The organism is Sorangium sp. KYC3313 (genome assembly GCF_052075895.1).
In the GTDB taxonomy this organism is placed as follows: domain Bacteria; phylum Myxococcota_A; class Polyangia; order Polyangiales; family Polyangiaceae; genus Sorangium; species Sorangium cellulosum_B.
Map to the genome: position 1 here is coordinate 10,253,872 of NZ_CP197255.1, position 57,243 is coordinate 10,311,114.

Genomic DNA, 57,243 nt, shown 5'->3' on the forward strand with positions numbered 1-57,243 from the left:
CGCCTTCTCCAGCGACCTCTTCGAGGGCCGCGAGGCCGCGCACGGCACCGCCTTCGTCGATCTCTCGCCGCGCGTCGTCGAGCAGATCGATCGCCTGCGCGCCTACGCCAAGGTGGAGCTCGACGCCGGCGCGGCGCGCGGAGACGCCGCGGCGGCGCGCGCCGCGCCGATCGAGCGCGCGCTCGAGGTCCCGACGACCTGGCTCCGCGGCTTCCTGCAGGTGCAGTCGGCGGCGACGCTCCCCGCGGTCTCCTGCGAGCTCGCGCCGATCGATCTCTACAACGCGCTGTTCGTGCTCCGCACCCGCAAGGCGAAGAAGCCGCCCCGCGGCCTGCGCTTCGAGCTCGTCCCCGGCAAGCCGCCGCGCCTCATCCTGGAGCCCTGGGAGATCTTGATCGAGGGCCACGGCCCTCCGTACGAGGGCCCGCCGCGCGTGGTCCGGACCTTCGGCCGGCAGCGGCTGCTCGCGCTGTCGCGGCTCCTGCCGCACGTGCAGCGCGTGCGCGCCGAGCTCCGGGGCCCCGGGCTGCCGGTCTTCTGGGTGCTCGATCTGGGCCGCGCCACGCTGACGATCGCGCTCACGGGCTGGACCGACAGCAGCTGGGCCAGCGCCGCCTCGTTCGACGCCCTGATGCCCCGCGAGGGGAAAGCCGGCGACAAGGCGCGCGCGGCGCTCGACGCGCTCGCGGGCAGGCAGCTCGTCCTCCTCCGCGAGCGCGGGCCGCTCCCGCTCGCGGCGCTCGCGGCCGGCGGAGGCGCCGAGGACGCTCGCGCGGCGCTCCAGCTCGAGTGCCTGCGCGGCCGGGTGCTCTACGACGTCGCGCGCCGCGTCTACCGCCCGCGCGAGCTGTTCGCCGATCCGGTGGACGAGCGCGACATCCGCTACAGCTCGCCCCGCGAGGCCGCGGCCCACCGCCTGCTCGGCGCGCCCGGCGCGGTGAGGCCGACCAAGGTGCACGAGATCGCCGGCGAGGGCACCGAGATCCACGGAGAGGTCGCGGACCGGGAGGCGCACCGCGACTTCGCCCCGCGGTTCACGATGGATCTCGAGGGCCGCGTCTCCGACGCGTGGTGCAGCTGCCCCACGTTCCGCCGGAGCGGCCTCCGCGAAGGCCCGTGCGAGCACATGATCGCGCTCCGCGTCGCCTACGCCCGCGAGCGCGCCGAGCGGGACGCCCTGCGCCAGACGGCCGAGGGGCGGTCGCTCATCCGCGCCGAGACGCGCACGTACGTGCGCCGCGAGGCCTCGGGCGCGGAGGTCGTCTACCGTGTCTCGCTGGACGACCGCGTAGTACACCTGTCGTGGGGGGCGCGCGCCGAAGCGCCTCGACACCAGCGCATTTGGTTTGACACGGACGGCGAAGCGCGCGACGCGTATTTCAAGAGACTGGATGCATTGACGTCCTCCGGGTTCGTGGACGCCGACGCGTCGTCAGCATGAGAGAGGAAAGGAGGTCAAGAAGAAGAGATTGTTCGTGTTGCCAGGAGAGGTTCTGAACGCACCAGCCTCCGCGCCTCGAGCGTAGGAGCGGCGTCGCGCCGCTCTGGAGGAACCGCCAGTCACTCTCCGCAAGGTAGCCTGTTCTTGGTTCTCTTCGGCTAGACGAGCCCTACGGCGTCGGGAGAGCTGAGACAACCTCGCGAACGCCGTTTCTCCCGACGCCGTAGGGCTCGTCTAGCCGGAGAACCGGTGAGGCTACCGTGCACCAAGCGATGAAGGTGATGCGCTTGGAGCCTCTCTTGGCGACATGAGACAGCGATCGACGGTCCGGCCTCCTCAGGACAGATCGCTCCCATCGTGACTCACCACCACGCTCCCACCGAGACATGACCGCGAAGATCGACGCGACCGTTCAAGCCAGAGCCCCCGTCGTTCTCCCCATCACGACGCCGCCTGCCCCCGGCGGCGCGGCGGCCCGCGGCAGCGTCGAAGCGCGCCGGCTCGCCCACGAGGAGCGCGTCGCCCGCTGGAAGGCGATCGACGAGGCGGGCGGGATCGACGCGTGGGTGAGCGCGGAGCTCACGTCGAAGGGCGCCCTCGCGACCGGCGATCCCAAGGCGATGTCCGATCGGGAGCGCGCGCAGTGGAAGGAGCGCAAGAAGGTCGAGGCCCGGGAGCGCCGCTCGCTGCGCCGCCTGGCCTGGGAGGCCTACGTCGCCACGCACGTCAACCACCTTGGCGCGGGCGTGCACTGGAGCGACCGCGTCGGGCCGGACACGCTCGATGTGCCCGGGCTGAGCGAGCGCGCGCGGGCGCACGGCCTCCCCGACCTGCCGGGCGCGGCCGAGCTCGCGAGCGCGCTGGGGCTGTCGATCCCGCGGCTCCGCTGGCTCGCGTACCACCGCGAGGTCGACACGGGCACCCATTACCGGCGGTGGCACATCCCGAAGCGCGACGGCAGCGCGCGCACCATCTCGTCGCCGAAGCGGGATCTGAAGCGCGCGCAGCGCTGGGCGCTCCGCAACCTGTTCGAGAAGCTGCCGGTCCACGCCGCGGCGCACGGCTTCCTGGCGAGCCGGTCCATCGTCACGAACGCCGCCGCGCACGCCGGCGCCGACACGATCGTCAAGGTGGACATCAAGGACTTCTTCCCGACGATCACGTGGCGCCGGGTGCGCGGCCTGCTCCGCAAGGCGGGCGTGGCCGAGGGTCCCGCGACGCTCGTTGCGCTCCTCTCGACGGAGGCGCCGCGGGACGTCGTGCAGTTCCGAGGGCAGACGCTCTACGTGGCGACGGGCCCGCGCGTGCTCCCGCAGGGCGCGCCCACCTCCCCGGCGATCACGAACGCGATCTGCCTGCGGCTCGACCGGCGCGCGTCCGGCCTCGCCCGCAAGCTGGGGCTTCGTTACACGCGGTATGCTGACGATCTCACGTTCTCCTTCCGCGCGCCCGAGGCGCCCGGCGTCGCCGGCGCCGCGCGGCCGCGCGCGCCGGTGGGCGCGCTGCTCCGCGGGCTCCGGGAGATCCTGAGTTCGGAGGGCTTCCGGCTGCATCCGAGCAAGACCGTGGTGATGCGCAAGGGCAGCCGGCAGAAGGTGACGGGCCTCGTCGTCAACCAGGCGAGCGAGGGGGCGCCGGCGGCGCGCGTCCCGCGCGAGCGGGTGCGCGCGCTGCGCGCGGCGATCCGCAACCGGGAGCTCGGGAGGCTAGGAAAGGGCGAGACGCTCGCGCAGCTCAAGGGGCTCGCGGCGTTCGTGTACATGACGGATCCGTCTAAGGGGCGCGCGTTCCTCGGGCGCATCGAGGCGCTGGAGCGCAATCAGCCGGCGCCTGCCGGCGAGGCGGGCCCCCACGACGCGCGCCCCGTGCTGCCGTAGCGCAAGGGCGCTGGTCGTTCGATCTGTTGTAGTGTAGCCGTCCGATCGGAGCGCCACGTCTCCGTGCAGCCGGCGGCGAGGCCCCCGCCCATGTCCGGCATGCCTTCCCGCTCGCTCGGCGGTGGTGGTCGACTTTGCCCGAGGACGATCACAGGGAGACGGGGAGACAGGGAGATTTACTAAGTTTTTTCTCCCTGCCTCCCTGTCTCCCTGTTCAATTTGACCAGTACCCGAGAATGCCTCGACTTGCTGCGCGAGCAGGATCGCCGTCTGTGACCATCCCGGGTTCATGACCAGAGGCCTCTGCCAGCTTCGAGGCACCGCAGGATCACGCCGTCGTAGATGGTAAGGAAGGAGCGGGATGCCGCCGGCGTATACGCTCCATGGCCCGATCCCGACAAGGCAGCGGCGAATCGACCCATCACGGCCGTTGCGCGATGAGACAACAGCGCTCCCACGCTGCTCCAGGGCACTCCCAGCCAGCGCCGAACGGGCGGCACCTGGCGTGCGCGAACCATGGTGAACGACGCGTGAGGCCATGCCGCTGCAATGCTGCTTTCTCCGCGAGGTGCCTGGACATCACGAGTGTGGAATGGATAGGATGGTCGGCTATGCGAAAGCCATCTGCTCGTCTCCTTGCGCTTCCGGCCGTCGTGCTCTTCGGCGCCCTGCTCTCGGGCTGCCCCAACCCGAACTCCTACGGAACCCCGCGGACCGTGGCGCCCGGCAAGGTCGCGCATTCGGTGTCACTCGAGAGCTTCGGCTACATCGGCGAGACCGCCGAGCTCGTGGAGAATCCGGAGACCGGCCAGGCGGAGACGAGGACGAGGACGACCAGCGGGTTCGTGCCGACGCTGCCCTCGTATCAGCTCCGGACCGGTTTGACGGACATCCTCGACGTCGGCGCCCACGTCCATAACCTCAGCTCGTTCGGCGTCGATCTCAAGGTGAACCCGGTCCGCGGCGTCTTTGATCTCGCCGTCGATCCGGGGGTGCAGTACTTCTACCTCGCGTCCGACGAGGCGTCGGTCCACATCGTCTACCTTCACGCGCCGGTGATGCTCGGCGTGAACCCGACGGACTGGTTCTCGATCGTGGTGACCCCTGGCGTCACCTACGGCCTCGCCTCGGGCAATATCGCCGACGACGGCGAGGCCGCTTCGACCGCGGATGGCCTCCTCCTCCGAGGCGGCCTCGGGTTCCAGTTCCGGACCTCCGACAGCTTCGCGATCCACCCGGAGCTCACGATGATGAAGAGCCTCGAGGGGCCGGGGCTCGTCTACAACTTCGGCATCGGGTTCAACTTCGGCGCGCTGCCGAGCTACAAGGACCTTCAAGAGCCGATGTGACGCGCCCGCCGGACTAGCGGGCTGGGCCGGACGTCGAGAAGAGGCGGATCGCGTCCTTCGGGGTGCGCATCGTGACCATGCTCGACAGATCGATGCCCAGCGAGGTCATCGTGTGCGCGACCGCCGGCTGGATCCCCGTGATCGCCGCGCGCGCCGAGCAGGCCGCAACCCGGTATGTGCTCCGAGCCCGCCAGCCCGGGAGCGCCCCACGCTCCGCCGGGCAGGGTTCCCGCCCTCCTGCGCACGCGCCGCTCCGGGACCGGAAGGGGGATCGAGACGCCCGGCGCCGGCGAGCCGGACGATGCTGCGAAAGCGCGGACACTCCAGGTGGCTCGGCGCGGTACACCCCGCCGCGTGGCGCAGGCCGTCGCGCAGGGCGACCAGCCGATGGATGGTCCGGTCCAGCTCCTCGGCTTTCGCCGTCAGCCGCTCTCGCTCGATGCGCGGCCGGCCGTCGGGCGAGAACATCCGGGCGATCTCGTCCAGCGAGAACCCCGCCACCTGGCCGAGCGCGATCAGCGCCAGGCGCTCCAGCACCGCGGGATCGAACAGGCGCCGCAAGCCCCGCCGCCCGGTGGACGCGATCAGCCCCTTCTCCTCGTAAAACCGCAGGGTCGAGGCGGGCACGCCGGAGCGCCGGGCCACCTCCGCGATGTCCAGCTGTTTCACGCTTGACCTCAAGTTGACTTGAACTTGCAGACTACGGCACATGAGTTCCGACTGCAAACCGAAGGAGACTCCGATGTCCGAAGCCCATCAACCGAATCGCGACCAGGCCACGCTGTGGAACGAGGCCAGCGGGCGCACCTGGGTGGAATTGCAGGAAGTGCTCGACGGCATGCTGGCGCCGCTCGTGGCGCCGCTCATCGACGAGGGCTTCCCCGGCGAGGGCGGGCGCGTCCTCGACGTCGGCTGCGGCGCGGGCGCCACGTCCCTCGCGATGGCGCGGCGCCTCGGGCCAGCGGGCCTCTGCCTCGGCGTGGAGTTCTCCGGGCCGCTCGTGGCGGCCGCCAGGGCACGCGCCGCCGCCGAGGGGCTGGCGTCCGCCGCGTTCGTCCAGGCGGACGCGCAGACCCACGCGTTCGAGCAGGGCACGTCCGACGCGGTGATCTCGCGCTTCGGCGTGATGTTCTTCGACGATCCCGCGGCGGCGTTCGCCAACATCCGGCGCGCCGCCCGGCGCAAGGCGAAGCTCGCGTTCGTGGCATGGCGCAGCGCGGACGAGAACCCGTTCATGACCGAGGCCGCGCGCGCTGCGGCCCCGCTCCTGCCGAGCTTGCGCGTCCCGGACCCCGACGCCCCCGGCCCGTTCGCCTTCGCGGACAGAGAGCGGGTACAGCGGATCCTGGACGCGAGCGGCTGGACCGACGTCGACATTCGCCCGATCGACGAGCCGAGCGGCGTCGCGGAGAAGGACCTGCTCGCCTACGTCACCAGGCTAGGACCGGTGGGTCAGGCGCTGCGGGACGCGGACGAGCCGACGCGCGCCCGGACGGCCAAGGCGGTCCGCGCTGCCTTCGACGCGTACATCCAGGAGGGCGCGGCCCGCTTCACCGCGGCCTGCTGGCTCGTGAGCGCGCGCGCCTAGAGAAATCATGCCAGAACAGCCGGTCGATGTCAGGTCACCGCGCCGCGCTGGTGGAATTCCGGCTTGTCCCAGGCGCCGCTCTCCAGAAGGTCGCGCAGCGCGTCCACCGCATCCCAGACGTCGACGAAGCGGGTATACAGCGGGGTGAAGCCGAAGCGCATGATGCGCGGCTCGCGGTAGTCGCCGATCACGCCACGGGCGATCAGCGCCTGCATCACCGCGTAGCCCTGCGGGTGCTCGAAGCTGACCTGGCTGCCGCGGCGGGCGGCGTCGCGCGGGGTGACCAGGATCAGCGGATGCTGGCCGCAGCGGGCTTCCACCAGCTGGATGAACAGCTCGGTCAGCGCCAGCGACTTGGCGCGCAGCGCGGCCATGTCGGTATGGCGGAAGATGGCGAGACCGCACTCCACCAGCGAAAGCGCGGTGATCGGCTGGGTGCCGCACAGGAAGCGGCCGATGCCGTCGGCGGGGGTGTAGGCGGGTTCCATCGCGAACTGCCGCGCATGGCCGAACCAGCCGGACAGCGGCTGCCCGAAGCGGCTCTGATGGCGCGGCGCCACCCACAGGAAGGCCGGCGCGCCGGGGCCGCCGTTCAGGTACTTGTAGGTGCAGCCGACGGCGAAATCGGCGCGGGCGCCGTGGAGGTCCACCGGCACGGCGCCGGCGGAATGCGCCAGATCCCACACGGTCAGAGCGCCGGCTTCGCGCGCGAGCGCCGTGACGCCGGCCATGTCGTGCATGTAGCCAGTCTTGTAGTTGACGTGGGTGAGCATCAGCACCGCCACGTCGTCGCGGATCGCCTGGGGCAATTCCTTGGGCGAGTCGATCAGCCGTAACTCGTAGGCTGCGCCGCCGCCCATCTTCAGCAGCTCGGTCAGGCCCTCGGCGATGTACAGGTCGGTGGGGAAGTTGTCGCGCTCCGACACGAGCACCCGCCGCTCGGGCGCGGTGCTCTGCTGCTGGCGCAAGGCGGCGGCCAGCACCTTGAACAGGTTGATGGACGTGGTGTCGGTGACCACCACTTCGCCGCTGCCGGCGCCGATCAGCGGAGCCAGGAGGTCGCCCAGGCGGCGGGACAGGTGCACCCAGCCGGCCGTGTTCCAGCTACGGATCAAGCCGTCGCCCCATTCCGCTTCGATCACCTCCCTGGCACGGGCCAGCGACGCCTTGGGGCGGGCGCCCAGCGAGTTGCCGTCCAGGTAGATCACCCCGTCCGGTAGCGCGAACTCGTCGCGCAGGTGGCGCAGCGGGTCGCTTGCGTCGCGGGCAAGGCAGGTGTCGCGGGTGGTTTGCAGGCTCATCTCAGGCGTCCTTCGGCTCCGCAGCGCAGGGTGCGCAGCATGGCACGGACCGGACTCGCGCCCAGGGGGGCCAGCGGGAACGGCAGGGCGATCCGTTCGTGCTCGCCGGGCGGCATGGCATCCAGCTGCAAGCGACACGCGGCCCCGGTCGCCCGTGCAGGTGCTCCGTCGGCGAGCGCCCGTTCGACGGCCTGCGCGTACGGCATGGGCGTGAGCGGGATGATGGCGCGGATCGGCCCCACATCGGGAAGATCGCGTCGTTGTCGATGCCGTACGGGAGCAGCGCGACCACGGCCGCGCGCCCGCACGTGAACGAGCCGGTAACGGCGCGCTCACCTCGTCCGCTTCAGCGCCGCCTTGAGCACGTGCTCCGCGATGAGGTAGCCGAACCCCTCGCCCTCGATCCGCCGGATCAGCTGGTCGCGCGTGGTCCGGAGCGCCGCCGCGGTGGCGACCAGATTCCACCCGTGCGCCGCGAGCTGCTGGAGGAGCCGGGCGCGCCTCACCTGCCCCGCGGCGAGCCGGTACGTCTTCGCGTACTCCAGCGTGCCGTCCTCGCGCACGATCGCCTCGCCGATGTGGTTGTCCAGCGACGGATCGAGCTCCGTCATGAACCGCTGCAGCGAGAACGGCCCCGCCCGGTACACGCGCTCCGCCGCGATCGGCCGGCCGAGGAGCCCCGCGGCCGTGTCCACGTGCAGCGCGCCGGCCTCCGCCCGCGCCCGGCCGAGCGCGGCCCGCAGGTCGTCGAGCGAGCCGATCTGCGCGGCGTCGAAGGTGTGCTCGAGCGCCTGGCTGTCGCCGTTGTGGCGGGCCGCGTAGAGCAGCGTCTGCTCGTAGAAGTCCTCGATCAGCGTGCGGTGCAGCGCGCGGTAGTCGTCGGGGTGCGACACAACGAACACCGACGCGAGCAGCTCGCCGACGAAGAGCAGGACGCCGCACTGCCCCTCGTGGATCTCGAAGACGCGCAGCGCGTCCTCCAGGCTCGGGATCGCCCGGCCGGAGAGCGATACCTCGGTGCGCGGGTCGAGGCCGCGGGAGATCGCCCGCCGCGAGTACTCGGACCAGGCGATCTCGGGGGCGTTGAAGTGCAGGGAGAGGAAGCCCTCCATCGCCAGGTGCAGCGGCAAGAGGCGCAAGCGGTTCCGCTCGGCCGGGTCCTCGCCGCGCGCCTCGCGCCGGGCCATGCGGTGGAGCAGCTGGACGCCGCAGCCCCACTTGCTGAGCGGGTTTCGGACCTCCGGCCCCGCGAGCGCCGCGCCGTAGGACGCGACCGGCGAGCCGTCCTCGGTCCACCCGACCACGAGCGCGTGCGGCACGTAGGAGCAGTAGGCCGTGCCGTCACCGAGATCGACGATCGACCAGGCATCCTCGTGTCTGCGGCCGGCGATGCGCAGGTCGCCCCGCGGCGCGTCCCGGAGGAGCGGGACCAGGCGCACGCCCGCGAAGACCTGGGCGTGCGTCGCGGAGAGGCCCCGGAGCGAGAGCGATCGGAGCAGGGCCGGCGCCTTGGCCATCAGGGCACCTCGAGCGCCGCGGCGGGCGCCTCTTCTGCCGGCTCCGCGGCGTCTGCCTGCTCCAAGGCGCCTGCCGGCCCCCCGTCCGCCGCTGGCTCCGCGGCGCCCGGCGTCCGGGCGTGCCGCGAGAGCAGCGCGGCCGCGCGCTGCGCGAGGTAGCGCTCGAGCTCGGCGAGCGGCGCCGTGCCCTCGGCGAAGCGGGCGAAACCGAGGACCGTCGGCAGGTCCTCCGCGTCGCGCAGGCCGACCGTCGGGATCGACGGGCCGAGCGCGCGGGGCGCGTAGCGCTCGCTGTCGAACACGGGGTTGATGTGGACGATCGACGTGCGCTGCCCCGGATCCAGCCGCGCCCGGAAGCAGCGGGCGACCTCGGCGGCGGCGCCGGGCGGGTCGTTCTCGAAGCCGTCCGAGAGGACGACAACGACGTCGGGTCGCCAGGCGAGCGCGTCGAGCAGCGGCGTCGCGAGATCGGTCTGGCCGCGCGCGCCGACGAGGATCTCGTCGGGCGTGGGCGCGGTCCAGAAGGCGCGGTACTCGCGCGCGGCGGCGCGGAGCAGGTAGCTCACGCCGAGCGCGACGGCGAGCGGGCGGCGGCGCTTCTCGCTCGATCCGGACGCCGAGTAGCTCCGGTCGAGCACGGCGGCGACGCGCCCGAGCGCGGCTGGGCTCTTCCTGAGCGCGCGGGCGGCGGCGCGCTCGAGCGCCGCGTGGAGCTCGTCGCGGCGCTCGCGCCGCACCTCCTCGGGCAGCGAGAGCGCATAGAGCGCGACGCGCGTGAGCGGGGCGCGGCCGAGGTCGACGGCGAGGTCGACGTCCTCGCGCCCGGCGGCGCGCTGGAGCCGGAGGCGCTCGCCCTCGGTCATGCGCGGCGCGGCGCGGCGCAGGAGCTCCTCGCGAGAGACGCCGCGGGCGGCGGCGAGCCCCTCGGCGACGGTCAGCGGCAGGTCGAAGATCGCCTCTTTCGCGTGACGCGCCTGCCGCGCGCGCTCGAGGAGCGGCGTCTCGAACGGCGCGCGGCGCTTGGGCTCGAACAGGAAGGGCCCTATCTCGCCGGGGAGCTGGAGATGAGCGTGCACCGCGAGCGCGCGGAGGTGGGCGCGGTACTTGACGGCGTCGAACGCCGGGTCGGGCCGGCCGGCGAGGTAGCCGCGGATGACGGCGCGCGCGCGGCGGTTGTTCACGCGGCGCTCCCGGAGCTCGCGCAGCGCCCGGAGCGCGCGCTGCGGGGGGAGCTCCCGGAGGGCCGCCGCGATGAGCGAGCCCTCCTCGCGCCGGTCGGGAGCGGGCGTCTCGGCGCCGGTCGCGAGGAGGTTCACGGCGATGCGCGCCTGGTTGAAGTGGTTGATGCCGGCGGCGAGCGTGCGCGCGTAGAGGCGGCGGTAATTGCCGAGGATGTACTCGTGGAGGAACTCGATGGAGACGGCCTGGCCTCCGGAGGTGCCATAGAACTCGGCCTGCCCGGTGCACGCGAAGCAGGCGTTGATGAACATGACGAGGTCCTCGCGCTCGACGCGCTCGGTGTGAAAGCGTGCGGGGGGCGCGGGAGGGGCGGTGGGCATGGCAAAGAGCCGCCCGGGGAATGATGGGGCGATCAACCTACGACAGTTTCCAGACTGGGATCGGAAATCGCCCCGAAGTCCCACGGGCGGCAACCGGCAGCATACACCCGGGGGGGCACCTCTCGAAGGACAAGATCTCCCTTGACGACAAGGTCATCGCTGGCAGCGCTGAACTCTCCACCCTGCCTGCCATGTCTTCGTCCCCCGCTCCGAACCCAGTTAGGGCAAGGGTGGCGAAAAACGGACAGACATCGACCTCACGAAGCAGGCCCTCGTCGCCTGGGAGGGCACGAAGCCTGTGGTTGCGACCTGGATGTCCCGCGGACTCCTTGTCCCTTGACCGCTTTCCCCGAGGGAGGCAACGCGGCGTGTGGGGCGCGAGCCGCCCCTGGCACGCGTGCCCGCACGGAAAAGTTCCTGGTACAGCGTCACTTTTCCAGGGGGAGCGGGAGGACGCGATGGGGCGGGTTTCAGCGGATTTCGAGGGGGTCGAAGCCGGCGTCGACTCGGCGATCGTGGGCGCTAACCCCGCGATCTCTGGTCGGCCGGACGATTCCGTGACGCTTCCGGCGATGCCCTCAGCGGTTGTGAAGCAGACCGCGCTGACGACCCCTCCCCGACCCGAAGCAGCCCCGATCACGCCCCCGGCGAGCAGCCCGCGCCAGGTGCTCGTCACGACCCTCACGCAGACCATCGCCGCTGCCCACGTAGCGGGCGACCTCGCGACCGCGCAGATCGCCGCTCGCACCCTCTCGGCGCTCCTCAGCGCCCCGCAGCAGCCCAACCACGTTGCGCCTGTCGTCGACCTCGCCAGCGCGCGCCGCGCGCGATCCTGAGCCCATCCTGAACGCCACCGCGGCCGGCTGAACGCCGTCGCCGTCCACCAGGCCGCAAGTCCCACGACGGGGTCTGCCGCCTGGAGGTCGCCGTTCCGCTGATCTACGTCGCCGGTCGGTAGCGGGCGCCGTCTCCCTACGGCGAGGTAGAGGTTCGCGCCATCGTGGACCTGCTCTGGGAGGTGCATCAGTGGGAGCGCTGGGTGTTGATCCTCGTCGGCGGCGGTGAGCAGGTGAGCGAGATCGCCCGGAGCCTCGGGATGCCGATCGGGACCGCCCTCTCGCAGCTCCGCCGAGGGCGCAGCCACCTTGCCGCCATGCTCAAGCAGCGGCGTCGCGTATTCGGTTACACCGCCTTGCCATCAAACGCAAACTGCCCCTTGTTCCCGTTGAGGGGGCGCAAGCCCTCTGTGCCAACGTCGGGTGAGACAGGCTCCCCCTGGAAATCTGTGGTGAGAGGGCGGAGAATGGACCTGACCCGTGCCGAAGCCTTCCCATCTCCGATCCGTCGATCCTACCCTTGCCCCAGCGGCGCAGGGCGCTGCTCCCCGGGGTCTTCTACTGCCTGTACGTCGTCCTCGACCTGTTCAGTCGCATGACCGTCGGCTGGCTGCTCGCCGAGCGCGAGAGCGCGGAGCTCGCCGAGCACCTCTTCGCAGAGACGGTCGCCCGCCACGGCGTCGAGCCCGGTTCGCTCACGGTGCACACCGACCGCGGCTCCGCGATGAGGTCGGAGGGGCTCGCTCAGCTCCTCGGCTCGCTCGGCGTCGTTCGAAGCTTCAGCCGGCCTCACGTCAGCGATGACAACGCCTTCTCCGAGTCGCAGTTCAAGACGCTCAAGTACCAGCCCGACTATCCGGACCGCTTTGCCTCGCTGGCTCATGCGCGGTTCGAGGCGAAGCGCCGTCGGCCGCTCACGGTGGAGCTCGATGGTTTCAACGTCGAGGCGGCGGTGCGCATCGAGGGCTACGACGACGAGGGGCGCGAGCGGCTCGTCCGGTATTGCGCGCGTCCCTGCTTCGCTTTGGAGCGGCTCAGCATCCTCCGCGACGGTCGGACGTGGCGGTTGGGGCGCTGCTGACGATGGTGCATGGCGCGGTCGAGCGCGAGCGGGTGTCGACTGCGCTGGGCGCTGTACTGCCGTGGGCTGATGTTGGATTCGTGTCGGAGGGGATCTCGGTCCAGCATCTTGATCCGCTGCTGGATGGGCTCCTTCTGGCGACGTCGCCTCGCGTCGAATGGGCGAAGCTTTTGCGGCGGACTTACGCAGTAGATGTTCTCGCGTGCCCGCGATGCAGCGGGCGGATGCGACTCATGGCCGCGATCACGGACAAGGCGACGGCGAGGAAGATCTTGAGCCACCTCGGTCTGTTCGCCGAGCCGCTGGAGTGCCGCGCGCGGTACCCGGCGGACCCCGCGTGACGAAACTGAAAGGGGAGGGACGCTGCTCGACGACGTGGCCGGGGGGAGGTCTGCCCTGAGGTGCGTGCGCCGGCCATCACGACGCGCCGCGAACCGCGACGGCGGCCGTTTGGACGAGCTCAGTAGTGTACAGCTATACGGTAGGATGCCTTCCGCTTGGTGCCAGTAGTGTACAGCTATACGGTAGGATGCCTTCCGCTTGGTGCGACGTCGCGGTAATCGCAGGCGTTTCACGAGTGGAAGGCCTGTCTGATCGCATAAGGCCCGTTCTGTCGATAAACTCGTACAGTCGGACTGCACGAGCCAGGAACGGCTCCGAGAATCTTGACTTTGCGGAACGCGTTTGCTTGTCCTATCCGCACGGAGACAGCTGATGGACCTGGTGGAAGACTTCGCCGAGCCTGGGGTCTCGGTGGTCGCCGCGTGCGCCGCGCTGGGAGTGAGCCGTGCGACGTTGTACCGAGGTACGAGCCCGCCGCGGCCACCGGCGATACGAGAGCGCGTGCCGAGTTAGGATTCTCGTGACCGCTGTCTCATCCGCGTTGACAAATTCCACCTCCGTCGACCGAACGAGAATTCGCCGACGTACTTTGGGTTTCGCAGCATCTCGCGAATGGCGGAGTGCATCCAGCCCGCGCCAGCTCGGCGTCGCCCACGAGCGCCCACGTGCTCACCCGCGGATCGGACCGAGGGAGCGAACAGCGAAGGAATAAATTTCTAGACCGTGACTCCGGTACTTACAAACGGTAGGTAAACCCGTACGTCCCCTTTATGGAGAGGCCTAATGAACCGCGCTTCCCTCGTCGTCATTCTCACCTCGTTCGCGTGTGCCTCGGCGCTCGTCGGTTGCTCGTCCGATTCGGGCGACACGCAGGGCTCTGGAGGTAGCGCTCCCAATGGTTCCGCAGGCACCGGTGCCGTGGGCACGGGCGGCTCGGCCACGGGCGGCTCGGGCACGGGCGGCTCGGGCACGGGCGGCTCGGCCACGGGCGGCTCGGGCACGGGCGGCTCGGCCACGGGCGGCTCGGGCACGGGCGGCTCGGACACGGGCGGGGCTGCTGGCTCAGGTGGTAGCGGAGCCGGCGGGGCCGGGTCCGGTGGTGGCGCTGGTGGAGGCTCGGACACGGGTACGTTGTCCGCCGGGTGCGGCAAAACGCCGACCATTGACGCCAGCATGTACAATAACGGCAACCCGATCTCGATTACGGCGGCGAATCGGCAACGTCGATACATCCTGAGCGTGCCGGCCAACTACGACAATAAGAAGCCGTACAGATTGGTCATCGCTTGGCATCAGCTCGATGGAAACGACAAGCAGATGTATCAGCAGAACTACTACTGGCTGAAGGACATCGCCGACGCCGCCAGCAGTACGATCTTCGTGGCTCCCAATGGGGAGAAGAACGGAACGCCGTGCACCGGGACTGGCAACGGGGAAAGCGGCTGCGGGTGGCCCGACTCAAGCGGCTCGAACGTGGCACTCGCGGACGCCGTGGTAGAGCAGGTCGAGCAAAATTTCTGTATCGACAAGAGCAAGATCTTCGCAAACGGCTGGAGTTACGGCGGCAGCATGTCCTACCGGACGGCTTGCTCGCGTCCACTCGATGGAGCCGGCACTTGGGGTGTCCGCGCCGTCGCCATCTACAACGGAGCGGCGCAGCTCAGTGCCGGCAACTGCAAGCCGAGCGAAGCGGTCGCCTTCTACGCATCCCATGGCACCAACGACAACGTCCTTCAGTACGGTGGCGGTGTCTCGATGGCGCAGACGTACGCCGGGCTGAACGGTTGCACCTGGAAGGAGCCGACAAGGGCCACCGGAAACCACGTGTGCACCAACTTCATGGGCTGCACGACGGGTTATCCGGTCGAGTTCTGCTCCTTCGTGGGACCGCACACGCCTGATCCGCCGCGAGAGGGTGGTCAACGTTGGCAACCGCAAGAGGTTTGGAAGTTCTTCAGTCAGTTCTAGGCTGCCAAGAGTCGAGCCTAAAACCTCTTGAAAGGTCGGATCGAGTGTGAGCTACAGTGCTTTGTGGAAGCCAAGTTTGCCGACGTGCCCGACGCTCTGTGGCGTCGGATCGAGCCGCTGACACGAGCGGAGCCGCCGAAGCCGAAGGGAGATCGCCCTCCAGTCTCAGCGCGAGTCGTGATGGCCGGCATCCTGTATGACGGTCGTCGCGGCATCGCTGGAAGTGGAGCTCTCTCGACAGCGCCTCGGTGAAGGCGCCAAAAGGGGGACCTCACCGGCCCAAATCCGACGGGTGCGGCTCTTCTGGAACGATGGCGTTTTGCTCATTTCACCCGGCGCAGCTTGGGTCGAGGCGGCGGCAGGGGTGATCTGGTCCTTGTTGCCATCGACCAGCACCACCCACCGCCGAAGGCGTTCCGGATCGCGACGCAGGCCTTCAGCAAACGCCGCCGAGATCACCTCCCGCGCTGACTTCTCCACGCTCGCCCAGACCCGTTTGTTCACCGGCCGCGGCCGTTGCGCCGCGACGTCATGCACAGGGCGCAAGTCGTTCACGATGTCGTCAGGCGTGCGGACCCAGGGGTCTATCGTGTAGATGGTGGCGACCTCGGCCATTCGCTTCCGGTTGCGCTTCTCGCCCTTGGCGAGGCGCTTGGTGAGCTTGTGTTTCCCGGCGTCCGCAGCCTTCCGCGTCGCAGGTCGGAGGTCTTCGCGCCTCATCGCGATCCCCTTGCCGTCGAAGCTGAGTACCAGCAGCGCCTGAGTGTCCTCGACTTCGACGGCGCGGCTGGAGTAGAACGCATCGAAGTCCTGCGCGGCGCGCTCCGCGAGCTCCTCCACCTGGCGCTTCGGCACCGCGGCGCCGGTCGATTTTCTCAATCCCTCAACGACCTCATCGAACGAGCTGCGGGCGGCGCTCTCGGCGACGTAGCGACGGACGCTGTGCGAGTAGAGCTCGTCCGGCAGGCTCAGCGCCGCATCCATCGGATGAAGACCGGGGACGCCCGGCGCCTGATAGGCCACGCGTGGCACATCGACCTCGCCGACGACCGACATGAGCGCTCTGCTGCTGAGACGTCGATGCTTGCGCTGAACGCCGTCCGCGCCCTTGACCACCACGGCCTTTCGCGCTCGGCCCGAAGCTCGAGGTGGGCCTGGAGGAGCCGCCGCTGGTACTCGCGCCCCTCGTCGACGACGAACCCCTCCAGCTCGGCATGCGTGCTCTCCATCGACTCGGATGACCGAAGATGCTTCTCCATGACTTCTGCCTGCTCCCGGGCGCTCTTGAAAGGGTCCTGACCTGCTGCAACGGCGTACGCGGCGCTCACGACCAAGTCCTCCTGCCGGTCCAACCTGCCTGTCGGGACCGGCCTCTTGCAGAGGCCATGGGTATGTCAGATTCGTAGCATTTTTGGATTTCCTCGCCCTGTTGCCCCTCGGAACGCCTGAGGCGTAGTTTTGCATGCCACCTGCAGCGCGCTGCGCGACCCGTGCGTCGGCACGTGCCGCTTGCTTGGGACACCACGGTCACAATGCAAAACGCGCCAAAGCACTTGTAGCGCGGACCATGGAACTAGCGCGGGCCATGGAACTCGAGTTTGACTCTTACGCACGCTGGAGGTCCTCATGCCCTTTAAAAACTGGCCTGCTGTCCTTTCGTTCTCGGTCATCTCCGTCCTCCCCGCCGCGGTGTATGCCAGCGACCCCGCTGATCTTCCCCTTCCGCCCAGGGGCTTCGATACCAAGGACGCCGGCATTCCCCATGGGAAGCTGGACGTCTCCGTCAGCTATCCGACCCGAAACTACGGAATGCGGAAGGTGACGGTTTATATGCCGCCGGGGTATTCGACGAGCCAGAAATACCCTGTCGTTTACCTGCATCATGGAATCGGCGGCAATGAGGTCTCCTGGATCGGCCAGGGGAGCAACGAAGGCAATGCCGACAATATCATGGACTATCTGTACTCGAAGCAGATGGCCAAACCCATGATCGTCGTGATGCCCAGCGGCAAGATGGACGGAGGAGACGATTTCGCGCGCTTCGCGAACTTCGGGGACGTCCTGCTCAACGACCTGATCCCCTGGGTCGAGAAGACTTACTCCGCCGCCACCGACGCCGATTCGCGGGTCATCTCCGGCCTGTCGATGGGCGGGGGGCAGACCTTCAACTTCGGGTTCCCCAACACCGATGTCTTCCATTACATCGGACCGTACTCGGCTGCGCCCAACACCCAGCAGCCGAGTCAGACCATCAAGGATGTGGCTGCGGTCAAGAACAACGTGAAGCTCATCTTCATCTCTTGCGGCAGCGCAGACAACCTGATCGGCAATAGCAGAATTATCACGACTTCCTGGATCAGAACAACATCGACCATATTTACCAGATCGAGGCGAACGAAGGCCATACCAAGACGGTCTGGAACCGCAGCTTTTACAACTTCGCCCAACGCATCTTCCTCGACCGGGGCACGACGGGCAGCGGTGGGGCCGGTGGGGCGGATGGCGCCGGAGGGGCCGGCGGGGCCGCGGGCGACGGCGGTAGCGCAGGGGACGGGAGCGGCAACGGCGCGGGCGCAGGGGACGGGAGCGGCAACGGCGGTAGCGCAGGGGAAGGAAGCGGAAACGGCGGGGGCGTGCCCGGAAGTGGTGCCGTCACGACAGGCGGTTCTGCAACGACTGGCGGGCAGGTTTCGAGCAGCGCGAGCGGCGGCACCGACGAGGGGGCGCCCGCGACGGAAGACTCTAGCTGCAGCGTCTCGGTCCCCGGGTCCGAGCCCGGAACGCCGCCTTGGCGCTTCGGGATCCATCTTGCGGCGATCGGAGCCCTCCTCTTCAGAGCGCGAGCAAGAAGGAATCGAGGCTGAGCGGCCGAGCGTCGCTCGACGCTTGCACAGCGTAGAAGACGACGGATGCGCCATGGCGGGCCCGTGGAGGGCACAGCGTGTGAAGGCGGCGCCGTTGATGCCTGGATAAGAAACGGTTGAGCTCGAGCGGGCGCCTCGCAGAACTGGCTGGAGCGCCCGCGCGATGCGGCGCACGGAGGCAGTTTCCGACGTCGGTGTGAGGCCATCGGAAGCGCGCCCACGTGATACCCTCGCGCCGGCCAGTGCGCGGTCGGGGCTCCCTCTCTCTGCTCGCAGCATTCCTCCTCCACGCGGGCGGCGTCATCGCGGCTCGTGTGCTCGTGCCGGAGGGCCTCGAGGCGCCGGCGCGGGCTGGCGCGAGCGACCAGCTCGAGCCGCTCCTGGTGCTGGACACCGATGTCTTGCTGGACGAACCCAGGACGCCGGAAGCCCGAGCGACGGAGCCCCGCCAGGTCCTCGCCCGGGCAACGGGCGTCGATCCCGGCTTCTCGCGTGCCGCGCCGAGAGAGCGCGGCCGAGCGCTGTCCGAGGCGCCTCCTGCGCGAGCATCTCGCTCCGGCGCGGCGACCCACGATCACGCGCCGCCGGACGCGGCTCACGCGCTGCCAGACGCCGCCCATGCGCCGCCGGACGCTGCCCACGCGCCGCCGGGCGCGCCCGACGCGCCTCCCACCGCCGCGGCACCTCCAGGCCTCGGCGGCGCGCCGGTCTGGGCATTGCCAGGTGTCTTGCCGGTGGAGCCTCCGGTGCGTCCCCGCGCTGCCGAGCGCCCCCTCGCCCCGGTGCGCCCCGTCCCTGAGCGCTCCGCGCGGAGCGACGCGGCCAAGGACGGGCGGCAGCCGGTCCTGGTCTTCCCCGCGGCGGGCGTGCTCGCCTCTGCTGTCGCGGAGGAGGTGTCGTCATCCGCCGTGCCGCCGGACTCCGAGAGCTCGTTCGAGCTCACGCTGGACGCGAAGGGACGGCTGGTCTCGGTGCGCTTCCTGGAGGCAAACACGGGGAACGGCGACGACTTCCGGCGCGTCGCCCAGGCCGTGTTGAAGCGCTTCTCCGCGCGTGCGCTGGCGATGAACGGCGACTTTGCCGCCGGGAGCAGGGTGACGGTCCACGTGACCAGCCGGGTCGTCATGCCGGATGGGACGTCGCACGGGATCCCGACGCCGACGAAGAGACCTGGAGACGGCAGGTCGATCATCCGCGAAGACTCGCTGGACGATCGCTTCAGGTCGCCTCATCTGGCGCCGTCGCCGGGCGTGAAGCTGCCCAAGCTGACGTTTCTCTTCGATCTCGCGAACATCGGCGCGCAGCGCCGGAGGGTCGTCAGCACGCGGGTCGAAGCGGTGCCCGCCGCGCTGCCCTAGAATACTGTTCACGTTGCTCAAGCGAGAAATGAACCGCCAGAAGACGCCAGAAGACGCCAGAAGACGCCAGAAGACGCCAGAAGACGCCAGAAGACGCCAGAAGACGCCAGAAGAATAAAAATATCTTGGCGTCTTATGGCGCCTTGGCGGTCCGAAATCTGCGCTTTTCAGGCAGCTTCAGCCCGTTTGTCGCCCTACAGCGGTTTCCGCCCGCCTCTGCACCATGCAGAGCAGAGCGGCGGTCTCCCGCACAGGAGACGGGCCCAGATCGGCGTTTTCGGCGCGCAAGCGCACTCCGGTGCGCTGAGCACCGAAAACGTCGAGGTGGGCCCGTATCCGAAGCGGGTGACCGCCGCTCTACTCCGGCCAGACCTCGATCCAGACGAACAGCACCTGCCCGGCGGCCTGGTTGTCGACCGCCACCGGATAGACCGTGCGCGCTCGGAGCGCCTCGACGAGGTGACCGTGGTGGATCGCGAACCGCCCGATGAAGTCGTCGTTCACGAGGTCCCTGTCGATGAGCTCACCGCTCAGGTGGACATCCGGCGTGAGCGGCACGCGGTACCAGGTCGGCGGGCCTTTCCATCCGGGCGTGCAGGTGTCGCGTTGCCCCGGGCGATCCAGCGCTCGCCTCCCGAGCGACCGGCCGCCCACGAACAGCTCCGCCGAGCCGAAGGGCTCCGGCGGCTCGGTCCCCGCCCCTGCCGCCTCCGCCGCGAAGCCGGCCACGCTGGCGGCCGCGGCGACAGGGTGCTTCGTGCGGAGCAGGCCGCCGATGGCGGTGAGCGCCTCCGCCGGGACCGCGCCCATGCCGTCCCATTGACGGCCGTCCGCCTTGGCCGGGCTGATGACGGCGCCGTCGATGGAGATGCGGACATGCGCCGGCAGCGGCGGCGCCGCCGGCTTGCACGCCGCGCAGCCAAGGGCGATCCCGCACAGCGCGGCCGCTCCGAGAGGACGTGACGCCATGCCTCGAGAATCTATCCCGGCGGCCGCGCCGCACCAACGCCCTTGGTCGCGCGCGGGCGGCCATGCACGCCGACGGCGTAGGCCCCGATCACCAAGAACTTCGCGTCAACGGCGCACAGGGCGGAAATCAGATCGAGGAAGTCTTCGTTCATGGGCGGATCCCGGGAAGGCCAGCTCGAACAGCTCCTGACTTAGCTTCCAGGTGACCTCGGCACGCTGGTCTCTTCCGCACAGCATCCGGGTGCCGCCCGGCGCAAGCGCGGCTCACCCGCGGCTCATCCGCCCGATCGCCTCGACCAGCACGCCGTCGTCCGCGCCCTCCGCGTCGCCCGAGAGCGCCTCCTCCGCGGCTGCGAGCGCCGCGTCGCGGAGGCGGTAGAGCTCGGGCTCGGGGATGCCCGCGCGCGCGGCAAGCACGCCCGGCGGGACGCCGCGCAGCATCTCCAGGACCAGACCCAGGCGGCGGCGGGCTTCGGGCAGCGGCGGCGCGTCGAGGCCGAGCCACCGCCGCGTGGCCCGCGGCCCTCCGGCGAGGCGGCGCGCGGCGGCCTCGGCGACCTCCGCGGCGAGCGCGTTGTACGCCGGCGGCGACGGGAGCCGCGCCTCCGTCCAGACGAGCAGCCGCACGAACTCGCGCGCCCCCTCGAACGCCCGCCGCCCGTGAAGCATGCGCCGGTTGTCGACGACCAGGAGGTCCGCCGGGCCGAGCGACAGCTCGATCACCTCGCGTCGCGACGCCTCGACGAACCACGCGAGGCGCGCGGCGAGCGCGTCCCCCGGCGGCACGACCGGCGCGTGCGTGAGCGCGAGCGCGCCGCCGCGGAGCGACACGGTGGGCCCGAAGAAGTCGCCGAAGACGAACGGGATGCGCCTGTACACCGTGAAGAGCGCGCGGAAGAGCTCGGGATCGGCGCGCTCGATCGCCGAGAGCAGCGGCCAGCCGTCGAGCAGGAGGCAGCCGCCGCCGCGCTCCGCCGGCCTGACGCAAGCCATGATCTGCACCGCCGGAGGCGCGCCCGCGTAGCACTGGCTGTCGGTGTGGAGCGGCGCCGCCGCGGAGCTCGCGGCGAACGACCTGCCGCCCGGCGCGGCCTTGATCGGCTGCCGCTCCACCAGGAGCGGCCTTGCCCCGAGGAGCCGCTCGGCGAAGCTCCAGGGCGCCCGCGCGGCCTCCTCCGGCGCCAGCACCGCGTCGCCGCGGAGAACCGAGAAGCCGCGCGCCGCGAGCTCGTCCAAGAGCCTCGCCGGACCGCCCTCCGGCCCGGGCCAGATCCATCGCTCGCTCATGGGCGCGCTCCGCGAAGGCGCTCGAAGGGCAAAATCATGATATTTATCCAATACATACAGACCAGACGGCCGCGCCGCCCACCCGCTCACGCATCGAGGAAGCGGACCTCCCGGAAGCCGGCCCGGAGCAGGTCGCGCGGGATGGGCACGATCCGGAGCAGCGCCGCGCCCTCGGGCACCTCGATCGGCGCCCCGAGCCGGCGCACGTGGAACACCGCCGGGGTCGCGAAGAAGGCGTCGGTCGCGACCACGCCGCGCATCACGTCGTAGCCATCGCCGTGGACGCCGTCGAGCAGGCTCGACCAGCCCGGCGGCGTCCAGGTGAAGGCCCACGGCTTCACGAAGAAGTGCGGCTCGCCCGGCGGATGCGGCGTGAAGTATTTCGTCAGGTACCAGAGCGCCCCGCGGTTCGCGGCGATGAAGTCGTCGCCGAAGGTCTGCGCGAACGTGCGCTCCACCGCGGCCGCGCCATCGGCGAGCCGCGGCGCGTCCGGCGCGACGGCGAGCGTGTGCCCGTCGAACGTCGCGCGGAACGGGACGGCGTTCCTCACCACGATCGACGCGAGCCGCCGAGCACCCCCGCGCCAGGGGACCGGATCCGGCCCGGCCGCGGTCGTGACCTCGGTCACCTCGGTGATCTCCGGCGCCGCCGGCCCGGCGACGACCAGCCGCACGCGCGCCGGCCCCGCGCTCTCCCCGTCCGCGCTCTCCCCGCCCGCGCTCTCCCCGCCCGCGCTCGCGTTCCGCCCACCCGCCGTGCCCGCCACGAGCCGCCGGTACTTGCGGGTCACCTGGCCCTTCTTCACCGCGAAGTACCTCGCGTCGTAGAACTCCGCATGCGCCCGCCCCACCTCGGGCGCATCCGCGAGCGAGCACGCCTCGATCTGCACGTCGGGGAGCACGGGCGCGATGCAGCCGATCTCGCCCTCGAGCTGCAGGCGCTGCGGGGCCTCGTCGCGGACGCGCAGCTCGACCACCAGCGGGACGAACGCGCCGTCGTCGGCGAGGTACGCCTCGCTCACCTCGATCAGCGCGTTCCGGCGGTTGGCTGCCCCCGCGACGCGCAGCCACAGGCCCGGGTCGGGGCGCACCAGGAGCCCGGTCCACAGGCGCAGGCGAGGCGGCCCCAGCCCCTTCCGGCACGTCCAGGCGAGGCCGCCGCGCAGCGCCCGGTGCCATGCCCCTTCCGGCGCCAGGAAGCCCTGCGAGACCAGCCGGGTCAGCGCGGCGCGGTGCGCGCGGGCGAGCGCCTCGCGGTGCTCGCCCGCCGGCTCGGCGCGGAGCGACCCAAGGCGCCGCCGCACCTCGATCGGCCGCGCCAGCGTGATCTGGAGCCCGAACGCGTTGCCCTCGAGCAGCGGCACACACGCCTTCGCCACCCGGAGCGGCACCGCGCCGTCGAGATCGCCGGTGCGCCGGGTGAGCCGGCACAGGCCGAGGGCGTCGAGCACCTCGAAGCGGGCGTCACCCGCCGCAGCCACCACCACCGCCGCAGCCGCCGCCACCGCCGCAGCCGCCACCGCCCCCGCAGCTCGACGAGCTGCAGCTCGATCCGCCGGACGAGCCGCCCCCCGTCGAGACCGGAGGGGGCGGGGTCATCGCGTAGACCATCGGCCCGAAGAGCGGCGACATCGCGAGCGCCGCCGTGCCGCTCGCGGCGACCGTCAGGCCGATGTCCACCGCCTCCCGGCGGCGGCCGCTCGCGACGTCGGAGCGGAGCGAGACGGTCGAGTCGTCGAGCCACCGGAGGTAGTCCGACTTCATCGTGCTGTACGCGCTCGCGGTCCGCGCCACGATCCACGTGGCGACGAGCAGCGCGATCATCTCCACCACCAGGAACGCGTAGGGTCGGTCGAGCTCCTCCGCGCGGATGGCGCGGATCAGCCCCACGCCGAGCAGGCCGACGCCGACCGCCCACACCACGGCCGAGAGCGCCGTCATCGTCCCCCGCGGGCGCAGCATCCCGGCGGCGGCGAGCTCGGCGCGGAGCTCCTGCTCGAAGCGGGCCGCGATCTGGTCGGCGGAGGCGCGCACCTGATCGAGCGAGAGCGTCACCGTCTGCTGGCCGTGGGCGCCCCTCGACGAGAGCGAGCTGAAGAACGCCGCGAGCACCCGGTCCGGCGGGGGCGAGCCGACCACGAGGAGGAGCGCCTGCGGCGCGTCCTTCGCGTCCCCCGCGGGCACGAGCCAGCCCGCGCCCATCGCGACCGCGATCAGCGTGGCGGCGACGCCCTTGTTCTCGTCGCGGAGGTACGCGATCGCCCAGTACTCGTCCGGCTGCGGGATCCAGCCCGCCGAGAGCCGCTGCCGCTGCGGCGCATGCGCGTAGGCCGGGGAGCGGTAAGGCGTGCCCCCCGGCGCCCCCGCGACCGCCTCGGCGCCGCGCAGCTGCGCCGAGCGATCGAGGGAGGCGCCGACGGCGCTGCGCACCAGGATGGCGACGACGAGGCCAGAGACCGAGAGCGCCAGATAGAAGAGCAGGAACGCCGGCCCCGACGCCATGTCGAACGGGAAGAAGTCGAAGATCTCGTGGATCATCGCGCCGCCTCCGGGTGCTCCAGCCGGTCGACGTCGTCGACCGCGCGCGCGAGCAGCTCCGCCAGCGCCGCGCAGGCCGGGCCCGGCGCCTCGTGGACGCGCTTCAGCGGGGCCACGTCGACGCCGAGGAGCTTGCCCGCCCCGGCGAGCACCGTGCCCAGATCGTCGGCGCCCTCGATCCCGTGCAGGCCGAGCAGGGCGTGGAGCGGGCCGCGGATCTGCTTCACCTTGCGGGAGACCGCGCCCTTCAAGGCGTCGTCCGCGCCCATCCCGTCCACCACCGCGCGCCGGAGGCGGATCTGCGCCTCGCGCAGCTCCTGCTCGACGCGCAGGCGGCGGTTCTTGCCGTCGATCACGAGCGCCGAGAACGGGTCGCGGCCGGAGAGGAGCACGTGGCACCGGCGGATGTCGTCGTAGAGCAGCGGGAACACGTCCGCGGCCCGCGGGATCTCGGCGGCGGTGAGGATCATCGCCTCGATGCGGGCCGCGTAGCGCGCGATCTGGAGCGCGTTGGCGATCGCGTCGAGGCTCTGGCGGGAGGCCTCCTGGAGCACCACCATCAGATCGACGTCGCTCTGCCCGTCGCGGTAGCCGCCCCGCGCCGCGCTCCCGTACACGAGCAGGCACGAAAGCTCGTCGCCGAGCGTCCGCTCCAGGCTCTCCTTGAGCTCGACGAGCCGCGCCTGCACCGGCGCCGGCAGCCTGGAAACGGCGTTCCCCGTGGCGATGGATCCATCGTTCATGGTCTACCTTCGCGGCTCGATGAGCCGGACCTCGGCGCTCGAGCCAATCCCCTTGATCGCCCAGACTACCCGACCTCCCGGCAGCCGCTCTCGCCGAATGAACGGCAGGAGCCTGGGCCTGACGCTCCCATCGCCCGAGGGCCCGACGAAGCGGGCGCGGAGCAGCAGGCGGTCGACGATCGCCTCGGGCGCGAGCCGGGCGTCGTCCACCGCCGCCGCGGCGATGCGGAGCGCGTCGGCGACCGCCGTGAAGCTCGGGGCCCGCGGCGACGCCTCGACGCACCGGGCCCCGAGGCGCGCGGCCGCCTCGCGGTGAGACGAGAGCCGCGGCAAGAGCGGGAGCGCGTCGTCGACGCGCTTGCGCTGGAGGATCGCGCGCGACCGGGCGACGTCCCCGGCGTCGAACGGAGCCACGGCCTCCGGCGGCGGATCGACGGGTGAGGTGAGCAGCTCGGCCACGCGGGCCTGGACCTCGGCGAGCGCCGACGCCTCGAAAGGTGAAGCATCAGGAGAATTTTGCAGCGAGGTGGCGCGAGAGCCGGGCAACCCCGGTCGGGACGGCGCGGACCGGGCGATCGCCCTCGCGGTCGCGATCTCGGCCGCGAGCGCGGCAAAGGGCGGGAAGTCACCGTCGCGCTCGAGGAGGATCGGGAGCGGCCCGCTGCGAGCGACGACCTGGGCCAGCAGGTCGAACACCGGCGCGGGGACCGGATGGGCATGCGTGTCGAAGTAGAAGCCGTGCTCCACGACGCCGCCGGCGATGTGGATCATCGCCACGCGCTCGAGCGGGTAGGAACCGAGGAGCTCCCCCGGATCGACGCCGGCGTTGACGGCGTTCGCATAGACGTTGCCGACGTCGAGGAGCAGATCGCACCCGGTGCGGGCGACGACCTCGGCATAGAAGTCCCCCTCCCCGAGGGCGCCGCCCGGGAACCGCAGCGTGCAGGCCGCGTTCTCGAGCAGCAGGGGGATGTCCGGGAGCGCCCGCCGGGCGGCGGCGACGTTCTTCGCGACGGCGCGCGCCGCCTCGAGCGTGTACGGCAGGGCGGTGAGGTGGCCGATCTCCCGGCCGCCGCCGCGCACGAACGCGACGTGCTCGCTCACGACCGGGGCCGCGAGCTCCCGGCAGAGCGCCCCGAGGCGCCGCGCGCGATCCATGTCGATGCCCGAGGCGCTGCCGAGCGAGAGCTTCACGCCGTGGGGCACCACGGGCCAGATGCGCGCGATGGCCGAGGCCTCGCGCCGCGCGGCCGGGCTCGCGAAGCAGGCCTCGGCGACGACCTCGACGAAGTCCACCGCGCCGGGCGCGGACAGCAGATCGGCGGCGAGCTCGGGGCGGAATCCAACGCCGACGGCGCCGATGCCGGAGAGGGATGATCTGGGGGCGGGCACGAGCACGCGGGGACCTCCCTCAGTCTGCCCTCGCGGAGGGATCCGGAACAGAGGACAGCGGGATCGGCGAGAAGTCGAGCTCACCCGAGATGCGAGAGGCAGCGGCGATCCTCGGCGACGACGAGGGCGTGGTCCCGCTCGGCCAGGCTCCGCCGCCGCGCTCCGCGGCTCAGAGGAACTGGCTGCTCCACTTGCGGAACGTCATGATGCCTTTCTCCCCGGCGCACAGGACGGGCTGAGCGCGGTAGATCTTGTTCTCCCAGATCGGGATGTCCTCCTCGAGCTGCCGGCAGATCTCCGCGGCGAGGGCCTGGCCGAGGCGCTGCGCGCCGTCGTTGCGCAGCCAGAAGGCGAAGCGGATGTCGACGAGTTCGTCGTCGATCGGGGTGACGGTGTTCACGAAGAGGAGCTCGACGATCCCGGTGAAGCGGATCGTCCCGTACCCCATGCCGTGGCCTTCCCATGTGATCGTGCCGTCGACCACCCGCCCTCCCGGGCCCTTCTGCTTCACCGCCGATCGCGATCGGATGATGTGGCCCTCGATCTCGATCTCGGTCCGGGGCGGCTCGAGCATGGCGTGCACGGTGACGAAGTGGGCCGGATCCACGATGTTCTCGAGGGTCTCCTGGACGTGCGTCCGGACCCTCCAGCGCTTGATCAGGCCCAGGGACCACTCCGTCGAGCGCGCCTCGGCGAGCGGCGGGATCTCGAAGGCGGCGGGCTCGCCGCCGAGCGCGTGGTGGACCAGGATCAGGCCGTCGAGCTCCCGCACCTCCCAGGCGCGGATCCTCGCTCTCGGCGGGATCGTGTCCGCATAAGGGATGTGCACGCACTTCCCTTCGCCGGAGATCACCCACCCGTGAAACGGGCACCGGATGCCGCCCTGCTCGACGCGGCCGCCCACCCCGAGGTGCGCGCCCATGTGAGGGCAGTGGGCGTCGAGGACCCGGGCCTCTCCGTCCTGCGTCCGGAACAGCACCAGATCCTGCCCGAAGCAGCGGAGCGACATGGGCCCGCCCGTGGACAGCTCGTCCGAGGCGGCGACCTGGAACCAGCCTCGGGGGAAAGGCTGCAGAGGGATTCGAGCGCTCACGTGGGTCTCCTCGGCTCAGCGTCTGTCGGGGTCGCCCGCGCGCTCGTGCAGCGCGGGGCGGAGGGGCTTCATCGTGCCGGTGATCGCGGCATGAGCTCGTCATCATACGAGACCCGGACGCGCCGAGGTACTGCCAAGCTGGCTCCTGCAGGCCTCGCGCGCCCGAGCGGGCGGCCGCGCTCCTGCGGAGGCCGCGTGTCCGCCGCTTGCCCTGCCCGCCCGCGAGCTCTCTGCCGATCGCCGCCGGCGGGATCCCCGGTGTTCACCGCCCGCGGCTCGTCCCCTGTCAGCGCGCCGCCGAGAGCTGCTCCAGCCCCTCTTCCACGCCGATGACGGGCGCATGCCCGAGCTCGGCGCGGGCGCGGTCGGACTTCACGGTCACCGAGTGCGACATCATGGAGGCGGCGAAGCGGGTCATCGGCGGCGCCCGGCGGACGCCGAGGAGGCGCCAGGCGCCCTCGATCGCGGCCGCGAGCGGGACGACGACGGCGCTCGGGACGCTGCGCCCGGGCAGCGCCACCCCTTGCGTCCGCGCCAGCGCCGTCAGGAACTCGCGAAACGTGCGCGTGCCGTCGTCGGCGACGAAGTAGGCGCGCCCGCCCTGGCCGCGCTCCAGGGCGAGCAGCAGCTCGCGTCGGCTCACCTCTCACTCCCACCAAGCAAAGCGGCCATGACTGCCCGCAGACGAGTGATCTCGCCTTGGAGCGCGTCATTTTCCCGCCGTAGACGCGCCTCCGCCGCTCGTGACCGCGAGAGGTCGGCGTTCTGCTCCTGAAGGACGTGGTGCAAATGGCGCCGCTCGACGAGCAGCATGCCATGAATCGGACGCAATAAATCGGAGCGCCGCCGCCGAACCACTCCTTGCGCTTCGGGTGCGCAGCGCGCCCCCTGCTCCGGGCGCATGGTCGATAGCCACGGCCGGCACGGCCGTGGCTGACGTGGCTGACGTGGCTGACGACAGTTCAGGAAGCGGATTGACCGGCGCTTCCACGGTACTCTGAGCCATCCAACGCGACCTCCTATCCAGCCTCGCGGCGCGCGCCGTGCCATTCTTCTTCTCCCTCTCGGCCCTCTCAACGAGCTGCTCTCGCGGCGCGCCGGAGCCTCCGAGCGTCGACGGCACCGGCGGACATCCGGCGACCACTGACGCGACCCAGGGCAGCACGCACGCGTCCGGGACTGCAGGCGAGGCGACGACCGGCGCCAGCGTCCCGGGTGACGCTGGCCCGGACGCTCCCCCTGATGCGCCCGAACATCCAGGGGACAGCACCTGGAGAGCCACGCGTTGGCTCGAGAGGTGCCAGATGGCGGCGTCTGCCTGCCCGTACCAGGGCGCACCCCCTGGCGCCTGCGGCCGCGCAAGCGGCGGTACGGGTCCAGGGGTCGCGCGCTCCCGCGACACCTGGCTGGCGGGAAGCCTGCCTGGCTGGTAGTAGCCTCGAGCTGGTAGCAACCTCGTGAGCCCCCTCCTCTCCACCACGGCGTCGTGGGAATGCGCATCACGCCGCCCGCTGGCTCGAGCGGAGAGGGGCTATTGCCTCGGAGAGCAGACATGTTGAAGGTGGCGATCATCCTGGGGAGCACGCGGCCGGGCCGCAACGGCGAGGCTGTCGCGAAGTGGGTGCATGACGTGGCGACGAAGAAGGGCGGCGCCGACTACGAGCTCGTCGATATCAAGGATTTCGACCTGCCGTTGCTCGACGAGCCGGCGCCCCCGTCGATGGGACAGTACACGAAGCCTCACACCAAGGCGTGGGCGGCGAAGATCGATTCGTTCGACGCCTTCGTGTTCGTCACGCCGGAGTACAACCACGGCACCTCGGGCGCGCTCAAGAACGCGATCGATTTCCTGTACAAGGAGTGGAACAACAAGGCGGCTGGCTTCGTGAGCTACGGGAGCGCGGGAGGCTCGCGCGCCGTCGAGCAGCTCCGGCTCGTGATGGCCGAGCTCCAGATCGCGGACGTGCGCTCGCAGGTCATGCTCTCTCTGTTCGACGACTTCGAAAATTTCAGCGTGTTCAAGCCCCGCCCCCGCCACGAGAAGTCCGTCGGCACCTTGCTCGATCAGCTGCTCGCGTGGGCCGGAGCGATGAAGACGCTGCGCGCCGGGTGAGCAAGGCGCGCTCCCGGCGCCTCGACGGCCCGACGACGCCGAGCCGCAGCGGTTCTCGTGGCGTTCGCCGATTCTACCGCGGACGTTGCAGGAGGGTACCAGGAGAACCCCGTGGAGGGGAAATCGGCGCCTGAGGCCGCCGACAGGAAACCAGCGCCGACCTCGATTGTGTAGGGTGTCAGATGGCGCAACCCTTGGTCGGCTCGTGGGGCTTCGCGGCGGACGGGACCCTCGCTCGGAGGCGCCGGTGAACCTCGCCGCGCGACCTCATTTCGAGGGCCAGACCCGGACGGAGGAGCTGCTCCCCCCTCCGGCGGACGCAGGCCGGAGCGCTCCGCCGGACGACATCGCCGTGCCTTCGGAGCGGAAGCTCCCCCCCGCCGTGACGCAGCGCTCCGGCGAAGACGCGCTGGAGCTCGGCGCGCTCTACCGCAACCACCATCGCTTGGTCTACCGACTCGCGCTCCGCTACGGCCGCGGCAACGTGGCCTGGGCAGAGGACGTGACGCAGGACGTCTTCCTCGACCTGATGAAGGCGCTCGAGAACCTGACCGAGCGGGACAACCTCGAGGGGTGGCTGTACCGGACGACCTCGAATCGCTGCCTGAACCGCCTGCGCCGGGACCGATTCCTCGCGCTCCCGCCCATCCGCTGGCTGCTCGGGCAAGGCGAGGGCGAGCGCAGCCCCCTCGATGAAGTGACGATCGCGCGCGACGATCTGCGCCGCGCGCTCGAGACGCTGGGCACGCTGCCTCCCAAAGAACAGGTCGCTTTCTCGATGTTTTATCTCGACGGCAAGGAGCAGGAGGAGATCGGGGAGATACTCGGCCACTCCAAGGGATACGTTTGCAAGCTGATTCAAAAGGCGGTTGCGCAGCTACGCGACGCCGGATGGGAAGTGGGCCATGACGCGAAACCGTGATCTGCTCGCGTTGCTGCGCGAGGTGGACGAGCAGCTCGCCTCGGTGAAGCCGTCCCCTCGGCTCGAGGCGCGCCTCGTCGCGGAGCTCGACCGGCGCGGGCGGCGGCCTTTCTTCATGGCCGGGAGCGGGGGGCGCTCGCTCGTGCTGGCGCTGGGCGCGAGCGCCAGCATCGTCGCCCTCGGCACCGCGCTCCAGGGCCTCACACCCGGCTCGATCTTCACAGAGCGCCCCGTCGAGCCAGCGATCGAGCTCGCGGGCGATCCGCCTCCCGCGGACGCCGGGCTCCTGGAGCGCACGCCGGCCCACGGCCCGACAGCGCCGCCTCCCCGGATCCGCGCCCCGCTCCTCCAGGAACCTCCCCGCCGGCTCGCTCCGGCGCCGCCCGTGCCGCGCAGCGCCGTGCCGCCGCGGGACGCGAACGACACCCCAGGGCTCCTGGACGACAGCCGGCTCCCTGTCGACCGCGCCTCGCCTCCGCCGGCGCGCGGGCGCGTCGAGCCGCTGACCCCTCCGCAGACGCTGGGCCGGAGATGGGTTGATGGCCCGGAAGGGTTATCTCCTCTCCCGCAGCGCGGGTCTCACGCCGCGCTGCGCCGAGGCGCCGGAGGCGTCCCCGCGGAAGCGGCCGCGCACGAGGGCGAGAGCGGAGAAGGCACCCGTGCCACGGACGCCGAAGGGCCCGCGACCGAAGATCCGGTGGTCCCGCGGGACGAGGCGCTCTGCCAGACGGCGGACGCGTTGCGGCGTGAGGCCAGGGCGCAGTGCGAGGCGCAGGGCCTCATCGTCGCGGATTTGACGCTGCTCGATCCCTGCGATCACGGGAGCTACCTCGACGCCGAGTACACGTGCGGGAAGATGGCGCTGACCACGTGCTGGAAAGGGGTGCTCGGCGACGGCGTCACGTGCTTCGACACGACGTATGTCAAGGACGAGGTCTGGAGGATGTGCAGGGACAGGGGCACGGAGCTCCGCTCCCTCGATCAGGAGCAGCCTGACCGGGACTGCGGTGACCACGAGACGACCAGGGTCTACTACGAGTGCTGCCCGCCGGGGGATCCGCTGCCTTCGCCGTCGTGCTGGACGAGCGAGATCGACTTCGGTGAGGCATGCCAGCCGTACGAGAGGCTGGATGCCGAGGCCACGGCGCTCTGCAGCGGCAAGGGCCACTATCTCTTCCGTCGCGTGTTCGGGGACAAACACGTCGCCTGCACCGACGCCACGGCCACGAGCCTGAGCTACACCTGCTGCCCCTTCTAATCGCGAAATCGCCCGCCCGAGGAAACTGCCGGCCTCGTCGCGGTTGGTAGAGGGAGAGCGACACGACGGAGAGGGCGCGCTGACCCGAGCTCGAGCGGCGCGCGTTCGGAGCTGTCCGGCGCAACGCCGGCTTTCACGGAGGATCACGATGCGGACTTCCCTTGCGATAGGTCTATTGCTCAGCGTCTCGATATCCAGTCTCCTCGTCGGCTCCGGGTGCACCATCAACCTGGCGCCGGATCCCGATCCACCAGCGGGCTCGTCGGGCGGGGAAGGCGGTGGCCTGGATCCTGGGACCGGCGGCGGCGAGGACCCGGGGGCGGAGGGCGGCGGGGGAACCTTGCCTCCCCCGCCCTCGGCGTGCTGGCTCGGGGATATGGGCGACGGATTCACGTGCCACGACACGGCCACGCTCCGGGATCACGCCCAGGCGAGGTGCGCGAGGATGGGCGCGGAGCTCGCGAGCTTCGTGAGCGACACCCTCAACCCGAGCTGCGCCGAGCACGAGAGCAGCGAGGTGGTCTTCGAGTGCTGCGGCGGCGAGCCGCCGCCTCCGCCGCCGCCGCCGAACTCGTGCTGGAAGGGCGAGCTGGGGGACGGGTCCTCCTGCATCGACATGGGCGCTATCAAGGATCGGGCCTACGCGATGTGCGTGAGCGCGGGCGCCCAGCTCACCTGGCTCGACGCCCTGCCGGACCCCGGGCGCTGCGGTCCGAACGAGGCCACCAAGGCCACCTTCGAGTGCTGCGGCTCCACGCCGCCGCCCCCTCCGCCACGCGCCTGCTGGAAGGGCGAGCTGGGCGATCGCAGATCCTGCGTCGACCCCTCCGCGCTCAAGGACCAGGCTTATGCGGCGTGCTCGCGCTCGGCCGCAGACCTCACCTTCTTCGATTACGAGCGGAACAACCCGAGCTGCGCGGCCTACGAGACCACCTGGGGTTTCTTCGAGTGCTGCGGTAGCGAGCCTCCTCCTCCTCCTCCGCCTCCTCCGTCCGGCCCGTGCTGGAAGGGCGAGCTGGGCGATGGCCTCTCCTGCGTCGACCGCACGGCCATGAAGGATCGGGCCTATGCGACGTGCGTGAGCGCAGGCGCCAGGTTCACCTCCTTCACTTACGAGGAGGACAACCCGCGTTGCACCGGCTACGAGACCAGCAAGGCCGTCTTCGAGTGCTGCGGCGTCGAGCCGCCGCCTCCTCCGCCGGAGGCCTGCTGGGGTGGTTCTCTGGGCGACGGCTCCTCGTGCATCGACGCGGCCGCCCTCAAGGAACGGGCCTACGCCACGTGCGCGAGCGACGGCGCGGAGCTCGCGGCGTTCGACGCCGGGTACGACGGTCGCTGCGCCGCCCACGAGTCGAGCCACGCAAAGTTCACTTGCTGCGCTTCGAAAACGCCGCCCGCTCGGTAGCGCCGGCGCGACCAACCTCGAGGACCCGAGCCGACTGCTCCGTTCGCTCGGCGACTCCCCCGATCCCGTCGGCCTGGGATAGTACCCTGGCGAGGGCGCGCTGCGCGTGAAGGCCGCGACGAGCGCCGCCGCGCCGGACCCGAGCCGGCTCGGGCTCGTCTCGAGGCTCCAGAGGTGGACGGTGTCAGGGCGCAGCCTGGCATGTGCGTGCGGGTCCGCTTCAGGACCCGACTCGATGATCACCAGCATCGAGCCGATGACCTGCTCCGATCTCAAGCAGCTCGTTTGTTCGCAGTCGGATGCGTCCGCGACCTACAAGGGAAATGGACGTCCTCAGCGCCGGGAGCCGGGCCCGTTCGGCACGCTGCGCGGTCGCGAGGGGCGGGCGCCAGGCCCCCGCCCAGCTCACCGCGGGCCCTCGCAGGGTCCGGGGCCGAGGTGCACGGCGATCGCGAGGTGCGCGGCGATCGCGGACATGGGCCATTTCGCCCCGATGCAACCTCGTTGTTCGCCTGCCGCCCGCGGTCGGCGGCTGGCTCAGCGACGGAAGACGGAACGGCGCGCTTGCGGACGACGATGCACCGGGCTAGGATGCCCCTCTCACGACCGTCCCTGGCCCTCTATAACGACGCTTTCCATCTTCCCTCTCACGAGGGGAGATTGCGAGCTCGCTCGGACGACTGGACGACGCACCGTGTGATCGCGCGGAAGTTCCGCGCCGCACGTCTCCGTTCGACCCGTCACGGCTTCGTCGGATGGCAGGCCGAGTGCGCTGCAGAGCGCACCAGAAAGCCGTAAAAGAGCAGGATGGCATGGGAAATCGTCTCTACGTAGGAAATCTTTCGTTCAACACCACCCGCGAGACCCTCGAGTCCGCGTTCGCCGCGGCCGGCGAGGTCCGTGAGATCGCGATGCCGACCGACCGCGAGACGGGGCAGCCGCGCGGCTTCGCGTTCGTGACCATGGGCACGGCTCAGGCCACGACCAGCGCCATCTCGCAGCTGAACGGCGCCATGCTCGATGGCCGCGCGCTGAAGGTCAACGAAGCGCAGGAGCGTCCGGCGCGCGGCTTCGGCGGCGGCGGCGGTCGCGACCGGTACTGATCACGGGCGCGGCGTGGCGGTGCTCGTGCGCCGCCACGCCTGCGCTTTCAGGACGCACCATGATGTGCTGAAGAACGCGCCCGGAGGCGCCGAAAGGCCGGTTCGGCATGCAGAAACAGGGAGCATTGAAGCGGCAAAAGGAACGCGAACGGCAAGAGAAGCAGCGCGAGAAAGACGCGAACCGTCTCGCGCGCCGCATGGGAAAGGGCTCCGCCGTCAGCGGGACACCGGGAGAGGATCCGGACATCGCAGGGATCGTCCCGGGGCCTCAGCCTGCGGTCATCGAGTGAAGCGCCCAGCGCCGAGCCAGGGCGCCGAGCGCGCCCCGCCAGAGCCAGCAACCGACCAGGACGGCTCGGCGCAGGCGACCGTACGCCAACGATTCATCGAGCAGAGCGCAAACGCGCTGGGCCAGGCGTGGGCGAGGCGTTGGCGTCAAGACCTCCATCGAGAGGGCCGCCCCGCCGCCGGCGGATGGCCCGGCACGCTGCGTGAAGCACGAACCCAGGTGGAGATCACCCTTCCCGGGGAGCTGTGCCATCGCAAGATGCCCGCCATCACCGGCGTGGAGCGCGAGCTCGCCGCCCGGACCGCCTACTCAAGCGCGCGGAACGAGTGGCGAAGGCACACCGACCCCGAAATCCCCTAGTCTAGCCGGGTGTGCCGGGGTCGACTACCCCCCGGCCCCCACGGTTCCGGACGTGCGGAATTCCCGCATCCGGCTCTTCGGGCGGTGGGCGCCCATTTACTTGCGTTACTTGCGCGCCGGGACGCGGAAGACGAATCCGCTGGTGCTCGGCGACGCGACGGGGCCCGAGCCGACGTCGATGGAACCGTGGAAGGTGCCGGCGACCCAGAGCGTGCCGCCGGGGGTGAGCGCCATGCCTTCGGAGGCGCCGGCGCTCGACGCGTAGCGGTGGAGCGCCGTGACCTCCGAGGACGCGCTCGCGTGCAGCGCGAACGGGGTGTAGTCGAAGGTGACGAGATCATCGTGGCGACCCGCCGCGTAGACGCCGCCGGCCATGTCGGGCGCGAGGCCGTACATCGTGCCGCTCGGCTCCGGCGTGATCACCCACTCGGCCGTCCCGCTCTCCGTGAGCTTCGCGACGAACGGCGTGCCCTCGATGTCCGCGTCCACCGTCGTCCCGAGCACGTCGCTCTCGCCGCTCACCGCGCCGGCGAGGAACGTGCCCCCACCGACGGCGATCTCGTTGCCCATGTCGAACACCGGCCCGCCGAAGCGCAGCGCGAACCGCCCCTCCCCCGCGCTCGAGAAGCGGGCGACGAAGCCCATCATCGTCGAGCCTGCAGGCAGCGACAGCGCTGTGCCGTCGATGGTCAGCGCCCCGTCGGCGTAGCCCGTGATCGACACGTCGCCGCCCTCGTGGACGGCGATGCCGGCCACGGCGCTGCCGGCGCCGCCGGGGTTGTTGAACACCTTGGCCCAGGCGACGTCGCCGTCCGGCGTGAGCTTCAGGAGAAACGGGGACTCGCCATCCACCGCCAGGAGGCCGCCGCCAAAGTCGATATCGTCGTCGACATAGCCACCCACGTACACATGGCCCGTGGCGTCCGTCGCGATCGCAAAGCAGCGATCCGCGGCCGTGGAGGCGAAGCGTTTCGCCCAGAGCACGCTGCCGCCGGCGTCGAGCTTGGCCACCATGGCGTCGGGATCATCCGTCGCTCCGGACAGCTTCGTGCCCCCGATCGTGACCTCGCCATAGAGCTCGCCCGCGATGAGCACATTGCCCGCTCGGTCGACGGTCACGGCCGTCGCCGAGGATTGCTGCGCCGTGACGATGGGCGCCGACCAGAGGAGATCGCCCTCGGGATCGAGGCGGATAAGGAACGCCCCCAGCTTGGTGATCGTCTGGGCGCCCAGCTTGATCTCGCCGAACCCCTCGCCGCTCACGTAGGCGCCGCCGTCGTCGGCTCCGGCGATCGCGATGTGAAACACCATGTTGGTCGTCTCCCCCGCCGGGTGGAGGAAGATGGCGTCAGGCGCGGCGAGATCGACGCCGACGCCGGCCCCTCCACCGGTCGCGTCGCCCCCGGCCCCCGCGCCGCCGCCGCCACCCGCACCGCCGCCACCGCCGCCCGAACCGCCGCCGCTGGCCGCGGTCGCCGCGGCGGCGCCCCCGGCTCCGCCTCCTCCCGGGCCAGACGGATCGCCGTTATCACCACACGCCGCGCACAGGAGCCCCAGAGTCAACCAGGTCAAGATTCTCATCCACGCACCGTAGACGAGCGGCGCCCGCCCTCGCGCGTCCTTTGCGCCCCGGCGCTCGACAGAGCACGTTTGCCGCGCCAGATATCGCTAAATTTTGTCAGCGAGGGTGAAGAACCAGGGACAGACGCGCGCCGGTGCTCGATACGTAGCACCCCGAGGCAGCGAGGCGAGCCATCGCGCCGAGGAGCTCCTCGACGGCCGAGAGGACGCCTCAGGCGAACGTGCTCGCGTGATCGCGCGGGGTGCCGTCCACGGGACCCGGATCGAACGCGAACGGCGGGTGACAGGATACGACGTCATCTCGAGATCTCCTCGATTCATGGCGCCTCACGCACGCGCCGGGTAACTCCCCACAATCTTCTTGGCGAAGCCGTGGAGCCGGTGGACGAAGCCCGTGTTCCGGAGGAACATCAGCGGGCACTCGCCCGCGATCACGCGGATCCCGAGCTCCTGGCAGGCTTGCACGGCAGGCGCGCTCACTGCGCCCTGGCCGACCCCCCGGTGCAGCCACACGGAATTCATCGATGTCTTCCAGCTTGTTCCGCATTGGTGTCTCCCGCGCTCCGCGCGTGCGCTGCTTTGGTTGTTCGGTCGTTGTTGCGTTGTTACTGAGTCAGGATTGCGCGGCTCGTGCCGGTCGATGCGGGCGCGGCGCAGGCAGGAGAGCCCGCCTTCTAGCGATCTCCGGCGCTGTGGGTCACGTCGATGCCTCGCAGCGCCTGCTGGGCGATGCTCAGGAAATCGGTCTCGGTGATGATCCCGATGAGCTGCTCCTCGTCGCCGACCACCGGCAGACAGCCGATCTTGTGATCGAGGAGGATCTGGGCTGCGTCGGCGGCCGGTGTCGTCGATCGCACGGTGCGGACACGCCGGGTCATGATCGACTCGATCGGGATGGGCTTGCCGTCGAGGCGGCTCACGTGGCGGAGCAAATCGCGATCGGAGACGATCCCAACGACGCGCCCCTTCGCGTCGACCACGGGAATATGCCGGATCTCCGCGAGCTTCATCTCGAGATTTGCGGCGCTGATCGTGTCGGCCTCCTTCAGCGTGATGACCGCGGTGCTCATGTAATCCTCGACCCTGCACTTCTTCTTGAGCTTCATCGAACAGACTCCTTGCGCTCGCGGCACGCATGAGCACGCCTGCCGTCATGGCGAGCTCCGCTCCTCTGTGCCTGCTCGACGGAGCATGCAAGAGGCCGACCAGCGCGCGCCCGCGCCCCGGAGCTGCTGCGCCGCCGGGGCGCTCGCGCAAGGCCTGCGGATGCGGTGAAATTGCTGCGCCGCGCGCCTCACCGGGGCTACCAGCGCCTGAAACAGTGGCTGGACAAGTACGGCGTGGAGGCGTGACGGAACGGCGCGTGCGCGGCTGAATGGCGTGATCCACGCAATGGTTGGCGGGAGGATTAGACGCCTTTCCAGTTGCTCGCCATTCTACTCGTATTTCGCCTCGCCCTTGGCGTAGATGATCTTCCCTTTAGCCCCAAATTTGAGCCCATGGTTCGCGGCGTAGCCGGCATGATCGTCGGTAATGGTCACCGTGATCGTGCGGCTAGCGGACTGGTCGAGGAAGAGCTTGTGGCAATCGTGGTATCGCTCGCCCGTACACGGCCAACCGTTCATTTCTACCTCGAGATCTCCTTTACGCTTGACGGAAGCGAACATGATCTCTTCCGCATGGTAATGACCGTCGCTCTCGTACGTCTTGCCTTTGACTGTCACTGAGATCGGCATGTTACCCCTCCAAGATGCTTTCGCACTCGAAACGATGCACTTGTCTCGCATTGTTTCGTTGCAGCGAATAGCATCTCAGGCTGGGTTGCGGGCGTAAAGAGAATTCGGACCATGGTCTGCTCGACGCAAGGCCCGTGCGCCGACCCCTCCCGACGCCCGCTCGCCGCCCCAGGGCTCCGCCCGCCGGCCTATGCCGCGTCCACGATGCGAACTCCGGCCACCCTTGGGCGCTAGCTCCGGCCCGCTTGGTGTTGCCGATCACCATCATCGAAGCCGACGGCGCACATGGATCCAGCTCTTGGATGGTGAGGCGGTCGGCTTGCCGCAGAGCGGCATTGTCGGTAGGTATCAGACCTACAGCAATGATGTTCGAGGCGGAGTTCTACGAGGGTTGATGCCTTGTGCCAGCGCGCAGCCTCATGGGCCACCTGGTGGCCGGCCGGCACGCGAGCGCCTCCTCGGCGCGGAGCCCTCCGCCGCAAACCATCCCTGCTCGCGCTGTATCTCCGGGGGGAACAGGTGTCTCCTTCAGAGAGACAGGGGGCTCGGCAGCCGCGCGCTCATCTCCGGAGATCGGGGGCGCGATGGGCCTCGTTTTCGGCGCAAACACGGGGGCTCGTCGGGGGGGTGCGCGACCCGCTCGCCGTGGCATGACGCTTGCGAAACCCGTCGCCGTACGCCGCGCTTCTCGGCGACAACGCCCGTTTGACCACCGAGCCATGCACGTCGTGCGTAGGCCGATTTTACACAACGGAGATGAACATGACGTTCAATCGAACGAACACGTCTGCTCGCGCCGAAGATCATGCGACCGGCAAATCGCTCCTCGTCTCTCGGCGCACGATCCTGGGTCTGCCGCTGCTGGCCGCGCCGGCGCTGCTCACAGGCTGCACCGCGGAGACGCTGCTCAGCGCCGGGTTCAACCAGGACACCGCATCTCAGCTGCCGAGCTCACAGCAAACGGTCGGCACCGTCGCGACGGCGCTCGGCAACGGCAACGTGGTGGTGGCCGCCTCTCCGGCTGGCGAGGCCAACGATCAGTGGGTGCTCATCCAGCACCCGAGCTTCAACGACGTGACGTCGATCCAGGGTCGCTTCAGCGCCTTCCGCGGAGATGGTCAATACATGGCGACCGCCAGGCTCTTCATTCCAGGCGCGGACGGCGGAGTCCCGACGCTGCAGTTCGAGGGCTTCAACCAGCCGCTGAGCGACCTGAACAGCTTCTTGCACCTCGACTTTCTCACGAACGGAACGGTGCGCGTCAACGACGACAGCAACTTGATCTTCGGGACGTATCAACGCGGGCAGGTGTTCAGCGTGCAGGTGACGTTCAACATCGGCGCGAGCGCGGCGACGGCGACCATTACCCTCCTGGGGGCGGCGTCGGGCAGCCTCGACGTCGCGATCCCGATCTACTTCCTCAACCAGGCGCGGAACTTCGGCGCGGTCAGGGCCTGGATGGGCGCGAACTCCACGGGCGCCTTCTACGTGGATGATCTCTCGGTCATTTTCGTGATACCGTAGGCGTGCCGTGAGGGACGCGTGAAGAGGGCGATGCCGAGCGCTCCTTCGAGCGCTTGACCTTGCCCGCCACCCCGCCCGCGGCCACGACGCCCGGCCCCGCGGCGGGAGCGGTGCTCGCCGCGCTCGACGTCGCCGGAGCCCCGTCGCAGCCGCCCGCCCCCGCGGGCGCCGCGCCGGCAGCTGGTCCACCTTCTCGGGCTCCGTCACGATCTCTGGTGCACGAGCTTCGTACGAGGGCTTCATCGCGGCGCGCTCGCGGGAGAGTCTCCCGCTTCCTGCGTCGAAGGAGAGCGCACCCGGGCGCGCCGGGCAATCGCAATCCGAGCGTCCCGGCGTGCGACCGCGGACACCACGGCGCAGGCCCCTTCCACCGCCTTGCGGCTCCCCGCATGGTCAAACGCTGACACACAGCACGTGGAGGATGGCGAAGCGTCGTTCGGTGCGGCGCATGCGCACGAGGGCCTCGACCGCCGTGGCTTCCAATTTGTCCAATACGGCGGCGCGCGCGGGCAACAGAATCGGCGCATGAAGATCTTCCTCAAGATCATCCTCATCCTGGTCATTCTCTCTCTCGGAGGCTGCATGTCCCATACCACCGGATCGACCTCGGTCATGAAAGGCCCCAATGCCACCTCGGCCGTCGTCCGCTACCAGATCACGGACGTCGATCGCGCCGTTCGCTTCTACACCGAGCGACTCGGCTTCACGCTCGACCTGCAGGCCGGCACGGCGTTCGCGACGGTCTCCCGCGGTGACTTGCGCCTGCTCCTGAGCGGCCCCGGCAGCTCCGGCGCGCGCCCCATGCCCGATGGCCGCGCTCAGGTCGCGGGCGGCTGGAACCGCATCGTCCTCTACGTCGACGACCTCGCCGCGATCATCGAACGACTCCGCGCGGCCGGCACACCCTTCCGAAACGACATCGAACGCGGCGTGGGAGGCGCGCAGATTCAGCTCGAAGATCCCGACGGCAACCCGGTCGAGCTTCACGAGGCGCCGAAGGAATCGACCTCGACCGCGGAAGGCCCCGATGCCACCTCGGCAGTCGTCCGCTACCAGAACACGGACGTCGATCGCGCCGTTCGCTTCTACACCGAGCAACTGGGCTTCACGCTCGACCTGCAGGCCGGCACGGCGTTCGCGACGGTCTCCCGCGGTGACTTGCGCTTGCTCCTGAGCGGCCCCGGCAGCTCCGGCGCGCGCCCCATGCCCGACGGCCGCGCTCAGGCCGCGGGCGGTTGGAACCGCGTCGTGGTCTACGTCGACGACCTCGCCGCGATCATCGAACGACTCCGCGCGGCCGGCACACCCTTCCGAAACGGCATCGAACGCGGCGTGGGGGGCGCGCAGATTCAGCTCGAAGATCCCGACGGCAACCCGGTCGAGCTTCACGAGGCGCCGGCGGGTTGATCATGACGACTCGGAGGCGACCGGGTTCGTCGCCGGTAGCGCCGCGATGCGCCCCGACACCGCGCGGATCCTTCGCGGTCATCGGGTCGGGACACCTCGGGATCGCGCGTGTTGCCGGTCCCTTCCGCGCGCCCCATCCAGCGCGGCTGGCGCGGCGATGGCGATGTGGTGCAACTTGACGGGTTCGCGGGAGGAGTGGGCGATGAGCGCGGTCGGCGAATTGCCGGAGAGCGCCACGAACTCGCGGATCAGGTGCGACTGGTCGCAGAACCCTGACACGGCAGCGAGCCGGGCCCAGTCCGGCTCGCGCTCCCTCTCGGCCTGCGAGAGCGCCCGCCGAAAGCGTGTGATCCGGGCGAAGGCCTTCGGGGCGAGGCCGGTCTCGGCGGTGAACACGTCGACGAGCCGGCGGTGGCTGATGCCGAGCATGGCCGCCACGTCGGCGACGCGCCTTTCGCCTCCCTCGAGCGCCGCGATCGCGTGCGGCACCAGGGGATGACCGGGGCGCGCAACCGAAAGGCGGTCGAGCAACGCGCGCTCGAGCAGCGCGAAGCGAGCGCGCGGCTCCGGCGCCGCGCACAGGCGGTCGCGGAGCTCCGCCGCTCGCTGCCCCCAGAGCTCCGCGAGGTCGGCGTGCGTGTCGGTCAGCGCGCCGGGCGGCGCGCCGAGGAACGGCCACGCGCCGCCGGGGCGGAATTGGACCCCGACCATCGACGCGTGCTCGCGCGTGTCGACGCCGAAGGCGGACTGGTACGCGCCCGAGACGACGGCACCGGAGTAGCGGCGAATGGTGGGGCCGTCGTAGACGCGAACCTCGTCCTGGTCGAGGTTGACGACCAGCTGGAGGGTACCGGAGGGCAGGATACGCTCGGCCGCGTGAGGCGGAGCAGCCGAAAGGTACCAGAGCTCGGCGACGTGCGCCGAGAGCGGCGGACCCGGCACGTGGCGGACATACAACACGTGGGCATTATGCCCGACGATCACGTCGCCGGCCACATCGCCGCGCGGCGGTCACGAAGCCCGAGCACTCCCGTCGCACCTTCCCCCTAGGACACCGCTCACGTTGATCGAGCGAGAAATGAGCCGCCAAGGCGCCAAGGACGCCAAGAACAAAACACGATCTTGGCGTCCTTGGCGGGCTTGGCGGTTCAAATTCCTGCTCTTTTCTGGGGTTTCAACCCGTTTGTCGCTCTAGGTTGGCGTGAAGCTCGCGAGGTCAGCAATCCCGAGCGCCGCCTCGAGCTCGGCGACCTCAGCGACCGCCTTCTCGAAGCCCCCCTTGCCGAGCATGCGGTGTTCCTTGTCCTCGAACTGCTCGCCGAGATCGGCATACACCTTGGCGCCGACGAGCGCCCGAAGCGCGGGAAAGAGCACCGTGTCCTCGCGCGCCGCGTGCGGCCGGTACATCCGATTGAACGCGCGCAGCCTGTCGGCGAGCTTGCGGCGGGCGGCTTGCTCGCGGAGCGGCTCTTTCGCGAACGTCAGCACGTCGTCGGTCACGAGGCGCCCCGCCTGGTGCTGGCGCCGGAGCACCGCGACGAGATCGGTGTGCTTGCCGGCCCTCTCGAAGCGGGGGAACAGGAAGTCTTCTTCGAGCTTCTCGTGATAGTCCTCGATCACCCGGCGCACGACGCCCGCAGCCGAGAGGAGCACGTCGCCCGGGACATCTTCGTGCCCGTCCAGGCGCCGGATTGCTTCGTCGTACAGGAACATGACCCGGCGCAGGACGCCGTGCTCTCGCATCAGATCTTCACCGGGGGTGACTTCGTCGCCTTCCCCAGCGCCGCCGTCCTGTCTCGGTTCGCGGGCCGCCGCGTCGCGCGGACGCGCGCAGGCACCGAGGACGGCGCTCATGCCGATGCTGCTGGTCGCGAGCACCAGCGTCCTTCGCGACAATCCGTCGTTGTTCATGGACGATGCCTCCCTCCCGCAGCGCGCCCCGGCTTGCTACCCGTGCTTCAGCCCCTCCACGCGCGCGGTGCCATCGAGCAGCCCATTCCCCTGGAGGCGCCGGTCACGAGCGCAGCAGCCGGCTGCATACCATGACCTGCGATGCGGGCGGTTCGAGCCATGGATCACGATACCAGGCAGCACCGAGCCGGCCGATGCGGAGGCGCCGGGTTCGATCGTAGGACCGAGCCGGAAGGCCACAGGCCGCGTCCGTACGACAGCGTGTCGAGCTTGACGACATTACGAAGATCGTCTACGCGCTTCGAACTATGATCTCGACGGCGGATCGTGAGATCCGGGTGGGCCTCTGGAAGATCCACATCCTTCACCACGCCGCGGCGCGCGAAGTTTGGGGCCTGTGGCTCCTGGAGGAGCTCGCAGAGCACGGCCATCGGTTGAGCCCCGGAACGCTCTACCCGGCGCTCGCCCGCATGGAGCGCCACGGCTGGCTGGAGGCCAGCCAAGAGACGCAGGCGCGTGGCCGGCGAAGCTACCGCGCGACGGCCGCCGGCCGCCGGCTGCTCGCTGCGCTCAAGCGCGACGTGGCGGAGCTCTACCGCGAGGTCGTCCTGGGCGAGGAGCCCCGCGGCCGCGCGGCAGCTTCAGGCGAGAACCGCGGCGCCGCCGTGCGCCCCCGCAAGCGCACTCCATCAACGAGGGCTGGAACGAAATGATGAAACACCTGCGCAAGATGCTCGATTCCGAGGCGCCCGCGGCGACGCTCCTCGTCCGCCTCTCGGTCGGGGCCGTGTTCCTGTCCGAAGGGATCCAGAAGTTCATGTATCCAGCGGAGCTCGGCGCCGGACGGTTCGTCAAGATCGGCATCCCGTGGGCGGAAGCCATGGGACCTTTCGTAGGGGTGGTCGAGATCGTCTGCGGGGCGCTCGTGCTCGCGGGGCTCCTGACCCGGCTCGCCGCCGCTCTGCTCGTCTTCAACATGGTCGTGGCGCTGGTCTCGACCAAGCTTCCGATCCTGCTCGGCCGAGACATCCTCGGCTTCCACGTGCGCAAGCTGCCGCACTACGGCTTCTGGAGCATGGCCCACGAGGCGAGGACGGACTGGGCGATGCTGCTGGGCGCGCTCTTTCTCGTCGTCGTCGGCGCGGGGCGCTTGTCCGTCGACGCGCGCTTGGCACGGCGCCGGAGCGCGCCGTGAATGAATCGACCACCTCTCCCACGTCGGTCCGGCGCTGGACGGGGGCTGATCTGCGCGAGCTCGCGTGGCTGTTTCTGCGCCTCGGCGTGACGGCGTTCGGGGGGCCTGCCGCTCACATCGCGATGATGCAGGACGAGGTCGTGCGCCGGCGCAAGTGGCTCTCGGAGGAGCGCTTCCTCGACCTGCTCGGCGCGACGAACCTCATTCCCGGCCCCAATTCGACGGAGATGGCGATCCACATCGGCTACGACCGAGCGCGAGGACCGGGCCTCGCGGTGGCCGGCGTCTGCTTCATCCTGCCCGCGATGCTCATCACGGGCGCCCTCGGCTGGGCCTACGTGCGCTTCGGAACGTTACCGGCAGCGACGTGGCTGCTCTACGGCATCAAGCCCGTGATGATCGCGGTCGTGGTGCAGGCGATTGGCGCGCTCGCGCCGAAGGCCGCCCGCACCACGTCGCTCAGGCTCCTCGGCGTGCTGGCAGCCGTCCTCGCGTGGCTCGGCGTGAACGAGCTCGCCGTGCTGTTCGGCGCGGGCGCTGCCAGCGTGGCGCTCGCCCGCCTCGGCAAGCCTTCCGCCCGCCCCCCGGCGCCGAGCGACGAAGATGCCGGCAACCGAGCGGCGGCGCTGGCGCCTTGGCTGCCCGGGTTTGCCCTCGCAGGGTCGGTCACGCTGCCAGGGCTCTTCTGGGTGTTCTTCAAGACCGGCGCGGTCCTCTTCGGCAGTGGCTATGTCTTGCTCGCGTTCCTTCGTGCGGATCTCGTGGAGCGGCTCGGCTGGATGACCGAGGCGCAGCTCATGGACGCGATCGCGGTGGGGCAAGTCACGCCGGGGCCCGTGTTCACGACGGCGACGTTCGTGGGGTACGTGCTGGCCGGCCCTGCGGGCGCGCTCGTCGCGACCATCGGCATCTTCTTGCCCGCGTTCTTCTTCGTCGCCGTGAGCGGCCCCCTGATGCCGCGGCTGCGCCGCTCGCCGGTCGCGGGGGCGGTTCTCGATGGAGTGAACGTCGCTTCTCTCGCTCTGATGCTCGTCGTGACGGTGCAGCTCGGCCGCGCTTCGCTCGTCGATCTGCCCACCGTGCTGCTGGCGGCCGCGAGCGCGCTCCTGCTCTTTCGCTTCAAGGTCAATTCGACGTGGCTCGTCGTCGGCGGCGGCGCGCTGGGCTGGGCCATCCACAGCGCAGGACTCGCGGGGTGAGGTCGGCGTCGCGGCCAAGGAGGACCTTGGCCCTGCAATCCTAGCACTCCGGCAGATTGACCCCCACCTCCACCGGCAGCTCGAGCACGTTGACGGCGAGCCCCCCGCGCGCCGTCTCCTTGTACTTCGACTCCATGTCTGCCCCGGTGTCGCGCATCGTCTTGATCACCTTGTCGAGGCTCACGAAGTGCGCCCCGTCGCCGTGCAGCGCCATGCGCGCCGCGCTGATGGCCTTGATCGCGGCCATCGCGTTGCGCTCGATGCACGGCACCTGGACGAGCCCGCCCACCGGATCACACGTCAGCCCGAGGTTGTGCTCCATCGCGATCTCGGCCGCGTTCTCCGCCTGCTCCGGCGTGCCGCCCAGCCCCTCGGCCAGCGCGCCCGCGGCCATCGAGCACGCCGAGCCCACCTCGCCCTGACACCCCACCTCCGCGCCGCTGATCGACGCGTTCTCCTTGTAGAGAATGCCTATCGCGCCCGCCGTGAGTAGAAAACGGATGACCCCCTCGTCCGTCGACGTCGGCACGAAGCGCCGGTAATAGTGCAGGACCGCCGGGATGATCCCCGCCGCGCCATTGGTCGGCGCGGTCACCACGCGGCCCCCGGCGGCGTTCTCCTCGCTCACCGCGAGCGCGTAGAGGCTCACCCAGTCCATCGCCGTCAGCGGATCCCGGAGCCCCGCCTCGGGGCTCTCGATGAGCTTGCGGTACAGGGCCGGCGCGCGGCGCACCACCTTGAGGCCGCCGGGCAACACGCCCTCCGCCCGGAAGCCGCGCCGCACGCAGTCCTGCATCACCCCCCAGATGCGCAGGAGACCCGCCCGGGTCTCCGCCTCCGGGCGAAAGACCTTCTCGTTCTCCAGCATGACCTGGCTCACCGACAGGCCGCTCGCCGCGCACGCGGCGAGCAGCTCCGCGGCGCTGTGAAACGGATACGGCAGCGGCGTCGTGTCCGCCTCGATCGGGTTCTCCCCCTTCGCCGCCGCCTCGTTCACCACGAAGCCGCCGCCCACCGAGTAGTACACGCGCGCGCGCAGCGGCGCGCCCCCCTCGTCCAGCGCCGTGAAGCGCATGCCGTTCGGATGAAACGGCAGGCTCCGGTGCAGGAAGACCAGGTGCCCTTTCACCTGGAAGCCGATCTCGTGGCGGGAGAGCAGCGACAGCCGGCCGCTCTGCCGCACGCCCTCGACGATCGCGCCCGCCCGCTCGACGTCCACCCCGTCCGGCGTCTCGCCCATCAGCCCGAGGATCACGGCCTTGTCGCTGCCATGGCCGCGGCCGGTGGCGCCGAGCGACCCGAACAGCTCCACCGACACCGCCGCGGCGCGGGCGAGCAGGCCCGCCTCGTCGAGATCCACCGCGAACATGCGCGCCGCGCGCATCGGCCCGACCGTGTGCGAGCTGCTGGGCCCGATACCGATCTTGAAGAGGTCGAAAATGGTGACTGCCATGTGACGTGGAACGCCGTTCAGCAGGATCTCCGGCGCCTTTGCCGGAGCGCGCTCGACGCTCGACGGTACACCCTACACCGGTGCAGGCCGGCGCGCAGGGCGGCTCGCGCCGCGAACACACAGCACGTCACCCCGCCGCTCCACCACGCGCGCCTTTTGGTATGCTCGGGGACGTCTTCCCGCGTTTCCCTCACCCTCCAGAGATGGGGATCCCCATGCGCCATGCCCCGGCCGTGCTCCTCGCCGCCTCCCTGCTCGCCCCCGCCGCCGCGCGCGCCGACGGCCCCTCGCCCGCGCCCTCACCACCGCAAGGCGCTCAGGCGAGGCCGCCCGCGCTCGAGGTGACGATCGACAGGTCCAAGGTGGACCTCAAGGGCCGCCAGATCGAGGTGAAGCTGTCGCGCGCCGCCAGCAAGGTGCGCATCAAGGTCCTCGGGCAGTCGGGCGCCGTCCTGGCCGAAGAGGAGAAGCCGTTCGGCGGGGCCGCCGCCGGCTCGCCGCTCGCCGTGACCTGGTCGCCCTCGAGCGACGAGCCCGTCGCGCGCATCGAGGTGTACGGCTACGACACCGAGGGGTACTGGGCGGGGATCGCGATCCTCCCCTGGAACGTGAGCATCCCCCACGAAGAGGTGCAGTTCGAGACCAGCTCCGACGTCATCCGCGCCTCCGAGGTGCCCAAGCTGGAGGCGAGCCTCCAGAAGATCGCGGAGGTCGTGGCGAAGACCAGCGAGCTCGGCAAGATCACGCTGTTCATCGTCGGCCACACCGACACGGTCGGCAGCGTGGAGCACAACCTCGCCCTGTCGCGGAAGCGCGCCCGCGCGATCGCCGCCTGGTTCAAGGGCCGCGGCGTGAAGCTCCCCATCGCCTTCGAGGGGCTCGGCGAGTCGGCGCCGCTCGTGAAGACAGCGGACCAGGTGGACGAGCCGCGCAACCGCCGGGTCGACTACATCCTGTCGGTCGAGCCGCCGCGGCTGCCGTCGGGCGACGCGTCCTGGAAGGCGCTCTGAGGCGAGGCGGCCCCGTGAAGACCACCGTCCTCGCCCTCGGCAGCCGCGGCGACGTCCAGCCCGCCATCGCGCTCGGCAAGGCGCTCGCGGCCCGCGGCCACGCCGTCCGCGTCCTCGCCGGCAAGAGCTTCCTGCCCTGGATCGAGGCGCACGGGCTCGCCGCCATCCCGGCGAGCGTCGACTCGGTCGACATCATGGAGAGCGACCTCGGCAAAGCGTGGGTGTCGCGCGGCACGAACCCCATGGCCCAGTCGCGGATCCTGCAGCGGATCATCGACCGCTTCGGCGCGGAGATGGCCGACGACGCCCTGCGCGCCTGCGAGGGCGCCGAGCTCATCCTGAGCAGCTTCACCTCGGACACGTACGCGGCCTCCATCGCCGAGGCCTCCGGCGCGGTGCAGGTCAGCATGCCGCTCCAGCCCTCCATCCTGGCGACGCGCCACGGGCCGACCGCGCTCGCGGCCCCTGTCCCGCGCCGCGACAGCGTGCTCAACCTCCTGTTCGGCAAGCTCCTGATCGAGCCGACGGTGTGGCGCTGGTACCGCGGCGTGACGGCCCGCGTGCGGCAGAGGCTCGGCCTGCCGCCGCAGGATCGGCGAACGTACATGGCCGCGCTGCGCCGCATGCTGGTCGTCCACGGCTACAGCGCCCACGTCGTCCCGCACCCGACGGACTGGCCGCCCAGCTACCACACGACGGGCTACTGGTTCCTCGACGAGGGCGAAGGGTACAGGCCGCCCGAGGCCCTCGAGCGGTTCCTCGCGGCGGGCGAGCCGCCGGTCGCCCTCGGCTTCGGCAGCATGACGTCCCACGATCCCGGCGCCACGACGAGGCTCCTCGTCGACGCGGTCGCGCGGAGCGGCCAGCGCGCCGTCCTGCTCTCCGGCTGGGCCGGGCTCGGCGACATGGCGCTGCCCGACACCCTCCTCCGGATCGACGCCGCGCCGCACGACTGGCTCTATCCGCGCGTCGCCGCCGCGGTGATCCACGGGGGCGCCGGCACCGTGGCCGCGTGCCTGCGCGCCGGGCGGCCCGCGGTGGTCGTCCCGCACCTCGCGGACCAGCTCTTCTGGGGGCGCCGCGTCGAGGAGCTCCGCGTCGGCCCGCGCGCCATCCCGCGGCCACGCCTCACCGCCGACGCGCTCGCGGCCGCGATCCGGACCGCCGCGACCGACGCCGGCATGAAAGAGCGCGCCGAGGAGCTCGGACGGAAGATCCGCAGCGAGGACGGAGTGGCCGCGGCGATAGGCCACATCGAGCGGCACCTCGAGGCGCGCGGTGGTGTGACAGCGTAGGAATCCAGCGTCCGAGGACATCGACCCTCGGACGCCCACGCCGTCGCGTGTGCTTCGCGCGGTCACACTGTGGGAGGCGACGGCGCGCTGCGATGGTGTCTAACTCAAAGTCCTCGTCGCCGGGCTCCGCGCTCATGTACTCTCGTCCGATCAGCGCAGCGGGCGCTCCATCCGGCGAGCGGCTCGGATACCGCCCCTCGCGCGGATACACCCCTTACCTTGACGACGCCATGATGCAGCCAGACCTTCTCTCCAGCACACCCGCCCGCGCCACCGCCGGCGCCGCCGCCCGCGCGAGCGCGCCGCCGTCGACGCGCGGCTTACCGCTCGTCGGCGTGCTCCCGCACCTGCTCAAGGATCGGCTCGATTACCTCCTCTCGGCGAGAGAGCAGCTCGGCGATCTGTACACGATCGATCTCGGGGTCGCGCGGCTCGTCGCGCTGAACCACCCGAGGCACGCGCAGCACGTCCTGCGCGACAACGCGCGCAACTACCGCAAGGGCGGCGCGATATGGGAGAGCGTGCGCTCGCTCATCGGCGATGGGCTGCCCACGAGCGAGGGGGATCTCTGGCTGCGGCAGCGGCGGATGATCCAGCCGGAGTTCCACCGGGACCGGCTCGCCGCGATGTGCGACCTCATGGTGCAGGCGATCGACGACGGCATGGCCGGCTTCGGCGCGGCCGCCGCCGCGGGGCGCCCGGTCAACGCCGAGCGGGAGCTCCCGCACATCACGATGAAGGTCATCCTCAACACCATGTTCGGCACGGGGATCACCAAGGAGGAGGCGGACACCGTCGGCGGCTCGCTCCGGTACGCGCTCGACTACATGCTCCTCGGGGCCGCGCTCCGGGCGCTGCCGAGCTGGATACCGGCCCCCGGGCGGCGCCGCTTCGAGCGATCGGCGAGGGCGATCGACGAGCACGTGTTTCGCTTCATCGCGCAGCGCCGCGCGCAGCCGGGGCGGGGCGGCGATCTGCTCTCGATCCTCCTCGCCACGGTGGACGCCGAGACCGGCGAGCAGATGACCAACCAGCAGCTGCGGGACGAGGCGGTGTCGATGTTCCTCGCCGGGTACGAGACGACCTCGGTCGCCCTCGCGTGGGCGCTCCACCTCCTGGTCGAGCACCCCGACCTCCTGCGGGCGCTCGCGGCGGAGGTCGACGAGGCGCTCGGCGACAGGCGGCCCGGCTTCGCGGACGTCCCCAGGCTCCCGCTCGCGCTCGCGGTCGTCCAGGAGGCGCTCCGGCTCTACCCGCCAGCGTACTGGATACTTCGCACCGCGATCGAGGACGACGAGATCGACGGCTTCCGCATCCCCGCCGGCACGATGGTGGGTGTCATGACTTATGTCCTGCACCGGCACCCCGACCACTGGGAGGCCCCGGCGCGCTTCGACCCTGGCCGGTTCACGCCCGAGCACGCGCGCGCCCGGCACCCGCTCGCGTTCATCCCGTTCGGGATCGGGCAGCGGCAGTGCGTCGGCAAGGAGTTCGCGCTCATGGAAGGGCAGCTCATCCTCGCCCGGCTCCTCCAGCGCTACCGGATCAGCGCGGTGCCGGGACGGACGACGCGGCTGCACTTCGCGACCACGCTGCGCACGTCCGGCGGCGTGTGGCTCCGGCTGGAGCCGCGCGCGGGAAGGTAAATGAGAGGACCGAGGTGAGCGGCCGCGCTGTCTGCCTCTGCGGCTGGAGCGTCCGTGATCCTCGTCGAGGCAGCCTGCACACGTAGGGCGGCTCGGCGTCGCAGGGCATGTCGTTCCACGGCCCGCCCTCGACGAACCCTTCGGTCCGAGGTTGGAACGGACTGATAGGTGTCCCGCAACCTCCTGATGAGGCGGCCGCGCCTTGTCATCCAGGCGCGATGCGGCACGACGCCTCTGGCCGCGCCCGCCGCGCCCCCTCCCTCCAGGCTCCCTCGGCCCCCCCGGAAAGGCGGCGACGGCCACCGGTGTTAGGTTGATCTACTCCATGGCACTGGACAGCATTTGGGCCTTGCGGCGCAGAACCGATCCGTGAGATTTTCCGTGGGGAGGTCACAAAAGGCGACGAACTAGACAGACCTGGTCCGGCGGTCTCGGTTGACCAATCGACTGATAGTTAGCCAGGCAAGGGCGCCAGAAGCACACTCACAATTAAGGGACCCGCAGAACCGAAAACGAGGCCTCCGACACAATATGAATAAGAGCGAATCTTTAATTCGGCTCCAGCGTCAGATCGACGCAATTGCGGACGTTCGAAGGGCCGGCCGCGGCAGCCCAGAATTTACAAAGTGGCACCGGCACACTGCTGTTGTCATCGGCAAGATCTTCGGTGAAGATCATGAAAACGGCGAACGTTTCAACCAGATCTCATACACCCCCGCCGCACTGGGCAGCCGTGGTACGACCCAGGTCTTCGAACAGCGGTTTCTCAATGGGCTTGGAGATGCACAGGCCGTTCTTGAGTCGATGATCGCCGAGATCAAGGACTTCTGGTCGGATACGACCTTCGCTACCGCTGAATCGCCAGCGCGATCCACAGCACAAGACGAGTCCGCCCAGTCGGTTCACGTTGTTATTATCTGCGCACTTCACAACCCCGAACTGGACAAGTTGATGCGCACAAGTGGAACGGGCTGGAGTCGAATGCCGGCGACGACTTCAGACCCGCACACGTACCACACAGCAACCGTAACAACCGATGCCGGTACGCAGCTTCACATTCTGGCGGCTGCCCCGAATCAAATGGGCTCAGCTGCCTCGGCCGTTCTGGCCACCAAGCTTACGTGGCGTTTTCGTCCCCGCGTCGTCACTATGGTAGGAATCGCCGCAGGAATTCGAGCGGGCTCTCAGGGCTTTGGCGACATACTCGCTGCCGAGCAAACCTTCGACTACCAAGCGGGCAAGCTGACCTCCGATGGAAGAAAAACCGAATTTCAACCAGATCCACGCCCGATTCCGATAAGTCCACGGGCGCTCGCAATTCTTAAGGATTGGCAACGCCAACGTCGCAATCTGGATCAGATCGCCGCAGGCTGGATAGCAGCGTCCCCTCCTACCCAACTCCGACTCCACGTCGGCCCCCTTGCCACTGGACCTTCTGTAATAGATGCGAAAGGACCAGTGGAAGAGATACTTCGGCACCAGCGAAAGGTAATCGGGCTCGAAATGGAAGCATATGGAGTCCACTGCGCCTGTCGAGAGGCCATTCAGCCCGAACCAATTTTCCTTTGCTTCAAGTCGATCTGCGACTTCGCACACAACAAGGACGATGGCTGGCAAGATTATGCTGCATACACAGCCTCGTCCTTCGCATGGCACTTTTTGAGGTCTGAATGGGAAAACCTCGTACCAAATGCTGGCTAACACGGAAACGCAGCTAACAAGGAGCCGATCGACTAGCACGGACAGAAATCTGATCGGCCAGAAAGGATCCCACGTCTCGCCATGCTTTCACCGGGGAACGTTCTTGGGGGTTCACAGGCCGAGTCGGACAAACTGCTCCAGCGCGCGTTCGTGGAGACGGCTAATTTCCGGGCCTTGGTGGACACCACCGACTTTCGAGTTGTCGTTGGTAGGCGCGGCACGGGCAAGAGCGCCCTTTACAAGCGTGTTGCTGAAGAGCTGAAGCACAACGATCGTATCGTCCTCCACTGCGAGGTCCCGCGAGAGCATGAAAATCTTGCGCTGCAGGCTTTTTTTGAAGCCATTCAAGCGGACTACCGTTCCACTCGCGCCGCAGCACGTTTGCTATGGAGAGGCTACGTTCTCCTGATACTTGCGCGTGGCCTCTTAGATCACTTCAAGCTTCGCCGCGTGCAGATTAACGACGAGATTCAGGACTACATCTCTTCCCACGCTTCGCTCCAAAAGGTTGACAGTGCTTACGGCTACGCATTGCGTGTACTTGAGGGGCACAAAACGGCGAGTCCGAAGACGCTGCCAGGACAAATCGCCTCTGACCTAGATCTCGAGACGCTTGAACATGTCGTTACGTCTGCGCTTGCCGAGACCCGACGCCGAGCAGTCTTACTCTTTGACAAGCTTGACGACGGGTGGCGACCAACGGCAGTGCCAACTGCACTACTGGGGGGTCTTATTCTGGCGGCAAGCGACTTTAGCGAGCGACATGCTCACGTTCACGTCATCGCGTTTGTGCGTGACAATATGTTTCGAGCCCTCGCCTACTTTGACGACGACTTCTCCCGACATATAGAGGGCGCCGATTTGCGTCTGCGGTGGGACGGCCCGACACTTCTCCATCTCATCGCGGAGCGCATTCGGGCTAGTCAGGATCTTAAGACGGAGAACGACGTGAAAATCTGGAACCGCTTCGCTCAACGTGGAGTTGAGGGTCGAGAAGGGTTCGAGCGGTGCCTCCACAGTACGTTGTATCGCCCGCGGGATTTGATTGTCCTCCTCAATCGCGCTTACTCGGTCGCAGTCGCCGCAAGCAGGTCACAAATCGTCGATACTGATGTTGATGTGGCGGCGCGCATGGTCTCTGCCGAGCGTCTTGATGACCTATTCAAAGAGTACAATGTTGTTCTGCCGGGACTGAGATTGTTTGCAGAGCTATTTCGAAGCAAACGAGCTGTCTGGACGTATGGCGATGCACTCATCTTGCTGGACGACGCGCTTTCTCGCGAAACCTATACCACCGAAGCGGCACGCGACTTCGCAATATTCGGAACCGCAGGGGAGATTTTTATGGCTTTGCACGGCGTTGGCTTCCTCGGCTTCCAGCCGGAGCCGTCTTCGCCCTACGTATTCTGTCACGACGGCGCGCGCTCCGATCTTGCGAACATTCCGCTCACAGCTCCCGTGGCCGTTCATCCATGTTATTGGAGAGCGCTGGACATTACCGAAGGAACAGCTGACATTGAGCTCGTCACGCAAGTCCATGACGAATACAACGATGCTAAGGCGGCTGGCATGGGGGCTGAAGAGTTTCAGGACCGCCGGATACAGCGTCTTGGCGTGACGGTTGAAGAACTGCATCGAATCGCAGAAGGAGACGCGGGGGCGCAGGCATTTGAAGACTGGGTTCTGCGAGCAATCAAGATTGTCTTTGCAGGTGCGCTGAGCAACGTGCAGCATCAACCAAGCGTTGTGGCAGCACAGCGCCGCGATATCGTTGCAGCCAATTGTGCCAGGGACGGTTTCTGGCATCGAGTGCTTCTCGAGTACTCCTCTCGAGAAGTGGTTTTCGAGATCAGAAATTATTCAGATCTATCAATCGATGATGTTCACCAAGCACTATCGTGCTCCGGGCGCGACTACGGTCGATTTGTTGTTATTGTGTACCGAACGGAGAATGAGGGCGCCACTGAAAAGGAGAGAAGCTGGCTGCAAGAAGTATATACTCAGCGCAACGTGTTGCCCTTTCTTCTGCCGGCGAGCATGCTGAAGCGTTTCGTCTCCAAGTACAGGGGAAGAAGCCGAAGGGACTACTGGGAGAGTCATATGATGAAGAGGTTGGACACTCATCTGCGGAATTATATCGGTGTGAAGTCACCGAGAGACAAGTCTCGAAGCCGGAGCAGTTAACCTCCTCAACCGTCGTAACGGGGCGCAAGGCTGGGGCGAGCACGATCATCGCCGCTTGGCGGAGTTCAGAAATGCATTCCTCGAGGAGCTTCGAACGCCACAGGACGCTGACTAGCAAGAAGTTCGTGCTGATGGTTGGGCTCCGCCCGCCCACACCACAATTCTGCGTTCGACAATCCACCACGCGTGTGCCGAGCACCGGAAACATCGTGTTGGTGCGGATATCACGCGTCGCCGGAGCGAGACTCTCCTGTGTCGCTCGAAACGAGGAGAGTGGACTCCGCCCGCGATCTTGAGTAATGATGTGAGCTGCACATCGATCGGCTGGTTCCCAGTTCCACCAGCCGAGCCGAAACGCGTAGCCAGGTTTGCGGGGCGCCCCGCGCCGGGCTCATGGATCAGACGCAAATCCCCTCTCGCCTGGAGAGCACCGCCGATGAAAGCCAACGCCGTCCCGCTGCTCGCCATCTTCGAGAAGAAGATGCGCCTTGAGGTTCCCCTCTTCCAACGGCAGTATGTCTGGAGCCAAGACGACCAGTGGCTGCCCCTCTGGGAGGACATCTGCCGGAAGTTCACCGAGTACCTCGAGGGGAGGAAGGACGCGCCGGTCCACTTCCTCGGGGCCATGGTGCTCGACCAGAAACAGACGCCGACCACGCACGTCGAGAAGCGGCAGGTCATCGACGGGCAGCAGCGGCTCACGACGCTGCAGATCTTCCTCGCGGCCTTCCGTGACCTGTGCCGCGAGAGCACGTGCGAGGAACTGGCCAAGGAGTGCGATTCCTTCACCCTGAACAAAGGAATGATGGCCGAGCCCGATGCCGACCGGTTCAAAGTTTGGCCTACCCTGCTCGATCGTCAGCAGTTCAAGGACGTTATCGGTGCGGGCTCACGCGCTGCGCTTGAGGAGAAGCACCCACGGCAACGACGCAAGTACCAGCGGCATGACGACCCGCGGCCGCGCATGGTCGAGGCTTATCTGTACTTCCACGATCAGCTCCGCGAATTCTTTTTCGGGGTAGGAGGGGAGCCGCCGATCGCCGCGGATCAACCGCTCGCGGTGCGGGTGGAGGAGTGCTTCCAGGCCCTCAAGAACGCGCTGCAGGTGGTCGTGATCGATCTCGAGGGTGGTGACGACGCGCAGGTCATCTTCGAGACGCTGAACGCCCGCGGGGAGCCGCTCCTGCCCGCCGATCTGCTGCGGAACTTCATCTTCCTACGGGCAGCGCGCCAGGGCGAGTCGCAGGAGGCGCTCTACGAGGAGTATTGGCGCAGGTTTGACGACGACTTTTGGCGCCAAGAGGTCAAGCAGGGGCGCCTGCTCCGGCCGCGCAGCGACCTTTTCATGCAGCACTTCCTGGCCAGCCGCCAGACCGCGGATATCCCGATCACGCACCTCTTCGTCGAGTACAAGTTCTGGATCGAGCGGAAGAGGCCCTACGCCACAGTGCGTGAAGAACTGGCGACGCTGGCTCGCCAGGGTGACGACTTCCGACGGATCATTGATCCGAAGAAGGACGACATCCTCTTCCCGCTGACGTCGTTCCTCGACGCGTTCGACATCCGTACCGCCTATCCGCTGCTGCTCCACCTCCTCGATGCCCGGACGACCGAGTCGCACTGGCGGCAGATCACCGTCCTGCTCGAGTCGTATCTGTTGCGACGGGCGGTGTGCGGCCTAAACACCAAAAACTACAACCGTGTCTTCCTTACGCTGACTCGGAGCTTGCGGCGGGATGGGACCACGCCGGAGAACGTTCGCAAGCACCTGGCCGAGCTCTCCGGGGAGTCGACCGGGTGGCCGTCCGATGACGAGTTCCGGACGGCCTGGCAGGAGCGCGCCACATACCAGACGTTGGCCCAGCCCCGGGTTGTACACATCCTCCGGCGGCTGAGTGACGCGCTGCTGAGCGGCAAGAGTGAACGAATCAGCATCGACGGACCGCTTACCATCGAGCACATCCTCCCGCAAAGCTGGATCGAACACTGGCCCCTGGCAGACGGGACCGCGGGGATGACCGCCGATGAGCTCGTCAGTAGCGATGCAACCGATCCTCGGGCCGTCGCGACCCGCCGCAGAAGCGCCGCGATTCACACCCTCGGAAACCTGACTATCCTCACGCAGGCGTTGAACTCGACAGTCTCGAACAGCGCATGGAAGGTCAAGAAACCGGAACTCCTGGTTTCCTCGTTGCTGCCGATCAACCAGCAACTGCATACGTTCGTCACTTGGGACGAGTCCAGCATCGAGGTGCGCGGCAGGGCGCTGTTCGACGTAGCGCTGAAGCTATGGCCGGGTCCCACGGCTGCGTAGCGCTCATTCGGACAGCGGTAGGCAGCGACGCCCATGCCGAGGATAAGAGCTGACGGGCGGAGGACCGGCGACTTGCTCCGAGCCCCGCTCCTCCTTGTTCCCGAGCAACTCGCTGCACCCGACCGCGCCGGACAGCGCCTTCGAGGAGGAAGCCCGGCATGCCGCCAGCGCAGGCTTCGACGTCGGCCGCCCCGTTCGGGATCGGGCAGCGGCAGTGCATCGGCAAGGAGTTCGCGCTCATGGAAGGGCAGCTCATCCTCGCGCGGCTCCTCCAGCGTTACAGGATCAGCGCGGTGCCGGGGCGGACGACGCGGCTGCATGTCGCGACCACGCTGCGCACGTCCGGCGGCGTGTGGCTCCGGCTGGAGCCGCGCGCGGGCAGATGACCGGCGGCGCGGCCAGCTCGGCCGCGGCGACCGGCGCCGTCGCCTGCACCTCCTCCGCAGGCTTGCTGCAGGCAGACGGCCCCAGGGAGGAGGCACGAAGTGCCAGCATGACAAACGGACCGAGCGGCGCATGGGGAGCACGTTCTTA

Annotated in this window: 48 protein-coding genes and 2 pseudogenes (2 of these 50 cut by a window edge); 28 read left to right on the forward strand and 22 right to left on the reverse strand. The window is 69.3% G+C overall.

What is annotated here, in order from left to right:
* The 3 genes from ACSRUE_RS38845 to ACSRUE_RS38855 all read left to right on the forward strand — a co-directional run.
* On the forward strand, positions 1-1,441 hold the 3' portion of the coding sequence (locus tag ACSRUE_RS38845) for an SWIM zinc finger family protein (RefSeq protein ID WP_441287974.1). Its footprint begins 449 nt before the window's first position; only the last 1,441 of its 1,890 coding nucleotides appear in the window; the start codon falls outside the window, past its left edge; it ends in the stop codon at positions 1,439-1,441.
* Positions 1,442-1,827: 386 nt separating this feature from the next.
* Positions 1,828-3,318: a reverse transcriptase family protein gene (locus ACSRUE_RS38850; RefSeq protein ID WP_441287975.1), complete on the forward strand. Its 1,491-nt coding sequence runs from the start codon at positions 1,828-1,830 to the stop codon at positions 3,316-3,318.
* Positions 3,319-3,929: 611 nt separating this feature from the next.
* The gene (locus ACSRUE_RS38855) at positions 3,930-4,667 is read left to right on the forward strand and encodes a hypothetical protein (protein WP_441287976.1); all 738 of its coding nucleotides are present in this window, start codon (positions 3,930-3,932) and stop codon (positions 4,665-4,667) included.
* Between the two features lie 273 nt (positions 4,668-4,940).
* Here ACSRUE_RS38855 and ACSRUE_RS38860 read toward each other — a convergent pair.
* A pseudogene (locus ACSRUE_RS38860) lies at positions 4,941-5,336 on the reverse strand (helix-turn-helix domain-containing protein); the annotation flags it as partial.
* A 73-nt stretch (positions 5,337-5,409) separates the two neighbouring features.
* Between ACSRUE_RS38860 and ACSRUE_RS38865 the strand changes: the two are divergent.
* Positions 5,410-6,255 carry a class I SAM-dependent methyltransferase gene (locus tag ACSRUE_RS38865; protein WP_441287977.1) on the forward strand — a complete coding sequence of 282 codons (846 nt, stop codon included), beginning with the start codon at positions 5,410-5,412 and terminating at the stop codon, positions 6,253-6,255.
* Between the two features lie 29 nt (positions 6,256-6,284).
* On the opposite strand, the gene kynU is transcribed toward ACSRUE_RS38865, so the two are convergent.
* The 3 genes from kynU to ACSRUE_RS38880 form a co-directional block, all read right to left on the reverse strand.
* A complete protein-coding gene (gene kynU / locus ACSRUE_RS38870) occupies positions 6,285-7,550 on the reverse strand; it encodes a kynureninase (protein ID WP_441293179.1) in 1,266 nt (421 codons plus the stop codon).
* Positions 7,551-7,888: 338 nt separating this feature from the next.
* Entirely contained in the window at positions 7,889-9,073 is a 1,185-nt protein-coding gene (locus tag ACSRUE_RS38875; RefSeq protein WP_437769225.1) for an ARPP-2 domain-containing protein, read from the reverse strand.
* Positions 9,073-10,632, reverse strand: a complete 1,560-nt coding sequence (locus tag ACSRUE_RS38880) for a hypothetical protein (protein ID WP_441287978.1) — start codon at positions 10,630-10,632, stop codon at positions 9,073-9,075. The genes ACSRUE_RS38875 and ACSRUE_RS38880 overlap by 1 nt, the downstream gene beginning before the upstream one ends.
* Positions 10,633-11,204: 572 nt before the next feature.
* On the opposite strand from ACSRUE_RS38880, the gene ACSRUE_RS38885 reads away from it, so the two are divergent.
* Complete coding sequence (locus tag ACSRUE_RS38885) at positions 11,205-11,468, forward strand: hypothetical protein (RefSeq protein WP_157906582.1); 264 nt, start codon at positions 11,205-11,207, stop codon at positions 11,466-11,468.
* A 556-nt stretch (positions 11,469-12,024) separates the two neighbouring features.
* A pseudogene (locus ACSRUE_RS38890) lies at positions 12,025-12,357 on the forward strand (transposase); the annotation flags it as partial.
* A 1,043-nt stretch (positions 12,358-13,400) separates the two neighbouring features.
* Here ACSRUE_RS38890 and ACSRUE_RS38895 read toward each other — a convergent pair.
* Positions 13,401-13,517 carry a recombinase family protein gene (locus tag ACSRUE_RS38895; protein ID WP_080598819.1) on the reverse strand — a complete coding sequence of 39 codons (117 nt, stop codon included), beginning with the start codon at positions 13,515-13,517 and terminating at the stop codon, positions 13,401-13,403.
* A gap of 157 nt (positions 13,518-13,674) precedes the next feature.
* Between ACSRUE_RS38895 and ACSRUE_RS38900 the strand changes: the two genes are divergently transcribed.
* On the forward strand, positions 13,675-14,859 hold the full coding sequence (locus tag ACSRUE_RS38900) for an alpha/beta hydrolase family esterase (protein WP_441287979.1): 1,185 nt from the start codon (positions 13,675-13,677) through the stop codon (positions 14,857-14,859).
* A gap of 165 nt (positions 14,860-15,024) precedes the next feature.
* Here ACSRUE_RS38900 and ACSRUE_RS38905 read toward each other — a convergent pair whose 3' ends face one another.
* On the reverse strand, positions 15,025-15,915 hold the full coding sequence (locus ACSRUE_RS38905; RefSeq protein ID WP_441287980.1) for a hypothetical protein: 891 nt from the start codon (positions 15,913-15,915) through the stop codon (positions 15,025-15,027).
* Positions 15,916-16,485: 570 nt separating this feature from the next.
* On the opposite strand from ACSRUE_RS38905, the gene ACSRUE_RS38910 reads away from it, so the two are divergent.
* On the forward strand, positions 16,486-17,832 hold the full coding sequence (locus ACSRUE_RS38910; protein ID WP_441287981.1) for an alpha/beta hydrolase-fold protein: 1,347 nt from the start codon (positions 16,486-16,488) through the stop codon (positions 17,830-17,832).
* A 637-nt stretch (positions 17,833-18,469) separates the two neighbouring features.
* On the forward strand, positions 18,470-19,081 hold the full coding sequence (locus ACSRUE_RS38915) for a hypothetical protein (RefSeq protein ID WP_157906578.1): 612 nt from the start codon (positions 18,470-18,472) through the stop codon (positions 19,079-19,081).
* A 357-nt stretch (positions 19,082-19,438) separates the two neighbouring features.
* Here the strand turns inward: ACSRUE_RS38915 and ACSRUE_RS38920 are convergent, their stop codons facing one another.
* The 9 genes from ACSRUE_RS38920 to ACSRUE_RS38960 form a co-directional block, all read right to left on the reverse strand.
* A complete protein-coding gene (locus ACSRUE_RS38920) occupies positions 19,439-20,050 on the reverse strand; it encodes a hypothetical protein (RefSeq protein WP_012234525.1) in 612 nt (203 codons plus the stop codon).
* An 11-nt stretch (positions 20,051-20,061) separates the two neighbouring features.
* On the reverse strand, positions 20,062-20,202 hold the full coding sequence (locus ACSRUE_RS38925; RefSeq protein ID WP_157906577.1) for a hypothetical protein: 141 nt from the start codon (positions 20,200-20,202) through the stop codon (positions 20,062-20,064).
* Positions 20,203-20,314: 112 nt separating this feature from the next.
* The gene (locus ACSRUE_RS38930; RefSeq protein ID WP_441287982.1) at positions 20,315-21,337 is read right to left on the reverse strand and encodes a TauD/TfdA family dioxygenase; all 1,023 of its coding nucleotides are present in this window, start codon (positions 21,335-21,337) and stop codon (positions 20,315-20,317) included.
* Positions 21,338-21,423: 86 nt separating this feature from the next.
* The gene (locus ACSRUE_RS38935) at positions 21,424-22,842 is read right to left on the reverse strand and encodes a hypothetical protein (protein ID WP_441287983.1); all 1,419 of its coding nucleotides are present in this window, start codon (positions 22,840-22,842) and stop codon (positions 21,424-21,426) included.
* Positions 22,802-23,875 carry a hypothetical protein gene (locus tag ACSRUE_RS38940; RefSeq protein WP_441287984.1) on the reverse strand — a complete coding sequence of 358 codons (1,074 nt, stop codon included), beginning with the start codon at positions 23,873-23,875 and terminating at the stop codon, positions 22,802-22,804. Before ACSRUE_RS38940 ends, ACSRUE_RS38935 begins: the two co-directional genes overlap by 41 nt.
* Positions 23,872-24,618 carry a nucleotidyltransferase domain-containing protein gene (locus tag ACSRUE_RS38945; protein ID WP_441287985.1) on the reverse strand — a complete coding sequence of 249 codons (747 nt, stop codon included), beginning with the start codon at positions 24,616-24,618 and terminating at the stop codon, positions 23,872-23,874. The genes ACSRUE_RS38940 and ACSRUE_RS38945 overlap by 4 nt, the downstream gene beginning before the upstream one ends.
* Positions 24,619-24,621: 3 nt before the next feature.
* Positions 24,622-26,016, reverse strand: coding sequence for a DUF692 domain-containing protein (locus tag ACSRUE_RS38950; RefSeq protein WP_441287986.1), 1,395 nt, complete (start codon positions 26,014-26,016; stop codon positions 24,622-24,624).
* 163 nt (positions 26,017-26,179) lie between these two features.
* A complete protein-coding gene (locus ACSRUE_RS38955; RefSeq protein ID WP_441287987.1) occupies positions 26,180-27,103 on the reverse strand; it encodes a Rieske 2Fe-2S domain-containing protein in 924 nt (307 codons plus the stop codon).
* Between the two features lie 286 nt (positions 27,104-27,389).
* A complete protein-coding gene (locus ACSRUE_RS38960) occupies positions 27,390-27,746 on the reverse strand; it encodes a hypothetical protein (protein ID WP_441287988.1) in 357 nt (118 codons plus the stop codon).
* 909 nt (positions 27,747-28,655) lie between these two features.
* On the opposite strand from ACSRUE_RS38960, the gene ACSRUE_RS38965 reads away from it, so the two are divergent.
* The 6 genes from ACSRUE_RS38965 to ACSRUE_RS38990 all read left to right on the forward strand — a co-directional run bounded on the left by ACSRUE_RS38965 (position 28,656) and on the right by ACSRUE_RS38990 (position 34,194).
* Positions 28,656-29,216 (forward strand): NADPH-dependent FMN reductase, encoded by a 561-nt coding sequence (locus ACSRUE_RS38965; RefSeq protein WP_441287989.1) that lies wholly within the window; start codon positions 28,656-28,658, stop codon positions 29,214-29,216.
* A 247-nt stretch (positions 29,217-29,463) separates the two neighbouring features.
* Positions 29,464-30,138 (forward strand): RNA polymerase sigma factor, encoded by a 675-nt coding sequence (locus ACSRUE_RS38970; protein ID WP_437769244.1) that lies wholly within the window; start codon positions 29,464-29,466, stop codon positions 30,136-30,138.
* Positions 30,122-31,396: a hypothetical protein gene (locus tag ACSRUE_RS38975; protein ID WP_441287990.1), complete on the forward strand. Its 1,275-nt coding sequence runs from the start codon at positions 30,122-30,124 to the stop codon at positions 31,394-31,396. Before ACSRUE_RS38970 ends, ACSRUE_RS38975 begins: the two co-directional genes overlap by 17 nt.
* Before the next feature lie 148 nt (positions 31,397-31,544).
* Complete coding sequence (locus ACSRUE_RS38980) at positions 31,545-32,801, forward strand: hypothetical protein (protein ID WP_441287991.1); 1,257 nt, start codon at positions 31,545-31,547, stop codon at positions 32,799-32,801.
* An 812-nt stretch (positions 32,802-33,613) separates the two neighbouring features.
* The gene (locus tag ACSRUE_RS38985; protein ID WP_437769247.1) at positions 33,614-33,904 is read left to right on the forward strand and encodes an RNA recognition motif domain-containing protein; all 291 of its coding nucleotides are present in this window, start codon (positions 33,614-33,616) and stop codon (positions 33,902-33,904) included.
* 107 nt (positions 33,905-34,011) lie between these two features.
* Complete coding sequence (locus tag ACSRUE_RS38990; protein WP_441287992.1) at positions 34,012-34,194, forward strand: hypothetical protein; 183 nt, start codon at positions 34,012-34,014, stop codon at positions 34,192-34,194.
* A gap of 464 nt (positions 34,195-34,658) precedes the next feature.
* Here the strand turns inward: ACSRUE_RS38990 and ACSRUE_RS38995 are convergent, their stop codons facing one another.
* The 4 genes from ACSRUE_RS38995 to ACSRUE_RS39010 all read right to left on the reverse strand — a co-directional run bounded on the left by ACSRUE_RS38995 (position 34,659) and on the right by ACSRUE_RS39010 (position 37,870).
* Positions 34,659-36,125, reverse strand: a complete 1,467-nt coding sequence (locus tag ACSRUE_RS38995) for a hypothetical protein (RefSeq protein ID WP_441287993.1) — start codon at positions 36,123-36,125, stop codon at positions 34,659-34,661.
* Between the two features lie 336 nt (positions 36,126-36,461).
* Positions 36,462-36,656, reverse strand: a complete 195-nt coding sequence (locus tag ACSRUE_RS39000; RefSeq protein ID WP_441287994.1) for a hypothetical protein — start codon at positions 36,654-36,656, stop codon at positions 36,462-36,464.
* A gap of 152 nt (positions 36,657-36,808) precedes the next feature.
* Positions 36,809-37,240 carry a CBS domain-containing protein gene (locus ACSRUE_RS39005; RefSeq protein ID WP_441287995.1) on the reverse strand — a complete coding sequence of 144 codons (432 nt, stop codon included), beginning with the start codon at positions 37,238-37,240 and terminating at the stop codon, positions 36,809-36,811.
* A gap of 330 nt (positions 37,241-37,570) precedes the next feature.
* Complete coding sequence (locus ACSRUE_RS39010; RefSeq protein ID WP_441287996.1) at positions 37,571-37,870, reverse strand: hypothetical protein; 300 nt, start codon at positions 37,868-37,870, stop codon at positions 37,571-37,573.
* A 762-nt stretch (positions 37,871-38,632) separates the two neighbouring features.
* On the opposite strand from ACSRUE_RS39010, the gene ACSRUE_RS39015 reads away from it, so the two are divergent.
* On the forward strand, positions 38,633-39,394 hold the full coding sequence (locus tag ACSRUE_RS39015) for a hypothetical protein (protein WP_441287997.1): 762 nt from the start codon (positions 38,633-38,635) through the stop codon (positions 39,392-39,394).
* Positions 39,395-39,808: 414 nt separating this feature from the next.
* On the forward strand, positions 39,809-40,801 hold the full coding sequence (locus ACSRUE_RS39020) for a VOC family protein (protein ID WP_441287998.1): 993 nt from the start codon (positions 39,809-39,811) through the stop codon (positions 40,799-40,801).
* A 78-nt stretch (positions 40,802-40,879) separates the two neighbouring features.
* On the opposite strand, the gene ACSRUE_RS39025 is transcribed toward ACSRUE_RS39020, so the two are convergent.
* A complete protein-coding gene (locus ACSRUE_RS39025) occupies positions 40,880-41,761 on the reverse strand; it encodes an AraC family transcriptional regulator (RefSeq protein WP_437769256.1) in 882 nt (293 codons plus the stop codon).
* Between the two features lie 231 nt (positions 41,762-41,992).
* Positions 41,993-42,712, reverse strand: a complete 720-nt coding sequence (locus ACSRUE_RS39030; protein WP_437769257.1) for a hemerythrin domain-containing protein — start codon at positions 42,710-42,712, stop codon at positions 41,993-41,995.
* A 308-nt stretch (positions 42,713-43,020) separates the two neighbouring features.
* On the opposite strand from ACSRUE_RS39030, the gene ACSRUE_RS39035 reads away from it, so the two are divergent.
* Genes ACSRUE_RS39035 through chrA form a run of 3 tightly spaced genes read left to right on the forward strand, consistent with a single transcriptional unit; the run spans position 43,021 to position 45,106 of the window.
* Positions 43,021-43,425 carry a PadR family transcriptional regulator gene (locus ACSRUE_RS39035; RefSeq protein WP_437769258.1) on the forward strand — a complete coding sequence of 135 codons (405 nt, stop codon included), beginning with the start codon at positions 43,021-43,023 and terminating at the stop codon, positions 43,423-43,425.
* Positions 43,425-43,907, forward strand: a complete 483-nt coding sequence (locus ACSRUE_RS39040; protein ID WP_437769879.1) for a DoxX family protein — start codon at positions 43,425-43,427, stop codon at positions 43,905-43,907. The genes ACSRUE_RS39035 and ACSRUE_RS39040 overlap by 1 nt, the downstream gene beginning before the upstream one ends.
* On the forward strand, positions 43,904-45,106 hold the full coding sequence (gene chrA / locus ACSRUE_RS39045) for a chromate efflux transporter (RefSeq protein WP_441287999.1): 1,203 nt from the start codon (positions 43,904-43,906) through the stop codon (positions 45,104-45,106). The genes ACSRUE_RS39040 and chrA overlap by 4 nt, the downstream gene beginning before the upstream one ends.
* 40 nt (positions 45,107-45,146) lie before the next feature.
* Here chrA and ACSRUE_RS39050 read toward each other — a convergent pair whose 3' ends face one another.
* Complete coding sequence (locus ACSRUE_RS39050; RefSeq protein ID WP_437769260.1) at positions 45,147-46,559, reverse strand: L-serine ammonia-lyase; 1,413 nt, start codon at positions 46,557-46,559, stop codon at positions 45,147-45,149.
* A gap of 215 nt (positions 46,560-46,774) precedes the next feature.
* Here ACSRUE_RS39050 and ACSRUE_RS39055 point away from each other — a divergent pair, with 215 nt between their 5' ends.
* The 8 genes from ACSRUE_RS39055 to ACSRUE_RS39090 form a co-directional block, all read left to right on the forward strand.
* Positions 46,775-47,569, forward strand: coding sequence for an OmpA family protein (locus ACSRUE_RS39055; protein ID WP_441288000.1), 795 nt, complete (start codon positions 46,775-46,777; stop codon positions 47,567-47,569).
* Between the two features lie 14 nt (positions 47,570-47,583).
* The gene (locus ACSRUE_RS39060; protein ID WP_441288001.1) at positions 47,584-48,864 is read left to right on the forward strand and encodes a glycosyltransferase; all 1,281 of its coding nucleotides are present in this window, start codon (positions 47,584-47,586) and stop codon (positions 48,862-48,864) included.
* Between the two features lie 230 nt (positions 48,865-49,094).
* A complete protein-coding gene (locus ACSRUE_RS39065; RefSeq protein WP_441288002.1) occupies positions 49,095-50,510 on the forward strand; it encodes a cytochrome P450 in 1,416 nt (471 codons plus the stop codon).
* A 531-nt stretch (positions 50,511-51,041) separates the two neighbouring features.
* Positions 51,042-52,211 (forward strand): 5'-methylthioadenosine/S-adenosylhomocysteine nucleosidase family protein, encoded by a 1,170-nt coding sequence (locus tag ACSRUE_RS39070; protein ID WP_441288003.1) that lies wholly within the window; start codon positions 51,042-51,044, stop codon positions 52,209-52,211.
* An 81-nt stretch (positions 52,212-52,292) separates the two neighbouring features.
* Entirely contained in the window at positions 52,293-54,395 is a 2,103-nt protein-coding gene (locus ACSRUE_RS39075) for a P-loop ATPase, Sll1717 family (RefSeq protein WP_441288004.1), read from the forward strand.
* A 436-nt stretch (positions 54,396-54,831) separates the two neighbouring features.
* Positions 54,832-56,709 (forward strand): DUF262 domain-containing protein, encoded by a 1,878-nt coding sequence (locus ACSRUE_RS39080; RefSeq protein WP_441288005.1) that lies wholly within the window; start codon positions 54,832-54,834, stop codon positions 56,707-56,709.
* A gap of 158 nt (positions 56,710-56,867) precedes the next feature.
* Positions 56,868-57,095: a cytochrome P450 gene (locus ACSRUE_RS39085; protein WP_441288006.1), complete on the forward strand. Its 228-nt coding sequence runs from the start codon at positions 56,868-56,870 to the stop codon at positions 57,093-57,095.
* A 130-nt stretch (positions 57,096-57,225) separates the two neighbouring features.
* Positions 57,226-57,243: the 5' end (the start) of a hypothetical protein gene (locus tag ACSRUE_RS39090; protein WP_441288007.1), read on the forward strand. 210 nt of this gene lie beyond the right edge of the window; 18 of the gene's 228 nt are visible here — the first part of the coding sequence; it begins with the start codon at positions 57,226-57,228; the stop codon falls past the right edge of the window.

Coding starts and splice junctions, on each gene's coding strand:
- ACSRUE_RS38850 (WP_441287975.1), top strand. CDS start 1,828: ATGACCGCGAAGATCGACGCGACCGTTCAAGCCAGAGCCCCCGTCGTT.
- ACSRUE_RS38855 (WP_441287976.1), top strand. CDS start 3,930: ATGCGAAAGCCATCTGCTCGTCTCCTTGCGCTTCCGGCCGTCGTGCTC.
- ACSRUE_RS38865 (WP_441287977.1), top strand. CDS start 5,410: ATGTCCGAAGCCCATCAACCGAATCGCGACCAGGCCACGCTGTGGAAC.
- ACSRUE_RS38875 (WP_437769225.1), bottom strand. CDS start 9,073: ATGGCCAAGGCGCCGGCCCTGCTCCGATCGCTCTCGCTCCGGGGCCTC.
- ACSRUE_RS38880 (WP_441287978.1), bottom strand. CDS start 10,632: ATGCCCACCGCCCCTCCCGCGCCCCCCGCACGCTTTCACACCGAGCGC.
- ACSRUE_RS38885 (WP_157906582.1), top strand. CDS start 11,205: ATGCCCTCAGCGGTTGTGAAGCAGACCGCGCTGACGACCCCTCCCCGA.
- ACSRUE_RS38895 (WP_080598819.1), bottom strand. CDS start 13,517: ATGCACTCCGCCATTCGCGAGATGCTGCGAAACCCAAAGTACGTCGGC.
- ACSRUE_RS38900 (WP_441287979.1), top strand. CDS start 13,675: ATGAACCGCGCTTCCCTCGTCGTCATTCTCACCTCGTTCGCGTGTGCC.
- ACSRUE_RS38905 (WP_441287980.1), bottom strand. CDS start 15,915: ATGTCGGTCGTCGGCGAGGTCGATGTGCCACGCGTGGCCTATCAGGCG.
- ACSRUE_RS38910 (WP_441287981.1), top strand. CDS start 16,486: ATGCCCTTTAAAAACTGGCCTGCTGTCCTTTCGTTCTCGGTCATCTCC.
- ACSRUE_RS38920 (WP_012234525.1), bottom strand. CDS start 20,050: ATGGCGTCACGTCCTCTCGGAGCGGCCGCGCTGTGCGGGATCGCCCTT.
- ACSRUE_RS38925 (WP_157906577.1), bottom strand. CDS start 20,202: ATGAACGAAGACTTCCTCGATCTGATTTCCGCCCTGTGCGCCGTTGAC.
- ACSRUE_RS38930 (WP_441287982.1), bottom strand. CDS start 21,337: ATGAGCGAGCGATGGATCTGGCCCGGGCCGGAGGGCGGTCCGGCGAGG.
- ACSRUE_RS38940 (WP_441287984.1), bottom strand. CDS start 23,875: ATGATCCACGAGATCTTCGACTTCTTCCCGTTCGACATGGCGTCGGGG.
- ACSRUE_RS38945 (WP_441287985.1), bottom strand. CDS start 24,618: ATGAACGATGGATCCATCGCCACGGGGAACGCCGTTTCCAGGCTGCCG.
- ACSRUE_RS38965 (WP_441287989.1), top strand. CDS start 28,656: ATGTTGAAGGTGGCGATCATCCTGGGGAGCACGCGGCCGGGCCGCAAC.
- ACSRUE_RS38975 (WP_441287990.1), top strand. CDS start 30,122: ATGACGCGAAACCGTGATCTGCTCGCGTTGCTGCGCGAGGTGGACGAG.
- ACSRUE_RS38980 (WP_441287991.1), top strand. CDS start 31,545: ATGCGGACTTCCCTTGCGATAGGTCTATTGCTCAGCGTCTCGATATCC.
- ACSRUE_RS38985 (WP_437769247.1), top strand. CDS start 33,614: ATGGGAAATCGTCTCTACGTAGGAAATCTTTCGTTCAACACCACCCGC.
- ACSRUE_RS38990 (WP_441287992.1), top strand. CDS start 34,012: ATGCAGAAACAGGGAGCATTGAAGCGGCAAAAGGAACGCGAACGGCAA.
- ACSRUE_RS39000 (WP_441287994.1), bottom strand. CDS start 36,656: ATGAATTCCGTGTGGCTGCACCGGGGGGTCGGCCAGGGCGCAGTGAGC.
- ACSRUE_RS39005 (WP_441287995.1), bottom strand. CDS start 37,240: ATGAAGCTCAAGAAGAAGTGCAGGGTCGAGGATTACATGAGCACCGCG.
- ACSRUE_RS39010 (WP_441287996.1), bottom strand. CDS start 37,870: ATGCCGATCTCAGTGACAGTCAAAGGCAAGACGTACGAGAGCGACGGT.
- ACSRUE_RS39015 (WP_441287997.1), top strand. CDS start 38,633: ATGACGTTCAATCGAACGAACACGTCTGCTCGCGCCGAAGATCATGCG.
- ACSRUE_RS39030 (WP_437769257.1), bottom strand. CDS start 42,712: ATGAACAACGACGGATTGTCGCGAAGGACGCTGGTGCTCGCGACCAGC.
- ACSRUE_RS39035 (WP_437769258.1), top strand. CDS start 43,021: ATGATCTCGACGGCGGATCGTGAGATCCGGGTGGGCCTCTGGAAGATC.
- ACSRUE_RS39040 (WP_437769879.1), top strand. CDS start 43,425: ATGAAACACCTGCGCAAGATGCTCGATTCCGAGGCGCCCGCGGCGACG.
- ACSRUE_RS39050 (WP_437769260.1), bottom strand. CDS start 46,559: ATGGCAGTCACCATTTTCGACCTCTTCAAGATCGGTATCGGGCCCAGC.
- ACSRUE_RS39055 (WP_441288000.1), top strand. CDS start 46,775: ATGCGCCATGCCCCGGCCGTGCTCCTCGCCGCCTCCCTGCTCGCCCCC.
- ACSRUE_RS39065 (WP_441288002.1), top strand. CDS start 49,095: ATGATGCAGCCAGACCTTCTCTCCAGCACACCCGCCCGCGCCACCGCC.
- ACSRUE_RS39070 (WP_441288003.1), top strand. CDS start 51,042: ATGAATAAGAGCGAATCTTTAATTCGGCTCCAGCGTCAGATCGACGCA.
- ACSRUE_RS39075 (WP_441288004.1), top strand. CDS start 52,293: ATGCTTTCACCGGGGAACGTTCTTGGGGGTTCACAGGCCGAGTCGGAC.
- ACSRUE_RS39080 (WP_441288005.1), top strand. CDS start 54,832: ATGAAAGCCAACGCCGTCCCGCTGCTCGCCATCTTCGAGAAGAAGATG.
- ACSRUE_RS39085 (WP_441288006.1), top strand. CDS start 56,868: ATGCCGCCAGCGCAGGCTTCGACGTCGGCCGCCCCGTTCGGGATCGGG.